Below are 57,671 nucleotides of genomic sequence, written 5' to 3'. Positions count from 1 at the left end.
ACATAGGAAACTGACTGGGTCTTTACAGTCGAAACTCCCATCGCTTCAAATTGAAGATAAGCCATTGTCCCTAAAGCATCCTGCGTAAGCGTCTGATCAATCCGAATGCCAACCTCACTGCCTGGTGTCATAGTACCTGACACTAAATGTGAAGCAATAATTTTTTCAAATAAATTTTTACCCATGATAAATCTCCTTTTTTCATTCTAGAATTAAAACAACGATCAACCCTACACCTTAATACATTGAATAAACAATAATCCCATAATTATTTGAACTTTAACAAAATTATAGTATAATAAACTCAATAAATAAAATATTTTAATTTTATTAAAGTCGATAATTTTTTTTTATCTTAAAAAGTAAAGGTGATACCAATGGATGATAAAGATTGGATTATTTTAAAAACTATTTTCGAAGAAAAAAACATTACCAAAGCTGCTGAGCGTCTTTATATGTCGCAGCCAGCCATTACTTACCGACTAAAAAATCTTGAGAAAGAATTTGGCGCAAATCTTGTCATGAGAAATCCAAATGGCATTTTAGTGACCCCTCAAGGGGAATATCTCCTGTCCTACATGAAAGAAATGTTAATAAAATTGCAAAAAACAAAAGAAAATATTAAAAACATGGAAAATAAAGTACAAGGTACATTACATTTAGGATGTTCTTCTATTTATGCTCATTATGAACTGCCACGACTACTCAAAGGCTTTCTGACTCGCTATCCTGAGGTAGAAATCTCGCTTAAAACTGGTTTAAGCCACAAAATTAATCGCTTAATACAAAAAGAAGAAATTTCACTTGCGATTATTCGCGGTGATTATGTGGGGCATGAAGAAAAACATTTACTGCGTGAAGAACCCATCTGCTTGGTATCAAAGCATCCCATTAGCTTTTACAACTTGCCTAAGCAGCCACGCATAAACTATGAAACAGACTCTACACTACAAATCCTTATTGAAAAATGGTGGCGCCAATCTTTTTCTTGTCCTCCCTACATTTCTATGGAAGTAGATAGTATGGATACTTGTCGCCAAATGGTTATCCATGGCCTTGGTTGGGCCATATTGCCTGCTATCGGATTGAGACAACATGATCAGCTTTATACCCGTGAATTACAGTGGACCAATGGAACCCCTTTAATAAGAAAAACGTGGTTAATCTATCAGGCAACATCATTGGAGCTATCCGCCGTAAAAGCATTTGTTGAATATCTAACAAATTATGCAGCAAAAACTTCTAATATTGAAAAGTAAAGTTCTCATGTCAAAATAGAAAAGAAGCCGCTTGTAGCAGTTCCGGCTTCTTTTACTTCTTTAATTATATTCCTTTAATAATGTCAACATCTCATCCACAGTAGGCATATCAATGCTATTCTTGGCATAATGGACATAACGTACCGTGCCATCCTCTTCCGTCACAAACAAAGCGGGAAGTTGCTGCTCATTTCCCTCGTACTTTCCATGCACCAAACCCAATTCCTTAACCCTTTTTCTTTTCTCCTCCAATTTAGCAAGGTCTTCCGGAAGCGTGGGCATCCGTTCCTCCTTGCAGGACGTAGCAGGAATCTCAAGCTTACGATAAATCTCCATATTGGTATCGCAAATTATTTCAAAAGGCAGACCGGAATCCTGCAAGCTCTCCTTTACATTGGCCGAATCACTCTGCATTACGACAAAAATCTGAGTATCTAGGTCAAGAAATTCCTGATAGCGCGTTGCCATCAGATGGATATCATAACGGCAGGTTGGGCAACCGATGTAACGCAATACCCAAAAAACGGTTCTCACTTTTCCTTTAAGAACAGCCTCTATCGTTTTGCCTGTCTCATAGGCTGTATTAAATTTAAAATTCGGCATTTTATCGCCAACAGACAGTTTTGCCATGGTAATCCTCCCATTCATCTTACAAAATTATACAATATTTTTTTACGAAGTCCTACAGTTCTTTCGCCTTTTTGGCTTAAGATTGGCAGGCGACTGATTTTTCTTTCATAGAAGCCGCCTGCTCTTCATTAGCTACCGATACTCATTCATGAACACAACCGCCCATTATATTTTAAACTTTTTGACTGTGTCTTGCAGTTCTTCTGCCATTTTTGCTAAGGCTTGGCTAGCACTGGAGATTTCCTCTATAGATGCTGCTTGTTCTTCACTAGTAGCCGATACTGTTTGGGTATGCCCAGATGCCGCTTTACTGACCAAATCAATATCATGGATCGAATCTACAATAATTTCACTTTCCGAGGCCATTTGTTGCATCGCTGCTGAAATATCTTTGACTTGTCCTGATACCTGCTCGACTAAATTGACAATTTTTCCGAAGGCCTGTCCTGCAGTATGAACCACTTCACTGCCCACCTTAACCTCCTGAGTCCCATCATTCATTGCAATAACTGCTTTTTCTGTCTCTGTCTGAACTTCAATAATTAATTCGGCAATTTGCTTAGCCGCTCCCTGAGACTGTTCAGCTAATTTACGTACTTCTTCGGCTACTACAGCAAAACCACGGCCTTGTTCACCAGCCCTTGCTGCCTCTATAGCAGCATTTAGCGCTAATAAATTAGTTTGCCCAGCAATACCGGAAATCGTTTCTACAATCTGACCAATTTTCTGAGAACGCTGACCAAGTCTCATTACAGACTCTGCCGAATTAGTCACTGTTTTTTCAATAACACTCATCTGCTTCATGACAGTCTCAACTGATTTTCCGCCATCTTGCGCTGCTAATGCTGCCTGGTCAGCTATGACCGTCATATTGTTAGCATTTTCCGATACTTTTTGAATCCCGCCTGATACTTGCTCCACCACAGAAGAAGTGGTTCCAATTGCAGAAACCTGTTTATCAGAACCTTTAGCCAACTCAGTTATTGTATCAGCCACCATTCCCGTAGCCTGAGCTGACTGCTCTGTGTTAGTTGAAAGCTGCTCAGAAGCTGATAAAACATGTCCGGCTGAGGTCATAATTTCATGAATAATATTCTTCAAATCTTCACGCATTTTTTCAAGTGATACTGCCAATTGATTAATTTCAAGCATACCAGAAACTTGTATTTTCTGACTCAAATCACCGCCAGCAATTTTATCAGCAGCATTCACTAGTCGATTAAGCGGTTTGGTCATATTTCCAGCTACATAAATAGCTGTAGCAACCGCTATAATTATGGCAAGCAACATTAAGACTGCCATAATCAGTAAAGCACGCTTCATATTGCCAGTAAATTCACTTGTAGGTAAATACGTAATTACTCCCCAATTGTAAGTTTTGATAGGAGAAAAAGCAATTAACGATTCAATTTGGACTGATGACATAGTTTCTGCATTGCCGTTATTTCCAGATATGACCCTTTGCACGTAGTTTTCTTGGCTAATACTTTCATTTTTGATAACTCTTTCTTTGTCAGGATGGGCAATTAACCCTCCTTTGCTGTCTACAATATCAATATAACCTGATTTACCAATCTTGGTCCGCTCCGTAATTTTCCAAATGCTCTCGAGACTTATATCACCAGCTAACACACCCAGAATTTTTCCGTTTGGATCTTTAATTGGCGTAGAAATTGTAATTGTCGGTGTTTTTGACACTGCTGATATGTACACATCCGAAAAATAGAGATTATCAGCCATCCCTTTTTTAAAATAATCTGCGTTGACTTTATTGTTCATAGTCGTTGATGATGTTTTGGCAATTTGCATTCCAGCCGCATTCATAGCATAAATTGTTTGGAATTCCGGATTGTTTTTTTGTGCAATCCTAAGCAATTCACCTAGTTTGGTTGCATCCATCGAATAAGCAGTCGGTGACAAAGACAATGTTTTGATTAGCTGAGCATTGTCGTCCATAAATCGCTCAATTTCATAAGAAATTTGTGTTGCAATGGTTTGATTGCTACTGAAAATGTTCTCTTTAGTTGCACTAACATTCATATAGGAACTAACTCCACCAATTACTGCTGCTGACAAAAAAGAAAACGCTACAAGTAGTCCTATGATTCTAAATTTAAATGTATTTTGTATCATATTTTACTACGCCTCTATTATTCAGACTTATAGACACCAAGTGAAATGTTGATATACCTTTCACGTGAAAGCAAACTAGACTTGCAATAAATGCAAGTCTGTTTGCTTATCCATATTTAACACACGGCAACTAGTTCAATCTCCACCAAGGCATCTTTAGGCAATTTAGCAACCTGTATACAAGCTCTGGCAGGACAATCTTTAATGAAATATTTTGCATACACATTATTCATAGCAACAAAATCATTCATATCTTTGAGAAATACCGTTGTTTTTACAACATTATCAAAAGACAGACTTTCCGCTACTAATATTGCCTTCAGGTTTTCCAGAGATTGCTTAGTTTGACCTTCAATACCGCCAACAGCAAATTCACCAGTTGCTGGAAAAACAGGCAGTTGACCTGAAATAAACAAAAAGCCATTGGCCTTAATAGCCTGAGAGTACGGACCAATTGCTTTAGGCGCACTTTCGCTAAATACTACTTTTTTCATATATCACACACTCCATTATTTAACTAATTCTCTGTCCGCTTGTTAAACAAGCAGTATCATCTGCTTATGGTACAAGTAAAGCAGTTAATTCTGAGATATCTTTCACCTGTTCTAAATTGTATATGGTGCTAATAATTTCATCCATGCGCTTATCAGAAAGTACTTCCCCTGCTAGGCACCTAAATTTTGAAGACAGTTCTTCCCTTGTCATCGGATTTTCCGGACCGCCCCTACCATTCCACACCACTTTAGTCAGCTGGCGGCCATCTTTAGTCCGCACCCGCATTTCACATCCCCAATTTGCCGGATAATGTTTCGTATACTCGTCTGAAACATGAACATCAATTTTGCTACACAAATTCATTATTGCCGGGTCTTTTATCCGCTGCTCAGTAAATTGCGCAACTCCCGCACCACCATCAAGAAATGCAACAGCAATACCGTATGGAATGGAGAATTTAGCTTCAAATACATTTTGCGGTTTCGGATAAATACCACATTGCTTTACACCGATTTCATAGGTATAAACATCAATTTTTTCAATATCTTCAGCATTGAGCTTATGTTCTTTGACTAATTCCAAAGCCCCTTCAATTGATAAGTGCATGCTGCGGCAGCAAGCATAGGGTTTGCGGCCTACGCGTAATACATTATATTTTTCCCCGAGTCCCTCCGTAACACTAGCAAAGTTATATTCATCCGATGTGGCTCGATAAAATCCACCATCTTCAGCTTCCAAAATATAACTGGGGCCAGTCATACCTCCCTTAGCTAATATTGCCGAAGTAATACCGGCGCTGGCCGGATGCCCGCCGTGAAGCTTTTTATTGTTTGCGCCATCTTTCAAAAATGCCCATAATCCACTTGCTTGCGTACCTGCTAAGCCCAACGCTGATACAGTCTGATTGACTGAAAGACCCAGTATTTTTGCGGAGCTAATTGCAGCGCCAAAGATACCGCACGATGAAGTAGCATGCCAACCATGCAACCGATGTGAAGCCGTCCCGGCACCGATTGCAATACGAATGCCAGTCTCATAGCCTGCTGTTAAAGCAGTGATTAATTTTTTACCGGAAATTTTGCGTTTTTCCCCTAAGGTTATCGCGGCTGGTATGACGACTGTCCCCATATGAATTTTACCTTGCGGATGAAAATCATCCATTTCCAAGGCATGTGCCGCAATCCCGTTAATTAAAGCTGCATTTTGTACCGAAGCCCGCTGATTGGTACCCCACAGAACACAATCTTCCTGTTTATCATACTTTTTTAATTCATCAGTAATTCCTTTGACATCCTCAACATGAACAGCTGGAATAGCCCCCGCCAAATTATCAATTAAATTTTCCTTTGCCTTCTCAACAACATCTTTAGGCATTTTTTCATACTCTAACTCGCAAAAAAATTCAGCTAGTCGAGTCGTTATCGTCATATTATTCTCTCCTTTATTAATATAAAAGCCCTATAATAACAGCCACAAACTTCAATAAGATTATTGAACCGCTTGGCTCTTTTCCCATATTTTATATTGCTCAAGTATTTGACAAAGTCCCTGCGCCAATGTAGCTTGGGGACAGCCAATATTCAGTCTAACAAAATTAGCCCCTTCCGGACCAAAACCATCTCCGCGATTAACAGCGACCAAACACTTATTAATAAAGAAATCAGCCAATGCATCGCCGCTAAGACCCATTTCACAGCAATCCAACCACATTAAATACGTACCTTCCGGCTTCACAAGCTTAATTTTCGGCATTTTGGTTTTAAGGAAATGCTCTAAAAAATCAACATTATTCTCTAAATAAGGAACCAGCTGCTCCAGATAATCTTCACATTCATTGTAAGCCGCAATGTACGCAGGCAACGCAAAGACATTTTGCTGGATACTTCTATTTTTTTTAAACTGTTCTTCTAAACCTTTTCTCAACTTGGGATTGGGAACCACAATACCAGAACCACGCAACCCGGCTATATTAAATGTTTTAGATGGTGCATAGCAAGAAACTGTATTCATGGCATATCTTTCATCTAAAGAAGCTACTGGTATATGTTTATTACCAAAGAAAATAAGATCGGAATGAATTTCATCGCTTATTAAGATGACATTATACCGCAAGCAAATCTCAGAAATTTTTAACAGATCCTCCTTCGTCCAAACACGTCCAACTGGATTATGGGGATTACACAATATCATTAACTTTGCTTTGGGACTGGCTGCCCGCCTTTCCAAATCTTCAAAATCAATACGATATTGGTCATTTTCATAAATCAGACTGTTATCGCTTATTACACGATCATTATCAACAATAGAAAAACCAAATGGATGATAGACGGGTCTTTGAATGATAACTTCATCGCCTACCTCAGTAAAAGCCTGTATCATGGTGTTAAATACCGGAACAATGCCTGTAGCAAAAACAATCCAATCCGGTTTAATTTCCCAGCCATGACGTTTTTTTATCCAGTTAATAGTAGCTTCCTTGAATTCCTGAACTGTATACGGATAACCATAAATCATATGCTCGGCTCTAGCCTTTACGGCATCTACCACAGGCTGGGGACACCGGAAATCAGTATCAGCCACCCACATAGGCAACGCGTTACTATTCCCCACACGAGCCCCCACATTGTCCCATTTCGAACTCTGCGTATTCTTTCTATTAATTACCTCATCGAAATTATACTTCATCGTAATTCCTCCTCTATCATAAATTACTTTATAGCTTAGTTATTGTCTCTATTCAATAACTAAAGCACCAATCAGTTCCCTAATATTAGATAACTTATCTAGGTGAGTAATTCTATCCAATATATTTTTTACTTGCTCCTGAGATAAGTTGATTAGAGCATTATTGTTATATTTTGTAATGACAGCCTGCTGTTTAATAGGATTTTCTGCCGCCCCACGTTCGTATTTCTGCACCTGCTGATACACAGTACCGTCATAAAGTGTAACTTTTATCCACCCAGGAAAATGGCTAGGATTTTTAACGTCTTCATCTTCCACACAGCGGATTTTATCAATTAATTCAATTACCGCGGGATTTTTCATGTGTTGTTCGTCAATTTCCAGCGGACTCACTTTACCTGTAAGTACTGACATCGCCACAATATATGGCAAACTAAAGCGCATCCCATAGTCAGAAGCCGGACGTTTTTTAGCTTGTTCCGGCGAACATACGATATGATAGCAACGTTTTTCAATACGACATTCAATTTCTTTGACATCTTTTGCACTAAACTTATGCTGCGTAAGAAGTGCAAAAATACAGTCACTAAAAGAATGAATCATATGACAGCATGGATATAACTTCACCGCAATTTCCGTAGTCAGCCATTTTTGCCCCAAATCGGCGAATGCCTCTACCACCCCTTCCACCGTGCCAAGATGTGTTTGATACAACCCATAACCGCCTTCAAGCACTTCGTACGGTCCGGTCAAGCCTCCCTTGGCCAGCATCAAAGCATAAATAGCTGCATGACTGCCCCAGCCGGGATGAATCTTTTTCACCGATGAACCATCGTGTAAAAACTCCTGCAGTGCAGCTGCCTGGCTGCCGCAAATTCCCAGCGCATGAACTAGCACGTGTTGTGGAAAATTAAGTAATTTGGCTGCAACGCAAGCGGCTGCAAAGGGAGCCACTATTCCCGTACCATGAAAGCCACGATCATGAAACCCGCCCCGAGCTGCAAGTGCCAGCCTAATAATGATTTCATAGCCGCAAATGATAGCCGCTAATATTTCTTCACCAGTAGCCCCAACTGCCTCTCCTACTGTAAAAGCCGTGCTAACAACGCTGGCACTCGGATGGACAACCCCGCCAACATGTGTATCATCATAATCCATACCATGAATAAGGGCCGCATTTGCTAGTACTGCATCTGCCATCCCCACTTTTTTCCTAGTCCCCCATAAAGTGCTCTCGGGACGACTGCCAAAATCCTCCGCCACCTTTCGGGTACTTACCGCATGTTTCAAATGATAAGCCGCCATGGCTCCTCCCAAAGCATCTGTTATCATTAACTTGGCATGCTCTTGTACTTTCTGCGGTACATCTGTTAGTGAAAATTGCAAAGTATACTCTGCAATTCTTTCTGAAAGCGATATTTTGGCCACAAAATTCCCTCCTGAAGAAACAGTTAGTTATTTCAAAAATACGATGAAATTTGCCGCAATATTTACAATCGCTGCTACCAACATCGGAATGGCCGTTCTCTTAATAATTTGAAAAGTAGATACTCCTGCGACTCCGGCAATGGCTATAATGGGTGCAGCTATTGGACATACCACCCGACCAAAGCTAGTCATAATCTGCATCGGCAGTAACAAAGTAACAATATCTATATTGAGATATTGGGCCACCCTAGGTGCAATCGGCGCAAAAGAAAAGAACGTTGCATTACCCGACCCCAGAAGAAAAGCAGATAATGCCATTAACAGACTCATTACTACAACCATAAAATGGACACCCAATCCCGCATCCTGGGCCGCTTTAATCAATGTATCTACCGTGCCGATTTTTAATAAACCGGCCGCAAAGGTTTCACCGGCAACAATCATCGAAATAACGGTAACAAACGACTTCCCCATGCCTTTAAAGAAAACCATAAGACTTTCCATAACAGCGTTAGCATCTCGCAAACGAACATACTCAAATACTAACGATATAAACAAACTAATAAGCATTGCACTAATTACGTCCATCTTTATGGGAGATTTAAAAATCGGACTGAAACCCATAATAAGACCAAATGGAACAATGGGCAGTAACGCATAAATCAAAGGTGGCCGATTTTCTTCGTCTATTTCCTCGATTTCTTCAAGCGCTTGTCCAGGCACAAATCCTTCTTTTTTATCCCACCAGCGCTGTACAAAAAAGTGTGTTATAGCTACTGCAAGAATAATTGGAATGGTAATCGGCAATTGATAATTTACAAAGTATGTTGCCGGATCAAGTCCGCAAACCTGTGCAGCATAAATTTCAGCTTGAGAGCCTGGTCCATGATCAACAAACTGACAGCAGGCAATCACAGCAATTGCTGACATTTTACTTACTCCTACCCGAATCAATACCGGATACATCGTCGCCATTAAAAGCAGACCAAGACCGCTATGACTTGGTATGAACAATACCAATATCTGTGTTAGAAAAAAAGCTGCAACAAGTAAAACATAGGGCGAACGTATTTTTTTTAGCGGAGCCCCCAAAATAGCAAACATTGCTTTACTGGCTCCTAAATAATCCATATAACTGCCAAACCCAGCAATCGCCATAATAACCATTCCGGTAGTACCCGTACGATTCTGGAGCAAATTGGTCACTGTCTTAAACATATCCAGCCACGCTATACCAGTGGCGTCCTTAGCCGGCAAAAGCGGTCCTAAATTTAAAGCTAACGATGCTGCAAGCAGCATAAATCCTGCTAAAAACAGTACCGCATGCGCTCTGTATTTTTTTATAATCATGGCATAAACAACCCAGACAATAACAAGAACTGAAACAATTACTCCAATCATTTGCTAACCTCCCTTTGTTTTTACTATAATCTTACGTGCTTTTTCAATCCGTTCCGCTACGATTGAGAATTTCACCAAAATCATGTTTCAGTGCTGTTTTCATAACTCTTAATGCCTCCTGTCAAACATAGTGTGATAGAATAGCTTTAACAAGGATTTGCCATAAGAATAACGAAATATAAAATGAATCTTTTCTGAAAAAGCAAGCACTCAAGAGTACTTTCCACAACCTTATAAATACTTAGAGTGAGGTATTCTACAATGGATCATATTGATTTACTTATTTTAAAAAACTTATCTGAAGAAAGAAACATTACCAAAGCTGCTGAACGTATGTTTATTTCCCAGCCTGCGCTTACTCGCCGTTTAAAAAACATGGAACGTGAAATTAAAGCTACACTCGTACTCCGAGTACCCAATGGCGTGGTATTAACACCGCAGGGAGAAGAATTTCTTCGCTATGCAGAAGGAACGCTGCTCCAATTTAAAAAGGTCAAGGAACACATTCAAGGTATGAATGAAAATATTCTTGGCTCTTTATCTCTAGGAGTTTCTTCTGTTTTTTCCCATTATGAACTGCCGCAACTGCTCAAACATTTTCTTGAACTTTATCCAGATGTCGAATTCTCCCTAAAAACAGGTCACAGCATTAAAATCAACCGTATGTTACAAAAAGATGAGGTCTCACTAGCCATTCTTCGGGGAGATTTTCACTGGGATGAAAAAAAACATTTGCTCTATGAAGATCCAATTTGCCTTGTTTCCAGTAAATCTTTGAAATTACAAGACCTGCCGAAAAATCGGAGAATTGTTGCCAAAACAGCAATCCAAACACAAATTGACGAATGGTGGCATCAAACATTTTCTTGTCCTCCAGCAACAACAATCGAAGTTGACAGTCTAGATACCTGTCGGCAAATGGTTCTCAACGGACTAGGCTGGTCTATCATGCCTAAAATCGGCTTGAAAAGCTATGACAACTTATATACCCAAAATTTGTACTTAGCTAATGGCACTCCCCTTGTCCGACGCACTTGGTTAGTATACCGCAATATCTATTTAGAGCTGCCAAGTGTGCGAGCATTCGTTGAATATACCAAAAAACATTTCATAAATCATCCACCAAAATAAATATTAACTTTATAAAATTCCAAATTAATTATTAAATTTAGAATCTTTATTCATACTATATCTCTTAATGCAAGATAAATAAAATAACCATTGTTGATGCACCTTGATAACTTTATTAAAAGATTTTTGAGTTACTGTGCTAAAAAAAACACAGCCGCCAGTTCAATGACACAAAAGGCCAAGAATCCATATAATTCATGGATCTCTTGGCCTTCATTGGCTTTGATATTTACTTTTGATATTTGATGCTTTTCATTGTATACCAAAGAAAATTCATCTGCCAATACCTATTTGTTATGCCAATCCATAACTTTCTTAAACCATTTTCAATACTTTTAATTGAATCACAGTAAAATTCTCATGTCAAAATAGAAAAAAATCGCTTGTAGCAGTATAGAAATTACTGCCACAAGCGGCTTTTTACATATACTTATGTCAATTGCATATCATCGGAAAGAAGGGTACTTAAAAAATGCTTGGTTGCAGTGGACAAGTACCTCTGCTTCATCCAAACAACGACTTTTTTTATCACCAGTGGAGAATCAATAATTTCTCTGTATTTTAACTGATGGCAGGGAACTAAACCAAGAGCAGACTTCGGAACAAGAGCTAAGCCGATTCCTTCGTTCGCAAGAACTAATAAAGAGCGAACATCATCACCCATACAAAGAATTAGTGGTTCGAACGCTAAGTCTTGGCAACATTTTCTAAGTAGAGATTCATTGCTGCGAAGTACCAATAATGGCTTGTCTGCCAATTCATGGAGTGATATCGGAATTTTTTTCCGCCAAACGTTCCATTTCCCAGACATCGCAACAATCATAGGTTCAGGCGGCAGATTGATCCAATGATAACAAGCTAAGTCAAAAATAGATCGTACAATGCCCACTTCAATGATACCGTTATTCAAAAGCTCTAAAATGGCATGTGTATCCCCTTCCCGCAAGTCAAACTTAATGTAAGGATGATTTTCGTGAAAATCACGAATAAGGCCGGGTAATAGCGTCACACCAGAAGAAGCTATCGTTCCGATTGCCAGAGTACCTTGATAACCTTCATGCAATTCCCTTACTTCCGTCGCAGTTGTCTGGAGTAAATCGAGTATTTGACCTGCACGTTCATGCAACAACCGACCGGATTCAGTTAACCGAATCCTTCGACTGCCTCGTTCAACTAACTGCACACCTAATTCGTTTTCAAGCAACTTGAGCTGCTGACTCAATGACGGCTGAGCCATAAACAGACGTTTTGCTGCTGCTGTAATATTTTCCTCTTCCGCAATCATGCGAAAATACTTAAGCTGTTTTATATCCACAAATTTAGCCTCTTATATAGTTTTTTCCTATAGGAGAAAAAGATTTTAGCTATTTTTTCTATCAATTTATCCTTGTTATAATAATATAGAAAAGATCGTTTTCAGTATTAAAATAAAGTCACAAATGAGAAGAGGAAAAAAATTTTGTCATTTTCAATTTTTTTACAAGCTGTTGAAAGTTTAATTAGTATTATCATTATGGTTTCACTCGGTTATTTATTGACTAAAAAAGGTTGGTTCAACCAAGAAAATGCCAGTCTATTACCAAAATTAGTAAACTATGTTGCTTTGCCCACGTATATGATTTGGAACTTACTCAGCACTTTTGACAAAGAAACTTTTCTACCCATGTTTGCCGGAGTCATTGTGCCTATTGCATCCATGCTGCTTAGCTTTATTATTGCTTATGTCGTTTCGCAGGTTCTAAACATAGGACCTCAGCGAAAGGGTACTTTTCGCTCGCTATTTTTTTGTTCAAGTTCAGTTTTCGTCGGTGTTCCCGTCAACTTGGCTTTATTCGGAGAAAGCAGTCTTCCTTATGTCCTCGTGTATTTTCTGGCCAATGCCTTTCTGTTTTGGACAATTGGCAATTATTCTATCAGTCTAGATGGGAGAACGGCTCCTGCCAAACTCATCAGCGTGGCAACCATCAAAAGGGTCTTCTCACCACCCTTTATTGGCTTTACAGCAGCCGTATTATTCATTCTTCTTGACATTCATCTGCCCAAATTTGCCATGAATACGTCCAAATATCTTGGGGGCATGACAACGCCTTTATCCATGCTTTTCATTGGAATATCCATGTTCGGTGTCAAATTACGCAATATCAAAGTAAGCAAAGACATGATCGCCCTACTAGCAGGCAGGTTTATCATCTCACCGCTGGCTGTTGTACTTGTTACAGCCTTTATTCCGATTCCAGAACTCATGAAAAAAGTTTTTGTTATTCAAGCTGCCTTACCAGCCATGAGCCAAGCCACAGTGCTTGCTAAGGTATATGAAGCAGACACAGAATATACTGCCCTGCTCGTCACAGTTACAACGCTTTGTGCAGTAATCGCAATTCCCATTTATATGGCCATGATATAGCGCCGTAATACCGATTAAATATTTCGGTATTTTTTTATACCTGACCAAGAATTTAATAGCCGTTTTGCTACCAAATGGAAAATAGCTGTTACAAAAAGTACGGGAATCGTCGCTCCCATAACAAGGTCTAACATAACAAATTGATAATAGAGCCAAACACCGACTCCCCATACAATAAAAGCCTCCCAGTTAAGCAACAGCTTTGAATGAAGTTGCGTTTCACCTAAAACAAAATAATCCATCAGTAAAATAGCAAATAAAGGTGAAAAAACCGAGCCGACGGCATACAAGAAACTTTCATATTGTTCCATATCAATAAAAATGGCTGTAACCGTCCCAACAATTGTCATAATAACAGCGGCAAATTTTTCATCAAAGCTAGGAAAAATATTCAAAAAGGTTACACCAGCCGAATAGGCATCCATAAAAGTTGTCGTCACTGTTGCAAGAACAATAATCCCCAAGGCAAACACTCCAAGCTGCGCTGCGATCATCATAGCAGCAGGATCGACATTTCCGGCAACAATAGCCGCTCCTAAGCCTGTAATATACATCCAACTGCTGCCAACAAAATACCCTAGCCAACTTCCAATAGCCCCATCGCTTTTACTACGAGCATACCGCGTATAATCGGCAATTAAAGGCAGCCAAGAAAGTGGCATGATAACACTAAGCTCCACGGCTTCACCAAAAGACAAAGTCCCACTGCCTACACCAGACAACAACCCCGGTTGCCGAAAAATAACATAACTTAAAATAACAGTAAGCAAAAAAAGGAGAAAAACAGCAATCATATTCAGCTTTTTCCAGCCTTCTTTACCGAATAAAATCCAAACAAAAATAATAGCCCCTAAAATGCCCATCCATAAGGCAAGGTGATCAAATTGATAGAGAGTGCTTGTAATCTGATTGACTGAACGCGCCCCTGATACAATCATGACAGCTGTCCAACCAATCAATTGCAACACATTGAGCAATGAAAACAGATAAGAACCATACAATCCGAAAGAAATACGCGTAGACATAATAGCTGGCATCCGACTCTCCGTTCCTATCATGCCGCTGAGTGCTAAAAGAGTAGTGCCAACAAGATGACCTAAAAGAATGGCCAGAACTCCCTTGACAAAACCGAGTGGAGCAATTAAACCACCCGTAATAATTTCAGCGACTGAAACAGCCGCGCCAAACCATAAAAATGTGAAATGCGGCAAAGTAAGATTATTCGCGTTGCCTATATTCATTTTATTAAACCAGCTTTCTGATAAAGATCATAAAAGTGATGTGTTGGCCCTACTCCCTTGCCAATACTTAAGGAATGTTCGATGGCAACGGTTACATAGTCTTTTGCCATCTGAACAGCTTGGCTTGCAGAAAATTCCAGAGCCAAATTAGCAGCAATAGCAGAAGACAAGGTACAGCCTGTACCATGCGTATTTTTTGTAGCAATACGTTGAGAAACAAGCCGCACAAACTCCATTCCATCATAAAAAATATCTGTGGCATCATCGACAAGATGGCCGCCTTTGACAAGTACCTGCTTCGGCCCTTGAGCAAAAAGAGCTTTGGCAGCCTGCTCCATATCTAAAAGTCCTGCAATTTTCCGGCCTGTTAATACCTCAGCTTCAGGAATATTGGGTGTCACCAAATCAGCTAGTGGCAGTAAAAATTGAGAAAGAGCCTGTTCAGCCTCAGGTCTCAGCAAATGATAGCCACTTTTAGAAACCATCACAGGATCAACAACAATATTGCGTGCACCATAATGACGTAGTTTGTCTGCAATCACTTTAATGGTCTCAGCATTTGATACCATGCCAATCTTAACAGCAGCTACCTCAATATCATTAAATATAGCATCGATTTGTGCAGCGATCATGTCCGGTGTAATCTCTTGAACAGCAAAAACGCCTTGTGTATTTTGTGCTGTTACAGCTGTAATAACACTCATGCCAAATACACCATGCGCTGAAAAAGTTTTTAAATCGGCCTGAATTCCTGCACCGCCACCGGAATCAGATCCAGCAATTGTAAGTAGATTTTTCATTTTATCTCCTTTCGATTTCACTGATTCATAAAATATTTTTCCAATATGTACATAACATTCTGTTCGTATTGGAAAAATCCTGTTCAAAAAACAAGCAAGCTGCCCAAAACCGGCAACTTGCTCATTAAAATTGCATGTCTGATTCTACTTTTCCAAATCAGCTGCAACTTGTTTCAATCGCTCACGAATAGGTAAATCATAAGGGCAACGCGTCTCACAAATACCACATTCAATACATTCGGAAGCCTTAGCAGGCAAATTGGCATAACGCTCTGGTATAGCCTCCTTCAAGCCATAGCGTGTATATTGCAAATGAAAAATAAATGTCTGAGGAATATCAATGTTCACAGTACACGGCATACAGTAGCCACAGCGCCGACAAAAATTCGGACCAATCTCTTTCGCTTCTTTGGATAACAAAGCCACTTCCACTGGCGTAAGTGGCTGATAATCAGTTAAGGCCGCAAAATTTTCCTGAACTTGCTCTACTGAATCCATACCAGGAATGGCAGCCGTAATGTCATGCGATAAAATCCACTTGAGTGCCAGATCGGTATGTGTAATTTGCCCACCACCGAGTGGCTTCATAACAATGATACCCAAATCTAGCTTTTTAGCTAAGGGAAACAGTTCCTTTAAAGGATCTTGTTCAATAAAGTTAAACGGCACCTGCACCGTACTAAAATGCCCCGTCTGAATGGCTTCTATAAGCAGTGGAACACTATGTCCTGTTACACCGATGTGACCAATCTTGTGTTGTGCCTTAGCTTCAATGAGCGCTTCCAGTGCTCCGTCTGGTGCGAGTACAGCATCAAGGTCCTCGCGCGTCTTAATATTATGTATTTGATACAAATCAATATAATCCATCTTAAGTGTAGCCAAACTTAAATCAATGTCTTTCGCCATGCTAACCTTATCGCGAGCCATACTTTTCGTTGCCAAATAAAATTCTGATCGTCTATTTGCTAAGTACCGACCAATTTTTTCTTCGCTATCCGTATAAGCTCTGGCTGTATCGATAAAATTAATTCCCTTCTGAAGCACAGCATCTAATACAGAACTGGCTTCTTCCATGGTACAGCGCTGCAATGGCAATCCGCCAAAACTAATGGCAGTAACAGATAAATCCGTTCGACCAAGTCTTCTTTTTAACAACACTTCAGCCCCCCTATAAAAAATAAACTCAAAAAGCAGAGGCAATTGCCTCTGCTTTTTGAAAGAAGAACCCATGATACCGTCCCTCCATATGTTCAAAGCCCGCTCTCGCAGGTGGGTGTCCCCGTTAGGCTTTTGTTGTCCCTTCCACGAGGGCTGAACAGCGATCCTAACTTTAAACTCCCGTACATGTTGCATAGGTTGAACATATTGGAGGTTACGCACACCTCAGGAAACTTATTGATTACATGATATCATGAATAAGAAGCAAAAGCAATAGCTCATTGCATTAAAAACAGAAAATTTTCATTTCACTATACAAATCTTTTTTAACGGTACCCATTAAGGCCACATAATCATCACAAGCTGATAAATACAAGCGCTTGTTAGAGCGCTTAGCGGAATAGTTAGAACCCAAGCCACCAGCATTTGCCTAGCCACAGTCCAACGAACGGCGTGAATGCGTTTGGCTGAACCCACTCCCATGATTGATCCTGCCACAACATGAGTTGTACTAACAGGTAAATTCAATAACGTCGAAGAAAAAATGACTGTCGCTGAGTTAAGATCGGCAGAAAACCCGTTAATCGGCTCCATTTTAAAAATTCGACCGCCCATAGTTTTAATAATTTTCCAACCACCAATAGCCGTACCAGAAGCCATAGCAGTTGCACAAACAAGTTTCACCCATGTAGGAACTTCTAAAGCGGGTATATAGCCAGCGCTAAGCAAGGCTAAGGTAATGATGCCCATAGATTTCTGAGCATCATTAGACCCATGAGAAAAAGACATGAGGCCTGCCGAAATCAGTTGCATCCGTTTAAAACCCGTATTAAGCTTTGAAGGCGAAAAACGCCCAAATCCCCATAGCATAAGTATCATAATAGCATAACCTGTAATAAGAGCCACAATAGGGGACAGCACCAATGAAAGAACAATCTTCTCAATTCCTGCAAAATTCAAATTACTAGGTCCAACACTCACTAAAACAGATCCCATTAATCCGCCAATTAAGGCATGTGAAGAACTACTAGGAATAGCATACCACCAAGTAACAAGATTCCAAATAATTGCTGCTGCCAAAGCCGTAACAATCATAGGCTGAGTAACAACTGCAGCTGAACGAACAATATCGCCGCCAATTGTTTTGGCCACACCTGTACTAAACATAGCACCGCCAAAATTTAAAACAGCTGACATTAAAATAGCCTGACTTGGCGCAAGCGCCCGCGTAGAAACAGATGTAGCAATGGCATTGGCTGTATCATGAAATCCGTTAATATAATCAAAAACAAGTGCAAAAGCAACAACAACAAAGACAATCGACATATCAGGCATATTTTAGCAGAACTCCCTTGAGTAGATCAGCAACACCTTCGCAGTCATCTAACGCATCTTCAAGCAGCATTAAAATCTCTTTCCATTTAATTAATTCAATCGGATCCTTGCACTCGCGAAAGAGCTTGGCCATTTCCTGACGATACAAACGGTCACCCTTGGATTCAGTATCAACAATCCGGGCACAACGCGCCTCAAGCTTCAGACGCTTCTTTTTCATATCAGGTAAATAGGAACAGGCCTTTTCCAATTGTCGAGCACTCTTTACGACGAGTGATGCAAGTTCTATCGCCCCAGCAGAAGCCGCACCTGCATTGTAAAGTGTCATGCGCTCGGCAATGCCTTGAACGCCATCAATAACATCATCAATTTTTTGTGCTAATGCGTAAATATCTTCACGATCAAGGGGTGTAATAAAAGTATCATTTAAACGACTAATAATTTTATCCGTGATTTTATCTGCATCTTTTTCAAGCACATCGACCTTTGTAAATAATTCCTCCACATTTGCCGGTTCATTCATCGCTTCAAACAGCAAATCGGCACTCTCTCGAACAATTGCCGTTAATTCAGAAATATATTGATAAAACGCTTCGTCACTGGGTTTGAGTCGCAATCCCATTGTTGTCCCCCCTCAAAATCTACCTACTTGATTATATCTTATATGAACGCTTCTTGTCGAATAAAGTTAACAATTTTTTTATTATTCTCTTCTATTGAAGAAATTTTTCTACGTCTTTAATGATCGTCTTCAACACCTTTAGCCGTGCATAAGATTTGCAATTTGCTTCGACAATCGTCCAAGGAGCATAGGTTGTACTCGTTCGAAAAAACATCTCATCTATTGCCTCTTCATATTGTGCCCATTTTTCACGATTTCGCCAATCTTCGCCTGTAATTTTCCATTGCTTATCTGGATTTGAAAGACGTTCTGTAAAACGCCGTTGTTGTTCATCTTGATCAATATGTAGCCAAAGCTTCACAATCGTACCGCCATAATGAATCCACTGTTCTTCCATTTCATTCATTTCACGATACGCGCGGCGCCACTCTCCTTCTGTACAATACCCCTCTACCCTTTCTACAAGAACTCGACCATACCAACTGCGATCAAAAATAGCAATATGCCCCTGCTTGGGCATGGCACGCCAAAATCGCCACAAATAATGATGATTCAGTTCCTCATCATTCGGAGCCGAAATGGGAATGACCGTATACCCACGAGGATCCATATTTTGTGCTAGGCGCCTGATAGCCCCCCCTTTTCCTGCGGCATCCCAACCTTCAAGCACAACAAGGACAGGCATTTTTTTCTTATAAATAATATACTCTATTTCCCGAATACGTTTTTGATACATCTTAAGCTTTTCTTGATATTCGTCAGCGGAAACAGTAACAGATAAATCCACTTCACTCAACAATGAGCTTTTTAATGATTTAAGATCAACTAAAGACACAGCCGAAGCGATACTTGGCAATAGAGTGGACTCTTTTTTAGAAGACACTTTGGTAATTCTTGCTTCCAAAGCTTGTGCCACAGCTGTTAAAATTTTAACTGTAGCAAAACGCTTATCTGTCGCTTCAACAATCAGCCAGGGAGCAAAATCCGAATCGGTTTTTTCCATCATCTCTTCTACAGCACAACGATAGGCATCATAATCACGATGATGCGTCCAGTCTTCTTCCGTTACCCGCCAAGCGGTTGCTTCACTGGCAGAAAGTTTTTCTAAACGTTCTTTCTGCTCTTTGCGACTAATATGCAAAAAGAATTTGATGACGATCATTCCTTCGTCAACAAGCTGTCGCTCAAAAGAAGGAATTTCATGATAAGCATGATGCAATTCCTTCTCGGTGGCTTGCTTCTCCACTTTTTCCACAAGCACACGCTGATACCAACTTCGATCAAAAATAGCCATACGCCCCTTGGAAGGGATCTTCGTCCAAAACCGCCAAAAATAGGGTCGGACAGACTCTTCATCATTCGGCTCATGAATGGCAAACACCTGAACTCCACGGGGGTCAAGTGACTGGATAAGTTCATTAATTAATGTACCCTTTCCAGCGGCCTTCCAGCCTTCAAATACGATACTGACGGGAATGTTTAAATCTTTGGCCTGCCGCTGCAAAGCTCCAACATGCATGCGAAGTTCATCAATTACCTTTTTGTAATCCTCTTTGACCAGCTTCTTCTTCAAATCAACTTTTTCTAACACCTTTGCCCCGCCCTTCCAATTTGACAGTAAAACCATTTTAACAATGACTTAATCTAAGTTTAACACTTTTCGCCACTCTTCGGCATATAATATCATTGTAAGTAAGAATAATCTCTAGCTGACTTGACAAATGCAGGTACAGCGAAAAAAGCCAGAAGGAAGCAATAGTCTCAGCGCTTCCTTCTGGTTTTTTCTAATGCAAATAGCTATGTTATTTTTTCGCTGCTGCAGCCAAATTCGTAGTGACACAATCAAAATCTAGTGTGGCAAAATAGTCATTTAATGTTTCAGCACGACGAATCTGTTTCACACTGCCATCTGCTTGGAGCAGAAGTTCAGCTGAACGAAGCTTGCCATTATAATTAAAACCCATCGAATGCCCATGAGCCCCAGCATCATGAATAACAACAAGGTCACCGATCTCAATCTGTGGTAAAGAACGATCAATAGCAAATTTATCATTATTCTCGCAAAGAGATCCTGTCACATCATAAACATGATCACAAGGCTGGTTTTCTTTACCCATGACTGTGATGTGGTGGTAAGAACCATAAAGAGCGGGGCGCATTAAATTTGCCATACAAGCATCTAAGCCAATATAGTGCTTATAAATATTTTTTTCATGAATCACTCGCGATACAAGATAACCATAAGGACCTGTAATCATACGGCCACATTCCATCATTAATTTTAAAGGATGAAGACCCGCAGACTTAATTTTTAGTTCATAAGCCTCTTGAATCGCTTTACCGAGAAATTCCAAATCAACAGGCTGCTGAGCTAATTGGTAAGGAACTCCAATCCCGCCGCCCAAATTAATAAATTCCAATTTAATACCTAGTTTTTGATAAATTTCTACAGCCAAATCAAACATCATATTCGCTGTTCCCAACAGTCCTGCCGTATCAAGTTCGTTCGACACAACCATGGTATGAATACCAAAACGTTTTACGCCTTTATCACGAACGGTCTTATAAGCTTCAAAAATTTGTTCTTTCGTCAAACCATATTTTGCTTCTTCAGGATATCCGATAATACTATTGCCGCTTTCGACAAGCGGTCCAGGATTATAGCGAAAACAAATGAGTTGCGGCAGACCAACCTGCTCTTCTAAAAACTCAATATGCGTAATGTCATCTAAATTAATAATCGCTCCAAGCTCACAGGCCTTTTGAAATTCGCCATCCGGTGTATTATTAGATGTAAACATAATATTTTCGCCCGTAATACCCGCTTTCTCACATAAAATTAATTCAGCCAGAGAACTGCAATCACCACCAAGACCTTCTTGACGAAGTATTTCAAGAATGGCAGGATTCGGTGTAGCTTTTACGGCAAAATATTCTTTAAACGCAGGTGCCCATGAAAAAGCGTCAAGAAAGCGACGAACATTGTCACGAATAGCCTGCTCATCATAAATATGAAACGGTGTAGGAAAGGACTTAGTGATTTCTTCAATTTTCGCCTGGGAAAATGGTACTTTTTTTACAGACATAGATCTTGCCTCCTCTAAATTATCACTAAAAATAATAGAAACGGCTGCGAGATATTCTCGCAACCGCTTATCATCAAATTACCAAGCTTTGCAAGATAGCACTCCACCCCTTTTGGATGACAGTCAAGTACTTTTTCAGTAACCTAACCAACAATAATCCTTGTCAAAAATTATTGTTTCGGCGGATGTGCCTTTCTGTCCCTTCACCGTTGACCACTCCAGAACATACTCTTCACTAACCGCGCCTCTATCACAAATCATTATAGAATTATATATGTTGTAGTATATAGTTTTTTACCTATCCTTGTCAACTTATTTTTCATCATTTATCACAAAGACGATTGGACGACTACGGTAAAAAAAGAACTAGATATAGTTATCTAAATTAGAATATTAGGCCTAAATAACAAGTATTTATTATATTTGACCTTTTATAAAATTAGACTTTTATTGACCTTTATATTATACTTTAATTGTAAAAAAAACAGCTACATTTTAAGGAGGTTAAGGTTATGTTTGACATGGTTCCTTTTAACAGAAGTTCATTACCAACAAAGCGGGGTGACTATTTCAGTCATTTTCTTGACAACTTTTTTGATGAAGACTTTTTTGCTCCCTTGAGTCAATTCGGGTCCTCTTTCCGCGCAGATCTCAAAGAAACAACAGAAGCTTATCAAATTGAGGCTGATTTACCAGGTATCAAAAAAGATGCCATTGCCTTAAAATATGCTGACAGCTATTTAACGATTTCAGCAAAACGTGAAGATACTGTGGAAACGAATGAGGATAATTATGTACGACGTGAACGCAAATTCGGCCAATTTCAACGCAGCTTCTTCATTGATAATGTTGACGAAGATAAAATCTCCGCTGAATTCAATGACGGCGTACTCCTCATTACTTTACCAAAAAAAGATCCGTCACTTCACGAACCACACCAAATTCCTATTAAATAAAAAAGGTTAATAAAAAAGCAGGATACATTTCCTGCTTTTTTTGTTATTTTGCTATTATAAACTTTCATGACTCCGAATAATCTCATGATACAAAGCAGACAAAAACTCCGCACCATTTTGAATAACGCGTTCATCCACATCAAATTGTGAGTGATGATGGCCTCCATAAGTAGGTGTACCATAAACAGCAAACAATGCTTTGCCACCATGTGACTGCACACGGTCCATAAAGACAGTACAATCTTCTGAAGCATTAAGCGAAACTTCGGGCCATACCTTAAGAACAGATGGCAACTTTTCCGCAACCGTTGTAGCCAAATCAACGAGTTCGGGATCATTTTTTCCTGTTAATCCCGTTGCAGCCGGTTTGATGTCACATTCTAAATCATACATACTCGCCGCGCCAGCCAACACTTCTTTGGCTTTTTTCACCATATAGTCATTAATTTCATTCGTTTCGCCCCGGGTTTCCAACCAAAAATAGGCTTTGTCCGGAATAACATTCCAGGAATCACCAGCCTTAACAACACCTACATTAATCCGTGAAGCCCCGCTGCTATGACGAGCAATAGCATATAAATTCGTAATAGCCGCACAAGCACCAAGTAAGGCATTTTTTCCATCTTCAGGCCGAACAGCAGCATGCGCGGAACGTCCGGAAAAGGTGACTTCAAATCGGGAAAGTGCCAAAAAGCTGTGCACATTGACGGCAATATGACCCGTTTGAGTAATATTGAGTCCCACATGTCCTCCAAAAAGATAGTCTAAGTCATCAACGACTCCTTTTTCGGCCATAGCCAAAGCACCTGACATATTTTCTTCATTAGGCTGGAAGATAAACTTAATTTTACCTTGAATTTTATCGCGATTATCACTAAAATACTTTGCTAATAATAATCCCATGGCTGTATGGACATCATGACCGCACAAATGAGCATATCCCTGCTCATTTGATAAGAACCCTTCCACAAAAGGTCGATGGTTGTCACTCGTAGATTCAGTCACATCATTCGAGTCAATATCAAACCGAAAACCGATAGTCGGACCAGGCTTTGGTCCCAAAATTGTAGCCACAACTCCAGTAAAACCGCCAGCTGCCTTGGCCACATAGTCTGCTATTGCACCTGCTGCAATAGCCCGCTTGGACTCCCGCTTCAATGTCGCTTCATCAGGCGGAAGCAATTGATGATCAGTCGCAATAATATCCCTGCCAAGTTTAAGATCATAACCCCAGTCGGAAAGTTTTTCAGCAACAAAAGCCGTAGCATAAAATTCCAGCCAGGCACTTTGGGCATTTTGATGGAGTTTACGCCGCCACTTGACGGCTTCAGGGTAATGAATAGTAATAGAGTCCTCAGGTAAATAAGATAATTTATTCATGACACACATCCTTACTTATTTTGGTAAAAATAAAAATTCCATTTTAATACAAAACAGAGGTCCAATGGCCTCTGTTTTATGGTCTATGTCACTTTTGCTGTATCAATTTCAACAATACGCGGCCTAAACTGTCCCGTCGCCGTAATATCGATTAAAGCAATCGTCGGTTTCCGCCCAATCCCAGGCAGAGCCACACTGCCTGGATTGACTAACAGCAGCTGTCCATCTGTCGTAATTTGCGGCACATGGGTATGACCAAAAACAACTAACTGCACCTCATACTGATGGCCCCACCAGGCAAGCTCCCTTATTCCACTCTTTACTTGATAACGATGACCATGAGTTAACCAAATCTTCTTGCCTCTTACTTCGATAAATTCATCCCACTTGGCTGTTGGCATGCCGTCCGTATTCCCAGCTACAGCCGTAACAGGTAATTTCGCTAATTGAGCCAAAAACAATGCATCACGCGCATAATCACCTGCATGAAGCCAACAATCAACAGGAGAAATAACTGCCAATGTTCGTCGAATGGCCGCAACATCACCATGACTATCACTCATAATACCAATTCTCATTTTAAATACTCCTGAAGTTTATCTACAAGTTTACCAAGAGCCTGCCCACGATGACTGATCTGATTTTTTTCTTCAACAGTCACTTCAGCCAACGTTTTATTCAGCTTAGGCATAAAAAACAGCGGATCATAGCCAAACCCATGTTCTCCCCTTGGCTGCTGCAAAATCTCGCCTTCACATACACCCTCCGTCGTCAACACGAACCCATGAAGATCGCCTGATTCAACTAAGGCAAGAACGCAGCGAAATCGTCCCGTCCGCTTGGCTTCCGGCATGGCTGCAAGGGCTTGCAATAATTTATGATTATTCTCTTTATCTGTCGCATGCTCACCAGCATAACGAGCAGAATAAACACCAGGCGCTTTACCGAGACTATCTACTTCTAAGCCCGAATCGTCAGCTAAACAAGGCTTGCCTGTTAACGCGGCATAATAGCGGGCTTTAAGCAGGGCATTTTCCTCAAAAGTACCGCCATTTTCTATTGGTTCAGGAAAAGTTCCGCAATCGGCCAAGGACAAAACTTTAATTGGCAAATGCCTCATTGCCTGGGAAATTTCTTTCACTTTACCTGCATTTTGTGTTGCTACAATAATTTCTTGTATTTTTTCCAATCTAACTCCCTACTTTCGCCGCATTTTCCCCGAGAAGCTTTTTTTGTATTTCAATCAACTGTGCTACTCCATGTTCACCAAGCGTTAATAACTGCTGAAGTTGCTGCTTCGTAAAGGGATGTTCTTCTCCTGTACCTTGCACTTCTACATACTGTCCCTTGCCTGTCATAACCACATTCATGTCTACGACAGCACGCGAATCTTCAGCATAACATAAGTCTAAAACAGACGTTTCATCAAGTACACCCACACTGATGGCGGCTAAAAAATCCCGAATAGGAAAAGGTTTGTCTGCTGCTAAATTCAAAGAAGCCACAGCATCAACTAAAGCAATGAAAGCTCCTGTAATGGACGCGGTCCGCGTACCACCATCAGCCTGCAAGACATCACAGTCAAGCCAAACGGTTTTTTCACCAAGCAGATTCAAATCAACGACACTGCGCAGTGCCCGACCAATGAGTCGCTGAATCTCCTGTGTTCTTCCTGTCTGTTTTCCTCTAGTCGCCTCTCTTGAATTACGAACCTGCGTTGACCGGGGGAGCAAAGAATATTCTGCTGTAATCCAGCCCTTCCCAGTTCCTTTCATAAAATGGGGCACCTTGTCTTCAATGGTAGCCGCACAAATAACTTTCGTTTCACCGCACTCAATTAACACCGAACCTTCAGCATATTTTAAATAATTGCGTGTAATTTTTATCTTGCGCAATTCATCTTCCCTGCGTTCATCTATTCTGATCATAACATTCCTCCTAGTATGTAGCGCACTCCGCTGCTACTTAATGGTTTCCAGTGTATCTTGTTCTTTATCTTGAATAAAATAATGATCATAGCGTCCCAATTTGATTTCTTTACTTACAGCATCCTTGGCGGCACATCGACAGGCCGGACAAGCATCCTGCTCAATAATCGCTGCAAAAGCCGACTGACTATCATAATAAGCCGTTTCTGCTTGTGTGGCAATCGTCATAAAACCACGGCACTGAGGACACAGCCGCACTTTTTCGGTCTGCTTTTCTTGAATTCCACTGTCATCATAGTAAATATTTTTCTGTCTCACGAAATAATCGCCCCATTTGGCGATTTGTTCTTTCGCCAGTTGCTCGCGATTCTTCCACACTGTCCACTGCTGCTGAACTAATTTCTCCATATAGCCTAGATTGGACTTTCCTTGTTTGGATAAAATATCCGGTTCAATGACCTGGCTATAATCAAGCCCTGCCATCGCAAGTATAATACCTACATTAACATAAGGCAAAGCGGCCTCAATGGAATAGCCGCCTTCAAGAACAGCCACATCAGCTTTTAGTTTATCTGCCAGCCGGGCATAACCTTGAGCTGTAATGGCCATATTTGCCAAGGGATCGCTATAATGGTTATCTTGTCCGGCCGAGTTAATAATCATGTCTGGCTGAAAATCCTCCAAAATCGGCAAAACGAAATGATCCAGCATATAATGCAGTCCCTCATCATCCGTCCCTGGCGGCAGCGGCAAATTCAATGTCGTACCAAAAGCCTTGGGACCACCTAATTCATTAGTAAAACCAGTGCCGGGATAAAGCGTCCGGCCATCTTGATGAAATGAAATAAACAACGTATCAGGATCATGATAGAAAATATCCTGCGTACCATCACCATGATGAACATCTGTATCAACAATAGCTACTTTTTTTATACCAAAATGTTTACGCATATGAGCAATCATAATGGCTTCAATATTGACAGTGCAAAAACCACGCGTACCATGAACCATCCGCATTGCATGGTGTCCTGGCGGACGTACAAGTGCAAAGGCACGTTTCACTTCACCATTTTTCACAGCACGCGCAGCCGTAATGGCTCCACCTGCCGATACAAAATGAGCATCTTTAATATGACTTCTAAGATTAGGAACGCCAATATGAACGCGTTCCAAATCACGCAGTGTAGCAAGCTGCGGCTTATATTCATGAATTTGAGGCAGATCAAGCAGCCCCTCTTCAACAATTTGATCACGTGTATAAAGCAGCCGCTCTTCCCGTTCAGGATGAGTCGGTGTAATAGCCCAGTCAAAGGCTGGGAAGAACACGAGTCCGAGCTTATTCATGTCTGACTCCTCCTTGCCCTTCGTTAAAATACATGAGCACACCCGGTTTAATTTGCAAACTACAGGAAATCATTTTACCAATCGTACTAAACCCGCGAATCATATTAAATTCTTCCGTATAGACTTCTTCCAGATCTGTCGAACGAATCCCTGCTTCTCTTGCCCGCTCCAGCAAATGATCCGCCAGAATTTTTCTTGCATCATCTAAGGTAAACTGAGGGCTGTGAATAGGTTGCTTTAACAGCAATTCAGGTATAGAATAAAATCCTTCTGCCGTATCAGCCCGCATGGTCAAACTCATTGTAGGACGAGCCACAGCTGCGCCAATGGCATTCGCAATTTCAGCTCTAGGTGGCACGATGTAAGAAACTCCCAACTGTTTAGCAATAACAGGCACAAAGCCTGCCGCTGCCCCCCCCACACCAATCAATTCATGCGGCATAAAGGGATCAGGATGAATCATATCATTCACGGTATACACAGGCTGTGCAATTTCTTCCGTAATCGTATCCTCAATAGCTTGACGAACAATATAGGCAGCTTCCGCAATCACCTGATTGGCGACATCTTGAACACTCTGCCCCGGCAAAGCAAGACTCGCCATAGCGGCAATAGCCGCCTCCTTATTGCCAAAGACGCGATCTCCCCGAGCAATCATGGCATCAGAAAGAGTCGGCTCCTTTCCGCCCACAGCCATAGCGGGTCCCAACCGCATGGGGCCAACGACAATTTTGTCTGATTCACGTCGGACATAGCTGTCACCACCAATCCCCACCGAATGCAGTCGGAAGGCCCTGACTGCCGTATTATAACCAGCAATGGTTGCTCCCCGTTCAGCGAACAAAGGTTTCCCCTTACGCCACAGAGCAATATCTGTTGTTGTCCCCCCAATATCCAGCGAAATAGTGTCAGCCATCGATGGTTGAAGAGCCATGACGCCAAGCACACTTGCCGCAGGTCCAGTAAAGAAGGACTCTATAGGATAGTCCTTAGCCAGTGCTAAAGGCAGTGTTCCTCCATCAGCTTTTAAAATATGGACAGGTGCCGTAATCGCACGCTTAGCAAGCGCTTCTTCCATAGCTTGAGCAAATTTCTCAAAAACAAAATAGCAGGCCGCATTATAATAAGCTGAATTCGTTCTCCGAATAAAATTCAGCGAGCCACTCACCTTTGACGCAGCGATGACCAAACGCGGCTTACATTTACCCAGCCATTCACTCACTTGCTGCTCATTGACAGGATTACGCACAGCAAATTTTCCAGCCACAGCAAAAATCTTGCCAGGCAAAGTGGCCTGGGCTAAAACTTCTTGTTCATTGGGTCTTTTAACAACACGACCACGATGATCGATATAACCCGAAACAAGAGCAGGCTTTACAGGAAAGAGCCCCTCCGTATTGAGCCCCGGACCAGGCATAAGGACAATCTTAACTTCACTAATTGCTCCTTGAATAATGGCATTCGTCACAACAGTTGTCGAAAGAGCTACTCTCTCAATAACTAATGGCGAGCCACTTGGAACAGCAAGATCAATAGCAGCTAAAATACCAATAAGCAAATCATCGTGAGTAGTCGGTGCCTTGCTTTGACTAATAACCTTGCCGTCTTCTACAAGTACGGCATCTGTAAATGTTCCGCCAACATCAATTCCTAACCACACTTTGATTCCCTCTTTCATTATTTATCAGCTTAAATAACATAAATAAGCCTACAACGTACAAAACAGAGGATAGGTTGAATCTATCCTCTGTTTTATCAGCCTCTTACGCCTGTGCATGCGCTGCAGCTGCAGCATAATTTTTTATAATGACAATGGGTGTCTGCTGACTCGCATTACCGAAAGGATTGTTAATTAATATTTTAGCAAGTTCCGGCGCAGCCAGTCCATCGCTTGTTCCCACAATAAGCGACCTTTTTAAATCATTCACATCAGCCACAGCCGCACCGTAACAGCCCAGCCGTTCCTTAATGCTCTGAGCTACCTCTGATGCATTAGCCGGTCCATAGACAAGACACTTATCAAAAGGCGGCATCGTCCCAGTAACATCATCAATCAGTGCCGCCTGGCGTCCGGCCATGTTATAGAAAACGCCGCTCTTACCCAAAAGTTTTCCGAAGATACCCGCAATCATAGCAAAGAGCACGCGATATTTTCCTTCCATATCCATAACAGCCTGCATACCGGCAACACTTGACATGCTTCCCTCTTGCGGAATAAACCGACAGAGCACCTTGGCAAGAAAACAAGGATCAAGATCTTCAGGACGAGTTAAACGCCCCTGAGTAATGGCTACGACACTTTCAGCTACTGTAATCACATCATTCGGACCAATTTTATCTTTCACATACTGCGCTAGAATATCTACAATATTATCTTTATCTGTTAAAATACGTGTACGCACTGGTACAAGTTCTAATTCCGACATTGTCAAGCCTCCTTTACTCACTCCGCTGGTGATCCTGCTTATTTTGAAAAGCCAAGCGTGCTTCATCTGCACTAAACAGTAACCTATTTTTCGAAATATACCAAGGGCTGCGTGCTACAATCTGATAAACAACATCCACTGTCATATCCACCATATCAGCTAGTGCTTTTTCAATAGAGCCTTTTTTTGCAGTCAGTCGAACTGTTGCAACAGCCGTACCACCCGTATGTTTAGGAACAATAACCGCTTCCCAATAACCATCTGTACGAAACAACTCTTCATTCGTTAAACGCGAATATACCTCCACAGCATCATACTGCTCAAAAGGCAGCAAATGCCGTGTATAAGCATCCATAATCGTACCATCTTGACTACCGCGGTTAATAAAAGGAACCTTTGCAGAAAATGTCACGCTATTGTCATGAAGCTCTTCCACTTCCCAGGGCGTCCTTTGATTAACTAAAAACTCAAACTCAGCATCCCCTTGTTGGGCAATAAAAAGCCAAACCGCTGCAATAACAATAATTGCCAGCAAGAGTACTATCATTAATCCATTCACGTAAATGCCTCCATCTCTTCATAATAACATGTTCCATTTATAAAAAGCTTCCATCCTTTGATGCAGGAATCGTAAGACTTTAATTAACAGTACATTCATTCTTTTGTCAAAAGGAAAATCCGCCAATTCCTAAATCAAATACACTGCCACATACTTAATATCTTAAATACCCCCTAGGCTTATCAAAAATATTCTGTCTAGCTTCTTTAACTTCTATACTACTGATTGCATAACCAGCCTCTTCAAAACCTACTTTTCAATAGAAATAACAGCTACACACTCTCCCTAAGCGGTTCATAATAACAATCAGGCAAACGAATAATCTTGCCCTTCCCATCCGTAAAAACATTTTGTGTCTCGCCTGTAGCAAGCAAAGTAGTGTCGGCTTCTTTCATTACCTCATAAGTGAAGACCATCTTTACCTTTGAAACCTCTTTCAATGTTGTCTGGATCAGGACAATATCATCAAAACGGGCGGAAGACCGATATTTACAGGAAACATCTGTAATAGGAAAAACAATATTCTGTGCAAGCAGCTCATTCAATGAGATGCCAATACTGCGCAAATATTCAACACGTCCCATTTCAAACCAATTAAAATACTTGGAGTGATGGACAACTCCCATCAAATCTGTTTCAACAAAACGAACCTTATCTTTTACAGTAATCATAATAACACTCCTTCTACACGCACAAAGCTGTAATACAATTAACAGCCTCTTTAATCCAAAAAGCCAGCGGACGACTTTCAAGCCCAGCAATTTCAAAATGATTTTGTTTGACAGGAATTAAAATCTTACGTGCTCTTACTGTGGCAACAGCCTCAGCAATGCGCGGCGTAATCTCTCCCATAAGCGCATTCGGAATAACAATCCCAATAGGTCCCACAACAATATCACTCTGCTTGACAGAAATAGCAATGGCATTTTCTCCTGTTGCCCCTCGCTGCGCTCCGGCCTTAACCATACTGTTTGTTGCTAAAGAATTAGTTCCTAAAGCAATAATCTCACCTTTAGCCCCTAACTGACTCTTCAGTTGCGTAACGAGTTGAACGCCCAATCCACCGCCCATCCCATCGATCACTGCAATAACCATCCTTGACCTCCCCTGTAAAACTTTTCCAATGCTATTTATTATAAAAAAAGCACGCTGTTAGCCTGTGGAATGCAATCAGCAATACTCGCATTAATTTTACTTTTAATTTGAACGTTTGTCAAAAAGAATTGTCTTTTTACAGCAAAGCCACCATAATCTCTTGCACACTATACTTGCGATGTTCCACCCACCACTTGGCTTTTCGTTTATCAATCAATTGTGATATACGCATATTACGGTGCAAATCCTCATTTTCTACCATCATCAAGGCTACCTCACGCAATAATTCAGATCGAATATTCATTGCTAAAGAAACTTCCGTTCTACTACCAAGCAATACAGGCAATGTCCCAAAAAGTTTTTCTTCACAGACGGGACAAAGGGTTGACACCGTTTGCTCTTCATCATATTGATGCCCGCAAATTCCCAACCTAGTCACTTTCTTCGCGTCCCCTTTCATAAATTTTTTTATCAGGCTTTCCCGTTGACCTGATAAAAAGTCTATTAAATCAAATTTCAATGTTAAACATGCTTTCCCTGCTCGATAAGCATAATATTCTTTTTTTACCTATGGCTAAAAATGAAAGGTCCTTCCATAAAATTGCTGAAAGGCGGAAATTTATGAATGATCGCGTTAATTTCTTCATAATTATTTAAAGCTCCCATATCAAGGACGGTGATATGATGAATCATCGGTATTTTTATTTAACTTGTTTTACATTTTTTATGTTTTTTATTCAAACGCAAATTGATCAAGAACTCTGGTGCAAGAGCCACATTGTAAAAGGTATTACTACAACTCACAAAGTAATTGCATTAACCTTTGACGATGGACCTCATGTCAAAGCCACTGCAAAAATACTTGATATATTAAGAGAAAAACATATACATGCTACTTTTTTTATATTAGGGGAAAATATTGATCATTCTCCTAAATTATTATCACAAGAACTAAAAGATGGTCATGAAATTGGCAACCATGGATATAGTCATAAATATTTAAATCAGCTGTCCGAAAAGGACGTTAAACAGGAAATTACTAAAACAGAAAAGCTCATCATGAAAACAACTCCTAAAGCTCCTAAGCCAGGCGTTTTTCGGCCCCCAGGTGGTCTTTACGATAAAAAAGTAGTAGAAACTGCGCTTTCATTAGGATATACTACAATTCTCTGGACAATTGACCCACGTGACTGGGCTCATACTTCAACTCAAAAAATCGTAAACTCTGTATTAGACAAGGCTAAACCTGGAAGCATCATTTTATTGCATGATGGTTTGTTTCCATTATCTACTCCCGAGGCCATTCAGTATATAATAGATAATTTACAAAAACAAGGTTATGAGTTTGTTACTGTCAGTGAATTATTACAATTGTCAGAGCAAGATGAAGTGAAACACTCCTATCACATGTATGATTGGTAACGATAAAAACCGTACTACTGCTTTCTGCTTATTTTTGATACCATGTCTTAAATTTTTTTATCTTCGACAACAGCTTACTTGGATCACCGTCAAAAGTAATTGCCCTATCGTCAATATAGACAATTGCCGGCGGCTTATGAACAACTACTTCATCAACTATAATCCCGTATTTTTTCATCCACTGCTTAATCGCTTCCATGCCACCCTCTTGGTGGCACCGAGTTGATACAACTACAACCCTATAATACTTTCGAATCGTTTCCAGCGCCTCTTTGATTCCTGGTACTGGCGGGTCCGGTATAATATCAGCCCCTTTAAAACCACTTGTATAACTATGAATGACACCATCAAAATCGAATACCACCGTTTTTGCCAAATCATTACCCCCTCTAGCTATATTCTGCTCCATTTATAACATCCTATTAACGATTAGATTCAATTTTAATCATTTATGAATTTTTCATTCAAACACATTTTAGATTTCCTACATAAAAACCAATTTTCAAGGCATACTAAAAGCACATAATTCACTTCTCTCATAAGTCAGGACTCTTAACCATGGTCCTGGCTATTTTTTATTCCTAAAAAACAAAACCCTAAGCCCTTCTACCTATACCATCCTTTCCTAAACAGGCCTATTTAACAAAAGAACTGATTAAAAAAGCTACGCCAAAAGCGCAATTTTTTTTAATCAGTTCAATTAATTACATCCAAACATTCTCTCTTAGATTAAGAATACTGCCTTCTGTTTCAGCAAACTATGCTTCTTCCTTAATAGCCAACAATACCCCACCTAAGATCAGCAAAGTACCAATCCAAAAAGCAACCCCAACTTGTTCACCCAAAAAGAACCAACCAAGTAAGGTTCCAACCAAAGGCTGAAAGAAAAAGTACAGCCCTCCACGAGTCGCATCGACCATTTGTAGCCCTTTATTCCAAAAAAAGAATGCACCTGCCGTTGAAACTATCCCAAGATACAATATTCCTCCCCATGCAATTGGCTGCATAAGCAAATGGAGTTCATCCAACTTTATTTGAGCAATGGCAAACGGTGTCATTGCTACAGTCGCTATCAAAATGGCGTATGTCGTAATGACGAGTTGTGAGTAATCGCTTGGAACTTTTTTTATAAGCACAGACATTAATGCCCAAGTTAATGCCGCTATTCCTAAGATAACACCACCAATCTGAGATGACTTCCCGACGTCTCCAATCCCTACAATCAATAATACTCCAATGGTTGCTAGACACACAGATAATACTTTTCTTGAAGTGATTTTTTCTCTTAATAGAATACGAGCGAATATAACCATGAATGCCGGAGTTGCCGAAGTAATAACTGCTCCCATTTGAGCCGAAGAAAACTTTGTCCCAACAAACTGAGCCCAGATTGAAATAAAGTATCCAATGATCCCAATAGAAAAAACCACTGGTATATCCTTGGTCTGTATTTTCCATGATTGTCGAGTAGCAACTCCAATCAGCCCCAGCGTAAACAAAGCAACTAAATATCTTAGCCAAATTAACTCTATTGGTGAGATAATTGCAAGCACCAGTTTACTCACTACATACATGCCGCCCCAGATACTTGCGGCTAAAATCAAATATATTGAGCCCATATGTCTTTTTATCACTGAAAATCCCTCCCGCTCCTTTTAATCCAACGCTTACTTTAGACGGAAGGTTATGCTCCAATGCTAATCCTTTCCGTCTAGGAATGGATTACATTGGGAACATCATTCTCAAATAAAGGCTTAAAGTACATTCCTAATCTCCCCCAATCTTTTTAATGTGAATCTGATCGTCGAAACTTATATCACCTGGCTCGATTTTAATTATTAAAAATTCCATTTTCTTCTTCAGAAGGGCACCTTCTATACAGCAATACTGTACAAAGGCACCCTTGCCCCATCATGTAGATAAAAACACAATATAATGAAATTATTTGTTCTATTTTTATTAATTCTTCTTATTTAAAAAAACTCCTTTTCACGAAAAAAGCTTTACAACTTTTTCATATATTGAGTCCTTTCATCGTCTATACTCCTTGCTTACCAAAATTCAATCAGTACAATTTTTCCAGAATGGTATCCGCAATTTTAAAGCTATGCTCCTCTGAAGGAAACTTTCTCTCTTTTACATCGCCTATATACTTTTGAATAACATCCATCATTTCATGATGCAAATCCGCATATTTTTTTACAAACTTCGGGGTAAAACCTGAATTCAAGCCCAATAGATCATGAATAACCAGCACTTGTCCATCACAGGCTACACCAGCGCCGATGCCGATCGTAGGAATGTGAATGGACTCACTTACCCGTCTGGCCAGTCCATCTGGAATACATTCCAACACCAGTGCAAATGCGCCTGCCGTCTCCAACGCACGGGCATCATCCAATAGTTTTTGGGCAGCTTGTTCATCCCTGGCCTGTACTTTAAAACCGCCCAGTTGGTTAACAGACTGCGGCGTTAATCCTAAGTGCCCCACCACTGGTATACCTGCTGTTACAATGACCTGCACCGTAGCCGCCATAGCTATTCCACCTTCCAGTTTTACAGCCTGTGCACCGCCTTCCTGCAGTAAGCGCCCTGCATTCTTCAAAGCTTCTTGTATAGATATTTGATAAGACATAAACGGCATATCAGCAACAACCATCGCACGCTTGGCACCACGACAGACGGCTTTCACATGATGCAGCATATCTTCCATTGTCACCGGAATGGTAGAGTCATAGCCCAAAACAACATTTCCTAATGAATCCCCCACTAAAAGCATGTCTACCCCAGCTTCATCTAAAAGTTTAGCCATAGGATAATCATATGCTGTCAACATGACTATTGTTCTGCTTTCACTTTTGTATTGACGCAAAATACTTGTTGTTATTTTGTTATTCATATCTTCCTCCATTTTTATCAGTCAGCATTTTTCTCAATATCTCAATCTGAGGTTCTTCAAGACTGTTGATTTGTTGTACAAGCCGCAAAGTATACAAGCCCATTTGTCTGTATAACTTTTCAATGTCATCATCAGTCAAATCCAATGCTTGAAGATGTGCAGCCACAGTATGGACATCGCCTCTTACAATCGGCCCTGTCAATGCTTTTTCGGCCCCTTTGTTGGCCAAATTATCCAGCGTTCCCTGTAATAACGGCAAGAGAGCCGTAGTCGCTTCCTCACCGGATAACCCGAATTTTTGAAAGAGATTAACTGCGTTATGCACCAACACTACCAAATAATTCGAAGCAATACAGGCAGCAGCATGATATAAAGCCCGCTTATCTGGTGGTACAAAAAAGCTATGTCCTCCCATATCCCGCACCATAGTTTTTGCTAGTTCAATAGCCTGCGTGTCCCCGTCTACAGCAAAATATACGCCTGACAAATAATTTTTCTTACCTTTCGTACCAGCAAATGATTGTAAGGGATGTAAAGCACCAATATGAGCGCCTTGCTCTTTGGCAGCTATCAAGACATCAGTAAATAAAGCCCCACTACTATGATACACATACTGCCCCTTACACCAGCCGTCGCTAAAGGCAATCTGCCGCACAACGTTCTCGATATATCGGTCTGATGTAGTGATAAAAACAACCTCTGCTTTTCTCACAATATCTAGCGGGTTTACCGACCACGGCACACCGAAATGTTCAGCAAGTGCCGCAGCTGAAGCCGGAGTCCTGCTCGCCACGCCCACCAACTTATAACCACACTGATACAAATTCGCTGCAAATATATTTCCTACTTTACCCGCCCCAATAATAGCAAAACTAGTTTTTCTCATCGCTCACTCCCTCCACCGCTCACATCCGTGTAACGAGACAGAAAAAAAAATAAAAAACCTTCCGGCACATGTCCGAAAGGCGTAATTCACCCTTACTACCTCCCGTCTCAGTCCTGTGGATCCAAGCGGTTTTATTAAATATGAATTTCCACTACAACCATTTACAACCAAACATTTTGTCAACGGTGTGACTCTTCGCAGATGCCACCCTAGAAATGATGTATGTAAATCAACTTGATAATACCATATTATGCAAAAAAAATGCAAGTACTTCGTTTGTGAGCCCCTTATATTTTTGCTTATCTTTCTATTTTATTAATTGCATTCTCAATGATTGTTCCTAAAACTCGATTCACTTTAGGCAACTCCAATATATTTGCCCTTTCGGTGACGACAAGGATAATTCCTTCTCCCCTAGAAATACTCTTTTTTCCTGAAAACCTCTATGATTTAACACGTCTAACTCGTGTAATGAAAATAATGGTTAAACCAAGTTTTTTATTAATATTTTTTTATAACTCTAAAATGGAATAGGTTGTTTGAGGATCAAGAACAGAAATCACTTCATCACTCAACAGTACATCAGGCTGAGTAGAAAGGATCAATTCACTTTATTCATTTTTACAAATAATGATTATGGTTGTTATAAAATGAACTAGCAACTAAACCATAGGAACGAGATAAAACAACTTCGTAGGAGGCTGTATTGGTAAAGCTCAACAATTCAATAAAGGGTTTATTCAAAATAAGTATTATGTACTAAAGGCAGCTTTTTCGCCAAGCAAGAACCCATAAAGTTTTTTGAGTCTCTTCTTCAATAATTTGAACTTTACAGTTTCCACAATTTCCATCACAAAGTGTGTCCAAAGCAATACCCGCTTGACAGGCGACATTCAAAATACGACTGCCCACAGAAACCTCCACTTGATATTGATCATCAGAAGTAATGATAGTAAATTTAGCCATGCTCTATATCTCCTCTATTAATTAGGATTCGACCAATTAAACTAACTCTGGCTGTTGTCGTTTAAAACCTGACTTGATTAACTGTCGCTCTAGCCAACTCCACGAGCGTTTGGTAAAAACAGCTGGTATGCCTTGCGCTTTTGCCGCCGCTTTAACATGTTTGGCTGTCCCATGATTCACATAGTCCGTAAGGATAACGACTAACGAGGCCGTTTGCGGAATAGCAATTTTTCGATCCAGTGTCGACCGTCCGCTCACATGAGCAATTTGAGTGGCACCGTATGTAGTTAAATTTTTTTCAATGCTCCCTAAATGATCCGCACCGATAATAATCACATTCATCATTGCTCATCCCTCCCGTTATGTTATATAAAACAAAAGAGGCTGAGCTTCAAATTGAATGCTCAGCCTCTAGGTTTCTAGTCAGCCTCTTCCGTTCATAAACTGTTCACTTGTAATAACAAAAAAAGACTAAGAACGTTTACGAGAACGTCCTTAGTCTTCAGCTATTCTGATCAACTAAGATGATAATGGTACCAATATACCACACATAGATAATTCCTGTCAATCCCATTTTTTACAGAGCTCAAATTGTCCCAAACCAAACAAAGTCATTCCTCAACCACCTGTTAGATCTTTGATGGCAGTTTTCGCATCAATATCTTCTCAATGAAAGAACCTATAAGTGCCAACAAAAATTATCCTTGACAATATTTTCTTACAGGATTTATAATTTGAATATAATTCAAATTATCGAGGTATATATATGGCTAGAACTCCGCAAGATCCCCAAATTCGAATCAATGAAATCTTAGATGCTGCCGATCAGCTATTTTTCACCAAAGGCTACCAGGCGACAACCATCAGTGACATCGCAAAAAAAATGGGTGTTGCGCAGGGAATGCTGTATTATTACTTTAAATCAAAAGAAGCCGTATTGGAAACGCTGCTTGATCGCCACGCCTCTTCCCTGATTTCGGAAATTCAAAATATCATTTGTCTCAATAACTCTCCGTCAGAAAAAATAGCTTTAACGATATCTACCACGTTACATAAGGCTAGTTATAAAGACGGATTACTGCTCAACATGCTATATGATACTCAGAACTTGCATCTTAAAGTTCAATTATTTCGTCAACTTGAATTGGCGTTCTCTCCTTGGCTGCTAAAAATTATAGAAGAAGGAATAGCCAAGCAAGATTTTTGCGTGTCTCATCCTCCGACCGCCGTAGATTATATCCTGGTTATTGTAGATTTTTTAAGTGAAGCACTCTACCAAAAAACCTCTGCCGATATTTTATCTTTTCGCTTAAAAATGGCAGAAGAGCTTATTGAAAAAGCGTTGGGTGCACAAGAAAAAACAATCCATATTCTACTATGAATCAGTTAGTTAAAAGACAATTAAAAAGAAATCCCGCCATCCAAACAAGTTTTGGTTGAGCGGTTTTTTTAGAAAAATTAATTGAATGTAATTCAATTAATTTGACATCCAGGCAACATTTAATCCAATCAAACATAACTGATTTACAAATGTAAGGGAGGCTTATTATGCACTGTTCTACAGGTTAACAGTAGTATCTGTCCGGGCATTATTATGATATAAATATATCATTTTTTCCTCTAAAATAAGTAAAATTATCCTTCAGTTGGTTCAAAGCAAATTTAAAAACTCCCGCCATCCAAACAGTATTTGGCTGAGCGGTTTTTTCAGAAAAATTAATTGAATGCAATTCAAGTATCTTGGTATCCAGGCAACATTAATCCAATTAAACCTTTAATATCCAAAACCTAACATAACTAATTTATACAAGATGTAAAAAAAGCTTACTATACCCATGTTGTCTACGACATAACTATAGCATCTGTTCCAGCGCTCTTATGCGAATACGAAAAGGCCTCTATCATTTTATCCTCAAAAAAGTAAGAATAAGGAGTACACTCATGAAACTATTACATTGGCTAACTAAACTTCCCAAGAAACAATTATATTATGTCTTAGCTGCAGCAACAGGATTATGCATTACTGTGGGCATTATCTTGAATGAGAATAACAGAACAAAAGTTACGGCTGAAGATGTTGTTACTGTGCGTACTGCTACTATTAGTGCTACAGACGGTCCACGAGGATACACCTATGCCGGTGAAGTGCGCGGCCGATATGAAAGCCAACTAGCGTTTCAAGTCAATGGAAGGATCATAAAGCGAAATGTGGAACTGGGCACTAAAGTCCATACAGGTGATGTATTAATGCAAATTGATGCCAAAGACATTCAGCAAACGGTAAACAGTAGCTCAGCCCAAGTAGCGTCTGCCGAATCGCAGCTAAAGCTGGCAGAAAGCAATCTTAATCGCTACAGGCAGCTATTAGACCAGGGAGCCATTAGTCAGTCTCAGTATGACCAATATGCCAATGCTTATCATGTAGCGGTTGCCGGGGTACAACAGGCCTCCTCCCAATACGCACAAAGCGCCAATCAACTGGATTATAGTCTCCTGCGAGCCGATAAACCGGGTGTCGTATCTAACATCACCGCCGAAACAGGTCAAGTAGTTAGTGCCGGTCAAACGGTTGTTACCGTAGTTCAGTATGGCGAGCGGGAGGTGGAGATCAGTGTTCCTGAAAATCGAATAGAAGAACTGCGTAACGCTGGAAAAATTAAAGCAACCTTTTGGGCACTTCCCACTGTAACGGTTGACGGCAAAATAAGAGAAATTGCACCGATGGCCGATCCAATGACCCGCACCTTTAAAGTACGCATTAGTCTAATCAATCCGCCGCCGGAAATAAAACTCGGTATGACAGCTGCCATTCAGGTAGCTGATCGCTATACGCAGCCGACGGTAAATATTCCGCTGACTGCCGTTTATCAAGATGGAAATACACCGGCTGTTTGGGTAGTAAAGGACAATGTGATTACCTTGCAGCCCATTACAACAGGTAAATTCGGCAACGGAACGATTGAGGTGCTTAGCGGCCTCCAACAGGGTGACTGTATTGTAACTGCCGGCGTTCATAGACTCACTGAAGGTCAAAAAGTGAAATCAGGCGGTGATGTCCTTTGAAAAAATTCAACCTAGCTGAATGGGCCTTGCATCATAAACAATTTGTTTATTTTTTCATAGCGCTCTTTTTTATAACCGGCTTATTCTCTTATAGCCATTTAGGGCGTATGGAAGATCCTGATTTCACCATTAAACAAATGGTAGTCAGCGTAACCTGGCCGGGAGCCACTGCACGTCAAATGGAAGAACAAGTCACAGACAAAGTGGAAAAAGCCTTGCAAGACTTGCCTGGACTGGATTACTTGCAAAGCTATTCCACTCCGGGACAAACTATTATTTACGTCAACTTAAAAGATACAGTCCCTAAAAAAGACATTCGCGCCAAATGGCTGGAAGTCCGCAACATGGTTCATGATATGGCGGCCACTTTGCCTGCCGGAGTTCAAACACCGCAGTTTAACGACCGTTTTGATGATGTATACGGAATTGTTTATGCTCTTACCAGTGACGGCTATACCTATGAAGAAATGCGGGAAAAGGCGGAAAAAATTCGCCGCATCCTCCATGATGTGCCTAGTGTAAAAAAAGTTCAACTGTTAGGTACACAAACAGAAAACATTTATATCGAAATTGAAAATAATAAAATGGCCCAGTTAGAAATTGACCCGGCGCTAATTACTAGCACCATTCAGGCACAAAATGCTATGGCTGCTGCCGGAATGCTTGAAACAGAAACAGATAATGTGTATTTACGCATAACGGGTATGTTTGAACAACTAAAGGACATCCGAACTATCCCTATTACGTCCAACGGACGTACCTTCCGCTTGGGAGATATCGCCAAAATCACCCGCTCTTATGCCGAACCAACCGATCCTAAATTTTTCTATAATGGTCAACCTGCAATAGGCATTACCGTAGCCATGGAGCCTGGGGAAAACATTCTCACTCTGGGAAACAATCTAGAAAAAACCATAACAAAAATTAAAACGGAACTCCCGGCGGGCCTTGAAATTCATCAGACCGTGAATCAACCTAAAATCGTCGAAGACTCCATTGGCGAATTTGTCAAATCGCTTGCCGAAGCCATTATCATTATTTTTATTGTTAGTTTTGCCAGTCTTGGCCTGCGTTCGGGTCTTGTCGTCGCACTCTGCATCCCCCTTGTCCTGGCTGTCGTGTTTACGATCATGTATTTGATGAATATTGAACTGCAACGCATATCACTGGGAGCCCTCATCATCGCGCTGGGACTGCTTGTCGATGATGCTATGATTGTCATCGAAATGATGGCGGTAAAATTGGAACAAGGCTGGGAACGGCTGAGTGCTGCTTCTTATGCTTATAAAGTCACTGCTTTTCCCATGTTAACGGGAACACTGATTACCTGCGCCGGCTTTATTCCCGTCGGATTTGCACAAGGCAGCGCTTCCGAATTTTGCGCCAGCATTTTTTCCGTTATCACTATTGCTTTGCTCACTTCCTGGATTGTCGCCGCTACAGTAACTCCACTCTGTGGATACCACCTGATCAACCCCGCCGCGTCAACAGTTGAAGACAAGAAGGAGCATCCCGTTTATGATACAAAACTTTACCGTTTATTTAAACAAATACTCATCGGGTGCCTGGCCCACCGTAAGATGGTGCTGACTACTACTTTAGTGTTATTTATCGCGTCCATTGGCTTATTGGGATTGATAAAAGAAGAATTCTTTCCGGCATCTACCCGGCCTGAACTTATCGTACAATTAAAACTGCAGGAAGGAGCTTCCCTGAAAAATACGGAAGCAGTCGCCAGCCAGGTTGCGCAAAAATTGAACGATGATGCTCTGATTGACTACTATACATACCATGTAGGGGAAGGAGCGCCTCGTTTTGTCCTCACTTTCGATCCTACTTTTAATAAAACCAATTTTGCCGAGTTTGTGATTGTTGCTAAGAATACGGACGCCCGTAACCAATTGCATAGGAAGGTCAGCAAATTGTTAAGCGAAGAGTTTCCCAGCGTACAGGTTCACACGAAAGTAATCAGTACCGGAACATCTGCCGACTATCCGGTTATGCTCCGCATAGAAGGTTATGATCATGATAAAGTTCGTGAAATCGCGAAGCAAGTCCAAACTGTCATGGCCGCTCATCCCAGCACCAAAAATGTCAACATGAACTGGAATGAGAAAAGTAAAATTATGCATTTATCTATGGATCAAGACAAAGCTCGTAACCTGGGCATTACTTCTGAAGCTTTAGCATCGACACTCCAAGCCCAGCTATCAGGAACAAGTATTACCGAATTTCGGGAAACCGACAAAACTGTTCCCTTGATGTTCCGTTTTGATGCAGAATCCAGGAATGACCCCGCCCGCATCAAGGACCTTGCTATTCCTATCGGTAATGGTAAGTATGTACCACTGGACCAAATTGCCAAAATAAGCTTTGACGCGGAAGAGGGACTCATTTACCGCCGCGATTTAAAACCAACAATCACAGTACGGGCAGAAATAAAGCCAGGCGTAACCGGAGATGATGTTACCCGCCAGGTATATGAAAACCTTCATGAGCTGCGTGCCAGCCTGCCCCCCGGTTATGAAATCCAATATGACGGTGCAACGGAAGATAGTATTAAAGGAACACAATTACTCTTAGCCCCGGTACCAGCCATGATTATCACCATTATGATTCTCTTGATGCTTCAACTGCAAAATATCCCCAAAATGTTATTAACATTATTAACGGCACCGCTGGGGATCATTGGCGTTGCCATCGGCCTCTTTGCAACGGGTAAACCTATGGGTTTTGTGGTGCAGCTCGGTATATTAGCCCTATCCGGGATTATTATGCGCAACTCAGTTATTTTAATGGATCAAATTGACCAACATCTCGCTGCCGGTGAAAACTTGTGGGATTCCATCATCAACGCTACGCTAACTCGCTTACGCCCCATTTTGTTGACGGCCGCAGCTGCTATTTTAGCGATGATCCCCTTAGTTTCCAACATATTTTGGGGACCAATGGCTGTCGCCATTGGGGCCGGCTTATTTGTCGCTACCGTATTGACGCTGCTGGTTCTGCCAGTCATGTATGCCACCTGGTATAAAGCTGACCGTTCGCGGAGATAACAGCACTTGCCAAATCAAGTGAGACAACCCGACCGCCTGGTTTCGTTACACGTGCCATTTCGGAAATTACCTGCTGATAATTCGACATATTCCGCAAACCAAATCCGATTGTTACAGCGTTAAATGTATTGCTAGCAAAAGGCAGTTTCAGTGCATTTCCCTGTACTAATTCTATCATCGATCCATAAGGCGTTTTATCAATATTCTCCTTAGCCTTTTCCAACATACTGGCAGAGACCCCGCCTGTCGTAATCCAGTTTTCGTACCAGCCATTTATCATTGGGATCTTTTTTCTGATGCAGAAAAAATTTCTTCTCAATATCACCTCCATATCTATAGCAATAAAAAGGCTGGCTACAACCTTGTGCAAAATTTAACAATTGCATTATAAAATAAGTACATTATAGAATAAGCAAAAAAAAACTGCCGTAATAGAAATCACGGCAGTTTAAAATATTTTGATAATTTATCACGATCCGTTATAATAAATTGGCCATCCTGTACTCGAATTAATCCTCGTCTGACCAAATCTTTTAACTGTCGTGAAACGGTCTCGCGTTTAGATCCCAACATATCTGCCAGATAGGTAATACTTAAATTCAAGTTAATTTTAGTTTCAGCTTCACAAGGAATTCCATAGTCGTTGGATAGCTTCCACAGCTTAGCAGCAATGCGCTTATCTCCCCGCACCGAATTAGAGGTATTTTTTAGTTGCCGATACAGTCGTCTTACTTTTATGGAAAGCGAATCTAAAACAAATTTAGTAAGTGCAAAATCATTTTCCATGACACGCAGAAAGTCTGATCTATCAAAACAGAGGATTTGTGCGTCATCAAATGCTTCACAGTTGATTGAAGCAGAGTGGCCTTGCAAAATCACCTCATTAATAAGCTGTCCTTTATCTAAAATAAAAATGACTTTTTTCTCTCCTTGAGAATTGACTTTATAGAGTGAAACAAGGCCGTTTCCAACAATATAAAGCATCTCCACTTGCTCTTTATCAAAAAATAAATGTTCTCCTTTGGATAGATAACACATCGTTCCACAGGACGACAAAGCCGCAATAGAATCGGGGGTTAATTGCCGGAATACTTCAATAAGTGCTAATGCTTCACTTATGCTCCTATTCATAAATTATCACCAGCTTCTCTATTAACTTTATTTCCCTAGCAATCAGTTGTACGCCTGGATTACCACCCATTCAGGGCAAATTCAAAAAGGGGTATTTGTCCCTTACTAGACAAATAGCCGTTTCCTATATCTTTGAAAAAATTGTTGGTTTATACTATGCTGCTTGCGGTATCTTCTTCATCCTTCATTTTTGATTTAAATATCTTGTAAATCACCCCAAGCATGATAAACCATATCGGTGTTACAAATAAGGCTACACGAGTTTCCTTATTAAGGGCCAAAGTAACTAAAACAAACGCAAAAAATGCCAAAATAATATAGTTAATGATTGGGTACAGCGGCATTTTAAATTTGTTCCTGGCAGCAAGTTCAGGATTTATTTTGCGATATTTTAAATGGCAGATCGTGATAATTGCCCAAATGAAGATAAAGCAGAATGTTGAAATACTCGTAATGAGAACAAATACCCCTTCCGGCATAATATATTGCAGGATAACCGCAATCAAGACGACAATTGCCGAGAACACGGTAGCATTAAAAGGTACTTGACTGGATGTTAACTTTTTCATTGACTCAGGTGCATTATTTTCTTTAGCAAGCGAATAAACCATACGGCTTGTACTGAAAATACCGCTGTTGCAAGCAGATGCAGCGGATGTCAGTACAACAAAATTTACAATCGTTGCTGCTGCTGCAATTCCCACTGCAGCAAATACCTGTACAAATGGGCTTTTAGCCGGACTAATTGAAGTCCACGGATATATGCTCATAATAATAAGAAGTGCTCCGATATAGAAAAGAATAATCCGAATTGGAATATTGTTGATCGCCTTTGGGATAACCTGTTCCGGATTTTTCGTTTCACCGGCTGTTAAGCCAACTAATTCGATTCCGGTAAAAGCAAATACGACCATTTGGAAGGAAAGAATGAAACCGCTTATCCCATTGGGAAACCAGCCGCCATTACTCCAAAGGTTGGCAAAACTGGATGCACCGGCATCGGTAGAAAATCCTTTAATAATCATATATGTACCAATTATAATCAGTGCTAAAATTGCAACAACTTTAATCAAAGCAAACCAGAATTCCATTTCACCAAATACCTTTACTGCAGTAAGATTCATAATCAGTAAAATTACAAGAATCATAAGACTCGGAACCCACTGAGCTATATTGGGGAGCCAGTATTGTATATAAAGTCCGGCGGCAGTTACGTCCGCCATGGCAAGTGAAATCCAACAAAACCAGTAGGTCCATCCAGTAATAAATGCTACTCCATTGCCTAGATAGTCACGTACAAAGTCGACAAAAGAATGATATTTCAAATTAGAAAGCAATAATTCCCCGAGAGCACGCATAACAAAAAAACAAATCGCCCCTGTTATCATATATGCAAATAAAATAGATGGACCTGCCAAGTGAATAGACCTGCCAGAACCTAAAAATAATCCTGTACCAATTGCACCGCCAATCGCAAGTAATTGAACATGACGATTTTTTAGTCCTCTCGATAAATTTTGATTTTCCGCCATACATAAACCACCTTTCGCCTCAAAAAAATACAAAAAGAGACCAAATTATAAATCTGGCCTCAAAAAAAGCAGCTAACTAGCTCTGTCCTTTTACCTGAGAGAGTCACTGATTAAAAATAATCAGCTTGCTCCTTCGGTGCTCTCCATTGAGTCTCTCCAGAGTTTCGTCCAATAATGGTCCTTTTGCCTGAAAGCATAACATCTTCGGCGGATTATAAAATCTCTCTCCCATTATCTTCATCCGAGATTTGATATCAAATTATCAATGCATTTATATATTTTATCATTTATTCTTATAAATGTCAATCTAAAAGGAACATCTGTGTGTTTTATATACACATTTAGATCCGAACAAAATAATTCTCATCAACAGGTCTTCCGGAACCATTTTGTTTCCGACTTCCTATCCATATGTAGTCGCTGAATATGCGGGTTACTATATGAAAAAGGCACCTGCCACCTATTTACATGCATAGGCTAACAGGTGCTTTCTTATTTGTCCCAAACTTTAACTAAACTCGAAAATGGCTAACAGCTTCCTGGAGATCCTCAGCCAACTTGGCAAGACTCTGACTGGATGAGGCGATTTCCTCCATAGATGCCGATTGTTCCTCTGTTGCCGCCGACACAGTTTGTGTTTTTCCAACGGCTGCTTTACTGTGACCGTCAATTTCCTTCACCGATGCTACAATCTGCTGACTGCCACTAGCCATCTGCTGAATAGCAGCGGAAATTTCCTTCACTTGTTCGGATACTTGCGTTACCAGTGTCGCAATTTCCCCAAACGCATGACCAGCCGTAGTAACAACCTCTGTTCCTACTTTAACCTCACGAGTACCTTCGCTCATGGCAACAACAGCTTTATCTGTATCCCCTTGAATCTCGCTGATTAGTGCAGCTATATGCTTTGCTGCGTCCTGTGATTGTTCCGCAAGCTTACGGACCTCTTCAGCGACAACAGCAAACCCTTTGCCTTGTTCTCCAGCTCTGGCAGCCTCAATTGCGGCGTTAAGCGCCAGTAGGTTTGTCTGACCAGCAATACCGGAGATTGTGTCGACAATTTGCCCGATTTCTTTTGACCGTTCACCCAATTTAGCTACAACTTGTGCGGAATTATTTACAGTTTGCTCAATATGAGCCATTTGATTAACAGCCTTATCCACCGACTTATCACCATCGGTTGCCTTTTCAGCGGCTTGAGATGAATTACTGGCTACTTGATTGGCGCTAGCAGCTACTTGCTGGATACCAGCTGACATCTGCTCTACCACAGAAGATGTTTCGTTTACGGCATTTAATTGTTTTTCTGCACCTTGTGCCACATCGCTAATAGAACCTGCAACCTGATTAGCAGCTTGAGCTGACTGTTCAGCGCTGGCAGTCAGCTCTTCCGAAGAAGCCGCCACTGTTTCAGCTGATTCATTGACCTGTTTCAAAACTGTACAGAGTCTACCTCGCATACTTTGCAAAGCATCTGCTAATTGACCAATTTCATCTTTTCTAACCAATTTTCGTGGTTTATCACGAAAATCTCCGTCTGCGAGTTTCTTGCAAATTAATACCATTGTATTGAGCGGCTTGGTTATCATTTTGGTAATATAAAAACCACTTAAAAGTAACATTACGAAGGATATAAAAATATCACCAAAGGTAATCTGTTCAGCTTTTTCAAATGATGCCTTGTTATCGGCATCGACTTGTTTTGACAATTCAATGGAATACTTCGAGAGATCAATGCATCGATTAAGAGCTTCCGAGGCTAATGAATCGACCGTAGCCGTATATAATGCATAAGCTTCTGCATTTTTATTTTGCATTGCTAACTCAATAACCTTATTTCTTGCTTCACGATATTTTTGCATAGACATCTTAAATCCGGCCAATTTTTCCTTAGCTGTAGAATCTAAATTAGACTTATCAAGCTCGGCTAGATTATCATTAAAGTTTTTTACCCGCTCATCAATAACTCTTTTCAATTCTTGCTTTTTTTGGTTATCCGTTGTGAGCATCATTTCCATTATTTCTTGATTTACCTTATTAACATGAGCATAGTTTTCGTTAATAAGCGCAATTGGCACTAATTGATCTGCATACATTGTGTTCATACTGACGTTTGATTGTTGAAGATAATAATAACCAGTATACGCGATACTACTCATAGATAGCAATGCGATAAGAATTAGGATGCCCAATTTAGAACTTACTTTCATGTCATCAAAGAATCTCATTAAATCTCCCCCCAGTCTTAAAACATATAACTATGTCAAATTTCGACATGAAGGACCATTGTCCTCTGCCAAAATATGTAATATTAATAAATATATTTTCTCTCCATCGTCACATTATCTAAAATAAATTTTTGTAGCCACCCAGGCATCAAAAAAACCCCTGCATCACCTGCAGTATAACGCAGGAAATACAAAGGTTTATAAGCCTTCTAGTGGTGCGCCCGGCAGGATTCGAACCTGCGCTCACGGCTCCGGAGGCCGATGCTCTATCCCCTGAGCTACGGGCGCTCAATTGACACAGATAGTATTATACCATAACTATCTGTATCTGTCTAATTTTTATTTGGCATCAAGCGGCTCATGGCAATAGGGACAATTCCGCCAATAACGATCCACGTCCCGACCACAATGAGCACATTTCGGACGAAGTGTATGCCCGCAATAAGGACAAACCTTAAATTGGGCTTTCACTTCTTTACCACACATGGTACAAGTAAAAGGCTCTTCAAGAACGGTTGCATCCACATCAATCGTATTGTCATCAGGATTTTGTAAATCCTTTTTTTTACGGCCAAAAATAAAGTAAAGCGGCACAAACAAAAACCACAGGGAAGTTAATGAGCCTAACATCCAAACAGCAACACTGCCCAAACTACTGCCACGCGATTTTGCATCTCGATAAATCCAATAGGCAAACAAAAGACCAATCAAAAATGAAATGTGAATCATATCTGTCACTCCTTAACGAGCTAACGACCCTGTTTTCTACATTTCATTATACCATTAGACAAAATAGCTAAGCAAACATAAAAACAAATTTTACATATGCTCTGCCAAAACCTGTTTTTTCGTTTCCTGCCCCAAAAGAAGAACGATAAGTCCTATAACAGCTAAAACAATCATAAACATCGTAAATATCCAACCTATACCTGTTTGCGGCAACAACCAACCCACAACTGCCGGAGCAAAAATCCCACCAATACGACCAATACCAGCCGCCCAACCTGTGCCAACTGCCCTGACTGTCGTCGGATAAAGTTCCGGCGTATAAGTATAAATGACACCCCAGGCACCTAAATTGAAAAATGACATAGCACAACCCCAGCCTATCACGGTTACTGCTGTACTGCTATGACCAAATCCATACGCCGCTACGGCACTACATAACAAAAAGGTGGCGAGTGTATTTTTACGACCCCAGCGATCTACCAGCACTGCCGCAGCAAAATAGCCCGGTAGCTGAGCTAAAGTAATCATCAAAACATATTCAAATGTTTTTACAATAGCCAAGCCCTGTCCAACCATGAGCGATGGCAACCACGTAAAAATGCCGTAATAAGAATAAACCAGACCAAACCATAATATCCACAATAAAGCCGTTCTTTTCGCCAGTTTAGGCTGAAATAACAAACTGAACGACGAAGCCTGTGAAGTAAGTGATGCCGCCGCGCTGCAATCTCCATTCATCGCAGCTTCTTGATATTTTGGCGGCTTTTTTCCGCCAAGTCTTTCAATACGACTTACAATATTATGAGCTTCCTCATAGCGGCCTTTTTGCAACAAATAACGTACAGATTCGGGTACAGAGCGCCAGATCCAAAAAACATAAAAAGCAGGCAGAGCTCCCAAAAAAAAGACAGCAGACCAACCGAAAGCCGGAATCACCAAGTAAGCAATAAGCGCGGCAATAAACCAGCCTACAGCCCAAAAACTTTCCAGCAGTACAATAAACCGTCCCCGCTTGGCTGCCGGAGAAAATTCACTCATGAGTGTCACAGCTACAGGCAATTGACCACCCAAACCAAAACCAACAAAGAACCGAAAAATCATGAGGGACTCATAGTTCCAGGCTAGACCACATAAACCTGTTGCAATACCATAGGTCACGAGTGTGGCAGCAAAAACTTTACGCCTCCCCCATCTTTCAGCAGCGGACCCAGCTAATACAGCCCCAAGCGCCATCCCGACTAACCCAATGCTGCCAATATAGCCAACAGACTGAGCTGAAAGACCCCACTCTTTTGCAAGAGATGGCAAAACAAAAGCAACCAGTCCTGTATCTGCAGCATCAAACATCCACCCCAAACCAATAATGAATAGTAAGCGATAATGAAAGGAATTTACTGGAACTGACTCCAGCCGAGTAAGAATATTCATATTTCCTCCTATTTCAAACTGTCTTGTCACGTGTAAATACATTATAGCAAATAAATAATCAGCAGACAATATTAAAAGCAGTCCCTTAATTATGGGCTGCTTAGTATACTAACTACATATATGCCGTTAAGTGATAAGTATGTCCGAAAAAACATTATCTTACTTTCATGATTGCATTTCCACTCATTTTGCTAACAAGCTGCAATCATGCAGCTTGTTTTTTATACGTTGAAGCTGTTCTTCTGAACGAACAAGCAAGGTATGAAGATGAACACCACCTGTAATAAGCGAAAGGGGCTCAGCACGAGTCGTGGCTAGTTTATCGACAAAACTACGAACATCAAATAGATTGGTTAACATCAAATTGGCTTTAATCTCACCATACACAGGATGTTCAACAATAACATCCAAAATTTGGGCTCCTTCTTCAATCATAACGACAAGTTCTTTTTCGAGATCTTCGGCGTTATGTTTACAAGCAATCTTGACTTCCAATGACTGATCAGCAACAGACGGAATGAGATATCCCTGCGGCGTGGCATAAATATCTGAGCCAAGAGCCCGTAAAATAGCAATATCATTGACTATAACTTGACGGCTCACAGCAAATTCCCGTGCTAAAACAGCACCAGTCAGCGGCATTTTATTACTGCATAATTTTTCAAGTAGGGCCTTGCGCCTATTTTCCGTATTCAAAACAAGTCCTCCTTTGCCGTATCCATTATACATCTAAAGCCAAAGCATGCAATTCATTGAGTAAGTTTCGTTCACCAATAACAATTAATATATCACCCGGTTGGATGACTTCCTTATGTTCTGGCGTCGTAAGTAATTGTTCACCCCGCTTAATTGCCACAACAATGGTACGAAACCGTTCCCTAATGGAATTCTCCGCCAAAGATTTACCAATAAATGATGAATTCTCTCCGATTGTAATTTGATGAATATCTAGATTTAGTTCCTGATTATAAAAAACATTTTCCATTAAGTGCGAAATATCCGGTTTAATCATGGCTGTAACCAATTGACGCCCCCCCATAACAGAAGGAAAAATAACGGTATCAGCTCCAGCACGTTTCAATTTTTCTTCGGCCTCTGAACGATCAGCCCGAGCCACAACTGTAATAGCTGGATTTAGACTTTTTGCCGTTAACGTAACATAAACATTTTCAGAATCATGAGGCAAAGCAGCAATAACTCCCCGTGCCCGAAGCACACCAGCAGCAATAAGCACCTCATCTAATGTAGCATCACCATGAACAGCAAGAATTTTCTTATCAACCAATTGTTCATAGTTTGTGGCATTAATATCAATCACAACAAAAGATTCCTCTTCTAGCTCCAACTGCTCGATCGTACTACTTCCTACCTTGCCAGACCCACAAACAATAATATGATTTTTTAAACTAGCGATTTTCCGATTCATACCCTTCCTCCCAAACAAATCTTTTAATTGGCCTTCAATAGACATAGTAATAACAAGTGAAAATGTGTAATAAGCCATACCAACGCCTGTCATAATAAGGCCAATGTCAAATATACGCCCCCATACTGTCTTTGGCACAACATCACCATAACCAACAGTCGAAACGGTAGCGGCCGTCAAATAAACTGCGTCAATGAACGACATATTTTCAATTCCCATAAAACCTAACACACCAATGATTTGAATGGATACAAATAAAATAATAGCGATCTTTAGGCGTGTCAGACTAGGCTGCTCCCATGTCACATGCAATTCCCCCTTGCCTATTGATTAAAAATCATTGATCCGCCGCTTTTGTTTTCTTGTTAAAGAGGAAAATACTTTTCTGCAACGAAAATCAATAAAGAAGAGTTTATTTTTTTATTATACAACAACTAGGGAGGGTTAACAAAATAATGAATGACGAAAATCGTCAGTGGCACACAAATACAATCGGTAAAAAAGTTGTCGATGCTTTACAAAAAAATCGATTTTCCGCAGCCTATTTTCCAACTGCAGCAGAAGCGGCGCAGGAAATTCTGAAATTAATCACCCCTACTGATACCGTAGGGTTTGGTGGTTCTGCAACAGTAAAAGAAATTGGTCTCTTAGACGAATTAACCAAACGCGGCAACACACTATTTAACCATGGCCAAAGTGGTCTTACACCAGAAGAATCATTAGATATACGACGTAAAGAACTCACGGCGGATGTCTTTCTAACAAGCACCAATGCCCTAACACTCGATGGACAGCTTGTGAATGTCGATGGCTCAGGAAATCGCGTGGCAGCCATGATTTTTGGACCAAAAAAAGTCATTGTTGTCGTCGGAATTAATAAGGTTGTCAGCGATACGCATGAAGCTTATAAGCGTATTCAATACGAAGCCGCTCCCATCAATAATAAGCGTCTCAATAGGCCCAATCCTTGCACAACAAGCGGCATCTGCATGGACTGCCAAGGCCCTTCGCGTATCTGTAATGTCACGACGATTATAAAAAAGGCTTTACCACAGACACCGACTTTCATCTTCGTCATTGGCGAAAATCTCGGTTTCTAAACAGGAATAACCAATAAAAAACAAACTACCCAAATGAGTAGTTTGTTTTTTATTGGTGGGCGATGACGGGATCGAACCGCCGACATCCTGCTTGTAAGGCAGGCGCTCTCCCAGCTGAGCTAATCGCCCATGAATGGTGACGCGTATGGGATTCGAACCCATGAAGCCGCCGTGAAAGGGCGGTGTCTTAACCGCTTGACCAACGCGCCATTTAATTGGCTCCTCGAGTAGGACTCGAACCTACGACCGATCGGTTAACAGCCGATTGCTCTACCAACTGAGCTATCGAGGAACAACATATAATATTATATCACACCGTTTATTATATTGCAAGTCTTTTTTATGGTTTTTGTTTAAACACCTTTTAGTATCCTTTACGAAAATTTTTCCATTTTCGTCAGCTAGACACGACCACTGGAATTGGCTTGCCTTGATATAATACCAAGTTTTTTCTCATTTGTAAATAGAAAAAACAGGAACTTCTCATTTTATGTTAAACTTAATTGAAAAGACCTTTCTTGGCAATACTTTTAAGGTCAACAATCACTAGGAGGAATTACAATGGATGAACGCATAAAAATGCTCGCCAAAAATCTTATTCACTATTCCACAGCACTTCAAAAGGGTGAAAAAATATTAATTGAAGTCTTTGACGACGCCATTCCTTTGGCACAGGCTCTTGTTGCCGAGGCTTATGAAGTAGGCGGACTACCCTTGGTCTCCGTCTATAACAATCGACTGCAACGAGAAATACTGCTAAAAGCCTCACCTGAGCAGATGAAGTTAAATGCCAAATTTGAAGTACAGCGCATGCAGGAAATGCAGGCCTACCTTGGCATCCGAGCCAGTTATAATGTCAGTGAACTTGCTGATGTTCCTGCGAAGCAGCTACAAAATTACCAACAACTCTGGTCTAAACCGGTTCATTCGGATATTCGCGTTCCCAACACGAAATGGTGCGTACTACGCTATCCAAATGGCGCTATGGCTCAATTAGCGAATATGAGCACAGCGGCTTTTGAAGATTTTTACTTTAACGTCTGTAACCTTGATTATGGACGCATGGCAAAAGCTATGGACCCCCTTATCAGCTTGATGAACAAAACAGACAAGGTGCATATTAAAGGTCCTGACACAGACCTAACTTTCTCTATCAAGGGTCTTCCAGCTATAAAATGCTCTGGCCTGCGAAATATTCCTGATGGTGAAGTATATACAGCACCAGTTAAAAACAGCGTAAACGGCACTTTAAGCTACAATACGCCCGCTGTTTATCAAGGGTTTACCTATACTTCTATTCAGTTAACATTTAAAGAAGGAAAAATCATCAAAGCTACAGCGAATGATACAGAAAAAATCAACCAAGTCTTAGATACGGATGAAGGCGCCCGGTTTATCGGCGAATTCGCCCTCGGTGTAAACCCTTACATTTATACGCCTATGAAAGATACGCTATTTGATGAAAAAATCAATGGCAGTTTCCACTTTACGCCTGGCAACGCCTATGATGTTGCTTTTAATGGCAATTGCTCCGCCATCCACTGGGATCTTGTCTGCATTCAGCGCCCAGACTATGGCGGAGGCGAGATCTACTTTGACGACAAACTCATTCGTAAAGATGGTTTGTTTGTACTACCCGAACTTCTTTCACTCAATCCAGAACAGTTAAAACAATAATTGACTTGGAAATGATCATAAAGAAAGGGGAAAGCTTCCTTACAAGAAGTTTTCCCCTTTCGACTAACCTTTTGTCAAGCAATAATATTTTTGATAAAATTAGGCAATATAAAACAGCTTTGCTGCACGTCCTTATTATAATAGCGATAAGGCAGATCAAGAATTTTTTCTATATTTACTGATTTGGAATCATATTTTTTCGAACCAATCGTAAAAGAATGCAGTCCACCTGGATAAAGAGGAATTTGCGCCAAATAAAGCTCAGTAATTGGAAATAGCGACTGAATATCTTTATGTAGTTTCTTAATAAGCGGTTGATGATAAAACGGTGATTCTGTCTGTTGAACAAATAAACCATCAGGTTTTAATGCCTTATAAACATTTTGGTAAAAACTATAAGTGAATAATCCTTCACCAGGACCAATGGGATCCGAACAATCAACAATGATCACATCATATTCACTTTTCGCTGCTTTCATACGCTGAATACCATCGCCAATATTGACACGTAGCTTAGGATGATTTTCAATTAACGCTGAACTGATTTCTGGTAAATATTTTTTAGAAACCTCTACTACAAGCCCATCGATTTCTACAAGTTCCACGTTTTCTACTGCGGGATGCTTCACAATTTCTCGTACTGATCCACCATCACCGCCACCAATAACAAGTACCTTACGGGGATTCGGATGAATATGCAGGGGGACATGGGCAATCATTTCGTGATAAATAAACTCATCGAAAATACTTGTTTGAAATACACCATCAAGTACTAACATCCGGCCAAATTCAAACGAATCTACCACCATGACTTCCTGAAACTCAGACTTTCCCGAAAATAAAGTACTTCGAATTCGCGCACTTAGTTGCACATCTTGCGTTTGATGCTCACTACACCATAGTTCCATAAAAGACCACCTCTTGCTTTCTATTATAAACGAAGTATCGCATAAGTTATACAATAAGATAAAAAAAGCCTTATCAGTTATGCTTCATAAATACAAAAACGTTTTCCACCTAACCGTTTGGCTTGATACATCGCTCGATCAGCATATTTAATCAGTGTCTTACCATCTTTTGCATGCTCTGGATAAAAGCTAACGCCAATACTTACGGATACTACAAAGTTATCCCCATCTAATTCAAAATTTTCCTGACATTGCTCAATGAGTCGCTGAGAAATTTCGTTGGCATCCTCTTTTCTATCTAATTCAGACAAAACAACAACAAATTCATCTCCACCTAACCGAGCTACCGTATCACCATCACGCGTATACTGAACAAGTTTATCTGCCATATCCTTCAAAAATTTATCGCCTGCTGCATGACCATGTGCATCGTTGATGGGCTTCATACCATCAAAATCAAGAAACAGTACCCCAAGAAGTTGCTTAGAGCGTTTAGCCTGCGCAATGGCTTTCTCCAGCCGATCTTCTACTAAACGACGATTCGGCAATCCTGTCAAAACATCATGATAAGCCAAATAGGCAATTTGATCTTCATGTAACTTACGATCCGTAATATCGCGAAATACGGCACATAGAACAAGCTTATCATGCCACCAAAAAGTATTTACATGAACTTCCGCCAAAAAAGCCGTTCCATCCTGGCGCTTATACCATTGTTCATCAATATGAATTTGCTTACCATTCTGGGCCGCTTCCATAATTTGCAGTACTTGTTCGGTTTCCGCTGCAAGTTCAAGAAGAATGCGTTTACTAATCTCAGCTTGACTATAGCCAAATAAATCTAAAAACTGCTGATTGACTTCAATAAATTGTAACGTCTGGACATCGGCAAAACAAATAGCATCATTGACATTGTGAAAAACTAATCGATACTTTTCTTCACTTGTCATGAGTTCCTTTTCTCGCTGAATACGTGCCTTTAATTCCTCTTGGGCATGAGCATACAATCGAGCATTATCAATAGCTACAGCTGTCAAATCAGCTAAAACACTTAAGAGTTCTAATTTCTCTGTTGAAACAGCTTGTACCTTATCATAAATGACACCAATGGTACCGATGATTTCTTTTGCCGAATAAATAGGCACAACCACAAATGTTTTTAACTGATTTAATAGCGGATCAGCAAGCGGCTGTGCATATTGGGAATAATCATCAGTAACCAAAGGCTTACCTGATTTCAAGACTTCCCGAATGACACCTTCATCTGTAGGTAGAGGATAGTAGGTGATTTTTTGGTTTTCCCCCTCGACAACAGTACAATGTACAATTTGTTTAGTACTGTCTATAAGATAGATAAAACCGGCTGATGCCAAAACAAGTTGCGCAGCTTGGCAAACAAGCGCATGAATGAGTTCGTCAAAATCCAAATGATTCATAATATTCATTGTGGTTTTATGTAAAAATCTCATTTGCTTATTCAAAATTACACTGCACACCCCTCAGCCTCTATCAGCAATTTCAATTACTACCTATCTTATTATAAATTATTATACTCACATAACGAAGTCAATGCAATAAAGACAAAAAGATGGCGGAAGATTCTCTCCCGCCATCTTGCATCATTCAGTTAACAACTAACTACATCTCTTAGAGCAAACCTTTGGCCTCAAAATATTTTAGCGCCACTTCAGGAAACAGTCCATAAGACAAAACATCTTCCATCG

General features: G+C 40.5%; 53 protein-coding genes, 4 tRNA genes, 1 other RNA gene and 3 riboswitches (1 of these 61 running past the window's edge). Of the genes, 10 read left to right on the top strand and 48 right to left on the bottom strand.

Translation table 11 applies throughout. The features are described 5' to 3' along the window. Positions 1 to 185 carry the 5' end (the start) of an aconitate hydratase gene (locus Ga0466249_RS21545; RefSeq protein ID WP_215831550.1) on the bottom strand. Its footprint begins 1,744 nt before the window's first position, so 185 of the gene's 1,929 nt are visible here — the first part of the coding sequence; the start codon lies at positions 183 to 185; its stop codon lies beyond the left edge, outside the window. Positions 186 to 377: 192 nt separating this feature from the next. Between Ga0466249_RS21545 and Ga0466249_RS21540 the strand changes: the two genes are divergently transcribed. Then, positions 378 to 1,259: a LysR family transcriptional regulator gene (locus Ga0466249_RS21540; protein ID WP_215831549.1), complete on the top strand. Its 882-nt coding sequence runs from the start codon at positions 378 to 380 to the stop codon at positions 1,257 to 1,259. Positions 1,260 to 1,319: 60 nt separating this feature from the next. Here Ga0466249_RS21540 and Ga0466249_RS21535 read toward each other — a convergent pair whose 3' ends face one another. The 7 genes from Ga0466249_RS21535 to dcuC form a co-directional block, all read right to left on the bottom strand. Further along, positions 1,320 to 1,889, bottom strand: coding sequence for a redoxin domain-containing protein (locus Ga0466249_RS21535; protein WP_215831548.1), 570 nt, complete (start codon positions 1,887 to 1,889; stop codon positions 1,320 to 1,322). Positions 1,890 to 2,054: 165 nt separating this feature from the next. Next, complete coding sequence (locus Ga0466249_RS21530) at positions 2,055 to 4,022, bottom strand: methyl-accepting chemotaxis protein (protein WP_215831547.1); 1,968 nt, start codon at positions 4,020 to 4,022, stop codon at positions 2,055 to 2,057. Positions 4,023 to 4,138: 116 nt separating this feature from the next. Continuing rightward, complete coding sequence (locus Ga0466249_RS21525) at positions 4,139 to 4,516, bottom strand: RidA family protein (protein WP_215831546.1); 378 nt, start codon at positions 4,514 to 4,516, stop codon at positions 4,139 to 4,141. 64 nt (positions 4,517 to 4,580) lie between these two features. After that, positions 4,581 to 5,945 (bottom strand): MmgE/PrpD family protein, encoded by a 1,365-nt coding sequence (locus Ga0466249_RS21520; RefSeq protein ID WP_215831545.1) that lies wholly within the window; start codon positions 5,943 to 5,945, stop codon positions 4,581 to 4,583. 60 nt (positions 5,946 to 6,005) lie between these two features. Further along, positions 6,006 to 7,202, bottom strand: a complete 1,197-nt coding sequence (locus Ga0466249_RS21515; RefSeq protein ID WP_215831544.1) for a MalY/PatB family protein — start codon at positions 7,200 to 7,202, stop codon at positions 6,006 to 6,008. 48 nt (positions 7,203 to 7,250) lie between these two features. After that, on the bottom strand, positions 7,251 to 8,630 hold the full coding sequence (locus tag Ga0466249_RS27590; RefSeq protein ID WP_215831543.1) for an MmgE/PrpD family protein: 1,380 nt from the start codon (positions 8,628 to 8,630) through the stop codon (positions 7,251 to 7,253). A 27-nt stretch (positions 8,631 to 8,657) separates the two neighbouring features. Beyond that, a complete protein-coding gene (gene dcuC, locus Ga0466249_RS21505) occupies positions 8,658 to 10,031 on the bottom strand; it encodes a C4-dicarboxylate transporter DcuC (RefSeq protein ID WP_246588948.1) in 1,374 nt (457 codons plus the stop codon). A gap of 261 nt (positions 10,032 to 10,292) precedes the next feature. Between dcuC and Ga0466249_RS21500 the strand changes: the two genes are divergently transcribed. Next, on the top strand, positions 10,293 to 11,162 hold the full coding sequence (locus Ga0466249_RS21500) for a LysR family transcriptional regulator (protein ID WP_215831542.1): 870 nt from the start codon (positions 10,293 to 10,295) through the stop codon (positions 11,160 to 11,162). 430 nt (positions 11,163 to 11,592) lie between these two features. Here Ga0466249_RS21500 and Ga0466249_RS21495 read toward each other — a convergent pair whose 3' ends face one another. Further along, positions 11,593 to 12,477 carry a LysR family transcriptional regulator gene (locus Ga0466249_RS21495; protein ID WP_215831541.1) on the bottom strand — a complete coding sequence of 295 codons (885 nt, stop codon included), beginning with the start codon at positions 12,475 to 12,477 and terminating at the stop codon, positions 11,593 to 11,595. Between the two features lie 144 nt (positions 12,478 to 12,621). On the opposite strand from Ga0466249_RS21495, the gene Ga0466249_RS21490 reads away from it, so the two are divergent. Beyond that, complete coding sequence (locus tag Ga0466249_RS21490) at positions 12,622 to 13,566, top strand: AEC family transporter (RefSeq protein WP_246588947.1); 945 nt, start codon at positions 12,622 to 12,624, stop codon at positions 13,564 to 13,566. 14 nt (positions 13,567 to 13,580) lie between these two features. On the opposite strand, the gene cytX is transcribed toward Ga0466249_RS21490, so the two are convergent. The 8 genes from cytX to lysA all read right to left on the bottom strand — a co-directional run bounded on the left by cytX (position 13,581) and on the right by lysA (position 21,808). Further along, the gene (gene cytX / locus Ga0466249_RS21485) at positions 13,581 to 14,807 is read right to left on the bottom strand and encodes a putative hydroxymethylpyrimidine transporter CytX (RefSeq protein WP_215831540.1); all 1,227 of its coding nucleotides are present in this window, start codon (positions 14,805 to 14,807) and stop codon (positions 13,581 to 13,583) included. Then, positions 14,804 to 15,607 carry a bifunctional hydroxymethylpyrimidine kinase/phosphomethylpyrimidine kinase gene (gene thiD / locus Ga0466249_RS21480; RefSeq protein ID WP_215831539.1) on the bottom strand — a complete coding sequence of 268 codons (804 nt, stop codon included), beginning with the start codon at positions 15,605 to 15,607 and terminating at the stop codon, positions 14,804 to 14,806. The genes cytX and thiD overlap by 4 nt, the downstream gene beginning before the upstream one ends. Positions 15,608 to 15,751: 144 nt before the next feature. Continuing rightward, on the bottom strand, positions 15,752 to 16,762 hold the full coding sequence (locus Ga0466249_RS21475) for an aldo/keto reductase (RefSeq protein WP_215831538.1): 1,011 nt from the start codon (positions 16,760 to 16,762) through the stop codon (positions 15,752 to 15,754). Between the two features lie 64 nt (positions 16,763 to 16,826). Beyond that, a non-coding RNA gene (gene ssrS / locus Ga0466249_RS21470) (6S RNA) lies at positions 16,827 to 17,000 on the bottom strand. A gap of 104 nt (positions 17,001 to 17,104) precedes the next feature. Continuing rightward, on the bottom strand, positions 17,105 to 18,100 hold the full coding sequence (locus tag Ga0466249_RS21465; RefSeq protein ID WP_215831537.1) for an inorganic phosphate transporter: 996 nt from the start codon (positions 18,098 to 18,100) through the stop codon (positions 17,105 to 17,107). Then, on the bottom strand, positions 18,093 to 18,722 hold the full coding sequence (locus tag Ga0466249_RS21460; protein ID WP_215831536.1) for a DUF47 domain-containing protein: 630 nt from the start codon (positions 18,720 to 18,722) through the stop codon (positions 18,093 to 18,095). Before Ga0466249_RS21460 ends, Ga0466249_RS21465 begins: the two co-directional genes overlap by 8 nt. A gap of 91 nt (positions 18,723 to 18,813) precedes the next feature. Further along, positions 18,814 to 20,313 carry a phosphate--AMP phosphotransferase gene (locus tag Ga0466249_RS21455; protein ID WP_215831535.1) on the bottom strand — a complete coding sequence of 500 codons (1,500 nt, stop codon included), beginning with the start codon at positions 20,311 to 20,313 and terminating at the stop codon, positions 18,814 to 18,816. A 211-nt stretch (positions 20,314 to 20,524) separates the two neighbouring features. Next, on the bottom strand, positions 20,525 to 21,808 hold the full coding sequence (lysA, locus tag Ga0466249_RS21450) for a diaminopimelate decarboxylase (protein ID WP_215831534.1): 1,284 nt from the start codon (positions 21,806 to 21,808) through the stop codon (positions 20,525 to 20,527). Between the two features lie 88 nt (positions 21,809 to 21,896). Continuing rightward, positions 21,897 to 22,066, bottom strand: a riboswitch (Lysine riboswitch). Between the two features lie 254 nt (positions 22,067 to 22,320). Between lysA and hsp18 the strand changes: the two genes are divergently transcribed. Next, positions 22,321 to 22,764 (top strand): heat shock protein Hsp18, encoded by a 444-nt coding sequence (gene hsp18 / locus Ga0466249_RS21445; RefSeq protein ID WP_215831533.1) that lies wholly within the window; start codon positions 22,321 to 22,323, stop codon positions 22,762 to 22,764. Positions 22,765 to 22,818: 54 nt separating this feature from the next. On the opposite strand, the gene Ga0466249_RS21440 is transcribed toward hsp18, so the two are convergent. From Ga0466249_RS21440 to Ga0466249_RS21390, 11 genes are all read right to left on the bottom strand, one after another. After that, on the bottom strand, positions 22,819 to 24,144 hold the full coding sequence (locus Ga0466249_RS21440) for an amidohydrolase (protein ID WP_215831532.1): 1,326 nt from the start codon (positions 24,142 to 24,144) through the stop codon (positions 22,819 to 22,821). An 83-nt stretch (positions 24,145 to 24,227) separates the two neighbouring features. Further along, on the bottom strand, positions 24,228 to 24,722 hold the full coding sequence (locus tag Ga0466249_RS21435) for a metallophosphoesterase (RefSeq protein ID WP_215831531.1): 495 nt from the start codon (positions 24,720 to 24,722) through the stop codon (positions 24,228 to 24,230). Then, complete coding sequence (locus tag Ga0466249_RS21430; RefSeq protein WP_281422691.1) at positions 24,719 to 25,333, bottom strand: XTP/dITP diphosphatase; 615 nt, start codon at positions 25,331 to 25,333, stop codon at positions 24,719 to 24,721. Before Ga0466249_RS21430 ends, Ga0466249_RS21435 begins: the two co-directional genes overlap by 4 nt. A 1-nt stretch (position 25,334) precedes the next feature. Then, positions 25,335 to 26,072 carry a ribonuclease PH gene (gene rph / locus Ga0466249_RS21425; RefSeq protein WP_246588946.1) on the bottom strand — a complete coding sequence of 246 codons (738 nt, stop codon included), beginning with the start codon at positions 26,070 to 26,072 and terminating at the stop codon, positions 25,335 to 25,337. A 33-nt stretch (positions 26,073 to 26,105) separates the two neighbouring features. Beyond that, entirely contained in the window at positions 26,106 to 27,416 is a 1,311-nt protein-coding gene (locus tag Ga0466249_RS21420; RefSeq protein WP_215831530.1) for a histone deacetylase family protein, read from the bottom strand. Next, the gene (locus Ga0466249_RS21415; RefSeq protein ID WP_312889817.1) at positions 27,409 to 29,076 is read right to left on the bottom strand and encodes a hydantoinase/oxoprolinase family protein; all 1,668 of its coding nucleotides are present in this window, start codon (positions 29,074 to 29,076) and stop codon (positions 27,409 to 27,411) included. The genes Ga0466249_RS21420 and Ga0466249_RS21415 overlap by 8 nt, the downstream gene beginning before the upstream one ends. A gap of 103 nt (positions 29,077 to 29,179) precedes the next feature. Next, positions 29,180 to 29,842 carry a coenzyme F420-0:L-glutamate ligase gene (locus Ga0466249_RS21410; RefSeq protein ID WP_215831528.1) on the bottom strand — a complete coding sequence of 221 codons (663 nt, stop codon included), beginning with the start codon at positions 29,840 to 29,842 and terminating at the stop codon, positions 29,180 to 29,182. 13 nt (positions 29,843 to 29,855) lie between these two features. Continuing rightward, a complete protein-coding gene (locus Ga0466249_RS21405; RefSeq protein WP_215831527.1) occupies positions 29,856 to 30,401 on the bottom strand; it encodes a hypothetical protein in 546 nt (181 codons plus the stop codon). A 272-nt stretch (positions 30,402 to 30,673) separates the two neighbouring features. Then, a complete protein-coding gene (locus Ga0466249_RS21400) occupies positions 30,674 to 31,072 on the bottom strand; it encodes an acyl-CoA thioesterase (protein ID WP_215831526.1) in 399 nt (132 codons plus the stop codon). Positions 31,073 to 31,085: 13 nt separating this feature from the next. Further along, on the bottom strand, positions 31,086 to 31,496 hold the full coding sequence (locus Ga0466249_RS21395) for a DUF3842 family protein (RefSeq protein WP_215831525.1): 411 nt from the start codon (positions 31,494 to 31,496) through the stop codon (positions 31,086 to 31,088). A 136-nt stretch (positions 31,497 to 31,632) separates the two neighbouring features. Next, positions 31,633 to 31,935 carry a hypothetical protein gene (locus Ga0466249_RS21390; protein WP_215831524.1) on the bottom strand — a complete coding sequence of 101 codons (303 nt, stop codon included), beginning with the start codon at positions 31,933 to 31,935 and terminating at the stop codon, positions 31,633 to 31,635. Positions 31,936 to 32,177: 242 nt separating this feature from the next. Here Ga0466249_RS21390 and Ga0466249_RS21385 point away from each other — a divergent pair, with 242 nt between their 5' ends. Next, positions 32,178 to 32,918: a polysaccharide deacetylase family protein gene (locus tag Ga0466249_RS21385; protein WP_215831523.1), complete on the top strand. Its 741-nt coding sequence runs from the start codon at positions 32,178 to 32,180 to the stop codon at positions 32,916 to 32,918. A gap of 28 nt (positions 32,919 to 32,946) precedes the next feature. On the opposite strand, the gene Ga0466249_RS21380 is transcribed toward Ga0466249_RS21385, so the two are convergent. From Ga0466249_RS21380 to Ga0466249_RS21355, 6 genes are all read right to left on the bottom strand, one after another. Further along, positions 32,947 to 33,294 (bottom strand): HAD domain-containing protein, encoded by a 348-nt coding sequence (locus Ga0466249_RS21380; RefSeq protein WP_215831522.1) that lies wholly within the window; start codon positions 33,292 to 33,294, stop codon positions 32,947 to 32,949. A gap of 382 nt (positions 33,295 to 33,676) precedes the next feature. Then, on the bottom strand, positions 33,677 to 34,552 hold the full coding sequence (locus tag Ga0466249_RS21375) for a DMT family transporter (protein WP_215831521.1): 876 nt from the start codon (positions 34,550 to 34,552) through the stop codon (positions 33,677 to 33,679). Positions 34,553 to 34,983: 431 nt separating this feature from the next. Further along, on the bottom strand, positions 34,984 to 35,817 hold the full coding sequence (gene panB, locus Ga0466249_RS21370; protein ID WP_215831520.1) for a 3-methyl-2-oxobutanoate hydroxymethyltransferase: 834 nt from the start codon (positions 35,815 to 35,817) through the stop codon (positions 34,984 to 34,986). After that, entirely contained in the window at positions 35,810 to 36,703 is an 894-nt protein-coding gene (locus Ga0466249_RS21365) for a Rossmann-like and DUF2520 domain-containing protein (protein WP_215831519.1), read from the bottom strand. Before Ga0466249_RS21365 ends, panB begins: the two co-directional genes overlap by 8 nt. Before the next feature lie 759 nt (positions 36,704 to 37,462). Beyond that, entirely contained in the window at positions 37,463 to 37,669 is a 207-nt protein-coding gene (locus tag Ga0466249_RS21360) for a 2Fe-2S iron-sulfur cluster-binding protein (protein WP_215831518.1), read from the bottom strand. 36 nt (positions 37,670 to 37,705) lie between these two features. Continuing rightward, on the bottom strand, positions 37,706 to 38,014 hold the full coding sequence (locus tag Ga0466249_RS21355; RefSeq protein WP_376769317.1) for a DUF2325 domain-containing protein: 309 nt from the start codon (positions 38,012 to 38,014) through the stop codon (positions 37,706 to 37,708). 421 nt (positions 38,015 to 38,435) lie between these two features. Here Ga0466249_RS21355 and Ga0466249_RS21350 point away from each other — a divergent pair, with 421 nt between their 5' ends. The 3 genes from Ga0466249_RS21350 to Ga0466249_RS21340 all read left to right on the top strand — a co-directional run bounded on the left by Ga0466249_RS21350 (position 38,436) and on the right by Ga0466249_RS21340 (position 43,788). After that, the gene (locus Ga0466249_RS21350) at positions 38,436 to 39,050 is read left to right on the top strand and encodes a TetR/AcrR family transcriptional regulator (RefSeq protein ID WP_215831517.1); all 615 of its coding nucleotides are present in this window, start codon (positions 38,436 to 38,438) and stop codon (positions 39,048 to 39,050) included. 560 nt (positions 39,051 to 39,610) lie between these two features. Then, complete coding sequence (locus Ga0466249_RS21345) at positions 39,611 to 40,732, top strand: efflux RND transporter periplasmic adaptor subunit (protein WP_215831516.1); 1,122 nt, start codon at positions 39,611 to 39,613, stop codon at positions 40,730 to 40,732. After that, the gene (locus Ga0466249_RS21340; RefSeq protein WP_215831515.1) at positions 40,729 to 43,788 is read left to right on the top strand and encodes an efflux RND transporter permease subunit; all 3,060 of its coding nucleotides are present in this window, start codon (positions 40,729 to 40,731) and stop codon (positions 43,786 to 43,788) included. The genes Ga0466249_RS21345 and Ga0466249_RS21340 overlap by 4 nt, the downstream gene beginning before the upstream one ends. On the opposite strand, the gene Ga0466249_RS21335 is transcribed toward Ga0466249_RS21340, so the two are convergent. From Ga0466249_RS21335 to Ga0466249_RS21295, 9 genes are all read right to left on the bottom strand, one after another. Then, the gene (locus Ga0466249_RS21335) at positions 43,745 to 44,107 is read right to left on the bottom strand and encodes a class I SAM-dependent methyltransferase (protein ID WP_215831514.1); all 363 of its coding nucleotides are present in this window, start codon (positions 44,105 to 44,107) and stop codon (positions 43,745 to 43,747) included. The genes Ga0466249_RS21340 and Ga0466249_RS21335 overlap by 44 nt on opposite strands. A gap of 119 nt (positions 44,108 to 44,226) precedes the next feature. Next, a complete protein-coding gene (locus Ga0466249_RS21330) occupies positions 44,227 to 44,919 on the bottom strand; it encodes a Crp/Fnr family transcriptional regulator (RefSeq protein WP_246588945.1) in 693 nt (230 codons plus the stop codon). 149 nt (positions 44,920 to 45,068) lie between these two features. Next, on the bottom strand, positions 45,069 to 46,451 hold the full coding sequence (locus tag Ga0466249_RS21325) for an amino acid permease (RefSeq protein ID WP_215831513.1): 1,383 nt from the start codon (positions 46,449 to 46,451) through the stop codon (positions 45,069 to 45,071). Positions 46,452 to 46,523: 72 nt separating this feature from the next. After that, positions 46,524 to 46,616: riboswitch (glycine riboswitch) on the bottom strand. Further along, positions 46,617 to 46,692: riboswitch (glycine riboswitch) on the bottom strand. A 271-nt stretch (positions 46,693 to 46,963) separates the two neighbouring features. Beyond that, the gene (locus Ga0466249_RS21320) at positions 46,964 to 48,679 is read right to left on the bottom strand and encodes a methyl-accepting chemotaxis protein (protein ID WP_215831512.1); all 1,716 of its coding nucleotides are present in this window, start codon (positions 48,677 to 48,679) and stop codon (positions 46,964 to 46,966) included. A 213-nt stretch (positions 48,680 to 48,892) separates the two neighbouring features. After that, positions 48,893 to 48,967 (bottom strand) — tRNA-Arg (locus Ga0466249_RS21315). A 51-nt stretch (positions 48,968 to 49,018) separates the two neighbouring features. After that, complete coding sequence (locus Ga0466249_RS21310) at positions 49,019 to 49,408, bottom strand: zinc ribbon domain-containing protein (RefSeq protein ID WP_215831511.1); 390 nt, start codon at positions 49,406 to 49,408, stop codon at positions 49,019 to 49,021. A gap of 90 nt (positions 49,409 to 49,498) precedes the next feature. Continuing rightward, entirely contained in the window at positions 49,499 to 50,836 is a 1,338-nt protein-coding gene (locus tag Ga0466249_RS21305) for an MFS transporter (RefSeq protein WP_215831510.1), read from the bottom strand. Between the two features lie 183 nt (positions 50,837 to 51,019). Beyond that, positions 51,020 to 51,532: a transcription repressor NadR gene (locus Ga0466249_RS21300; RefSeq protein WP_215831509.1), complete on the bottom strand. Its 513-nt coding sequence runs from the start codon at positions 51,530 to 51,532 to the stop codon at positions 51,020 to 51,022. A 25-nt stretch (positions 51,533 to 51,557) separates the two neighbouring features. Then, the gene (locus Ga0466249_RS21295) at positions 51,558 to 52,568 is read right to left on the bottom strand and encodes a potassium channel family protein (RefSeq protein ID WP_312889816.1); all 1,011 of its coding nucleotides are present in this window, start codon (positions 52,566 to 52,568) and stop codon (positions 51,558 to 51,560) included. A gap of 149 nt (positions 52,569 to 52,717) precedes the next feature. Between Ga0466249_RS21295 and Ga0466249_RS21290 the strand changes: the two genes are divergently transcribed. After that, entirely contained in the window at positions 52,718 to 53,362 is a 645-nt protein-coding gene (locus Ga0466249_RS21290; RefSeq protein ID WP_215831508.1) for a lactate utilization protein, read from the top strand. Positions 53,363 to 53,415: 53 nt separating this feature from the next. Here Ga0466249_RS21290 and Ga0466249_RS21285 read toward each other — a convergent pair. From Ga0466249_RS21285 to Ga0466249_RS21275, 3 genes are all read right to left on the bottom strand, one after another. Next, a tRNA-Val gene (locus Ga0466249_RS21285) sits at positions 53,416 to 53,491 on the bottom strand. 5 nt (positions 53,492 to 53,496) lie between these two features. Further along, positions 53,497 to 53,571: transfer RNA gene (locus Ga0466249_RS21280), tRNA-Glu, on the bottom strand. 7 nt (positions 53,572 to 53,578) lie between these two features. Further along, positions 53,579 to 53,654 (bottom strand) — tRNA-Asn (locus Ga0466249_RS21275). 269 nt (positions 53,655 to 53,923) lie between these two features. Between Ga0466249_RS21275 and Ga0466249_RS21270 the strand changes: the two genes are divergently transcribed. Further along, complete coding sequence (locus Ga0466249_RS21270; RefSeq protein WP_215831507.1) at positions 53,924 to 55,039, top strand: aminopeptidase; 1,116 nt, start codon at positions 53,924 to 53,926, stop codon at positions 55,037 to 55,039. 74 nt (positions 55,040 to 55,113) lie between these two features. Here the strand turns inward: Ga0466249_RS21270 and speE are convergent, their stop codons facing one another. Continuing rightward, positions 55,114 to 55,947 (bottom strand): polyamine aminopropyltransferase, encoded by an 834-nt coding sequence (gene speE / locus Ga0466249_RS21265; RefSeq protein ID WP_215831506.1) that lies wholly within the window; start codon positions 55,945 to 55,947, stop codon positions 55,114 to 55,116. A gap of 77 nt (positions 55,948 to 56,024) precedes the next feature. After that, positions 56,025 to 57,428, bottom strand: coding sequence for a sensor domain-containing diguanylate cyclase (locus Ga0466249_RS21260; RefSeq protein WP_215831505.1), 1,404 nt, complete (start codon positions 57,426 to 57,428; stop codon positions 56,025 to 56,027). Positions 57,429 to 57,671: the final 243 nt, after the last annotated feature.

The organism is Pelorhabdus rhamnosifermentans (assembly GCF_018835585.1).
Lineage (GTDB): Bacteria > Bacillota > Negativicutes > UMGS1260 > UMGS1260 > Pelorhabdus > Pelorhabdus rhamnosifermentans.
This window is presented reverse-complemented; position numbering and strand designations above follow the sequence as displayed.

What these genes read in the sequence shown, in the direction of transcription:
- Ga0466249_RS21540 (WP_215831549.1), top strand. Translation starts at nt 378, where the DNA reads ATGGATGATAAAGATTGGATTATTTTAAAAACTATTTTCGAAGAAAAA.
- Ga0466249_RS21535 (WP_215831548.1), bottom strand. Translation starts at nt 1,889, where the DNA reads ATGGCAAAACTGTCTGTTGGCGATAAAATGCCGAATTTTAAATTTAAT.
- Ga0466249_RS21530 (WP_215831547.1), bottom strand. Translation starts at nt 4,022, where the DNA reads ATGATACAAAATACATTTAAATTTAGAATCATAGGACTACTTGTAGCG.
- Ga0466249_RS21525 (WP_215831546.1), bottom strand. Translation starts at nt 4,516, where the DNA reads ATGAAAAAAGTAGTATTTAGCGAAAGTGCGCCTAAAGCAATTGGTCCG.
- Ga0466249_RS21520 (WP_215831545.1), bottom strand. Translation starts at nt 5,945, where the DNA reads ATGACGATAACGACTCGACTAGCTGAATTTTTTTGCGAGTTAGAGTAT.
- Ga0466249_RS21515 (WP_215831544.1), bottom strand. Translation starts at nt 7,202, where the DNA reads ATGAAGTATAATTTCGATGAGGTAATTAATAGAAAGAATACGCAGAGT.
- dcuC (WP_246588948.1), bottom strand. Translation starts at nt 10,031, where the DNA reads ATGATTGGAGTAATTGTTTCAGTTCTTGTTATTGTCTGGGTTGTTTAT.
- Ga0466249_RS21500 (WP_215831542.1), top strand. Translation starts at nt 10,293, where the DNA reads ATGGATCATATTGATTTACTTATTTTAAAAAACTTATCTGAAGAAAGA.
- cytX (WP_215831540.1), bottom strand. Translation starts at nt 14,807, where the DNA reads ATGAATATAGGCAACGCGAATAATCTTACTTTGCCGCATTTCACATTT.
- thiD (WP_215831539.1), bottom strand. Translation starts at nt 15,607, where the DNA reads ATGAAAAATCTACTTACAATTGCTGGATCTGATTCCGGTGGCGGTGCA.
- Ga0466249_RS21465 (WP_215831537.1), bottom strand. Translation starts at nt 18,100, where the DNA reads ATGCCTGATATGTCGATTGTCTTTGTTGTTGTTGCTTTTGCACTTGTT.
- Ga0466249_RS21460 (WP_215831536.1), bottom strand. Translation starts at nt 18,722, where the DNA reads ATGGGATTGCGACTCAAACCCAGTGACGAAGCGTTTTATCAATATATT.
- lysA (WP_215831534.1), bottom strand. Translation starts at nt 21,808, where the DNA reads ATGTCTGTAAAAAAAGTACCATTTTCCCAGGCGAAAATTGAAGAAATC.
- hsp18 (WP_215831533.1), top strand. Translation starts at nt 22,321, where the DNA reads ATGTTTGACATGGTTCCTTTTAACAGAAGTTCATTACCAACAAAGCGG.
- Ga0466249_RS21440 (WP_215831532.1), bottom strand. Translation starts at nt 24,144, where the DNA reads ATGAATAAATTATCTTATTTACCTGAGGACTCTATTACTATTCATTAC.
- Ga0466249_RS21435 (WP_215831531.1), bottom strand. Translation starts at nt 24,722, where the DNA reads ATGAGAATTGGTATTATGAGTGATAGTCATGGTGATGTTGCGGCCATT.
- rph (WP_246588946.1), bottom strand. Translation starts at nt 26,072, where the DNA reads ATGATCAGAATAGATGAACGCAGGGAAGATGAATTGCGCAAGATAAAA.
- Ga0466249_RS21420 (WP_215831530.1), bottom strand. Translation starts at nt 27,416, where the DNA reads ATGAATAAGCTCGGACTCGTGTTCTTCCCAGCCTTTGACTGGGCTATT.
- Ga0466249_RS21410 (WP_215831528.1), bottom strand. Translation starts at nt 29,842, where the DNA reads ATGTCGGAATTAGAACTTGTACCAGTGCGTACACGTATTTTAACAGAT.
- Ga0466249_RS21400 (WP_215831526.1), bottom strand. Translation starts at nt 31,072, where the DNA reads ATGATTACTGTAAAAGATAAGGTTCGTTTTGTTGAAACAGATTTGATG.
- Ga0466249_RS21395 (WP_215831525.1), bottom strand. Translation starts at nt 31,496, where the DNA reads ATGGTTATTGCAGTGATCGATGGGATGGGCGGTGGATTGGGCGTTCAA.
- Ga0466249_RS21385 (WP_215831523.1), top strand. Translation starts at nt 32,178, where the DNA reads ATGATGAATCATCGGTATTTTTATTTAACTTGTTTTACATTTTTTATG.
- panB (WP_215831520.1), bottom strand. Translation starts at nt 35,817, where the DNA reads ATGAATAACAAAATAACAACAAGTATTTTGCGTCAATACAAAAGTGAA.
- Ga0466249_RS21365 (WP_215831519.1), bottom strand. Translation starts at nt 36,703, where the DNA reads ATGAGAAAAACTAGTTTTGCTATTATTGGGGCGGGTAAAGTAGGAAAT.
- Ga0466249_RS21360 (WP_215831518.1), bottom strand. Translation starts at nt 37,669, where the DNA reads ATGGCTAAATTTACTATCATTACTTCTGATGATCAATATCAAGTGGAG.
- Ga0466249_RS21355 (WP_376769317.1), bottom strand. Translation starts at nt 38,014, where the DNA reads ATGATGAATGTGATTATTATCGGTGCGGATCATTTAGGGAGCATTGAA.
- Ga0466249_RS21350 (WP_215831517.1), top strand. Translation starts at nt 38,436, where the DNA reads ATGGCTAGAACTCCGCAAGATCCCCAAATTCGAATCAATGAAATCTTA.
- Ga0466249_RS21345 (WP_215831516.1), top strand. Translation starts at nt 39,611, where the DNA reads ATGAAACTATTACATTGGCTAACTAAACTTCCCAAGAAACAATTATAT.
- Ga0466249_RS21330 (WP_246588945.1), bottom strand. Translation starts at nt 44,919, where the DNA reads ATGAATAGGAGCATAAGTGAAGCATTAGCACTTATTGAAGTATTCCGG.
- Ga0466249_RS21325 (WP_215831513.1), bottom strand. Translation starts at nt 46,451, where the DNA reads ATGGCGGAAAATCAAAATTTATCGAGAGGACTAAAAAATCGTCATGTT.
- Ga0466249_RS21320 (WP_215831512.1), bottom strand. Translation starts at nt 48,679, where the DNA reads ATGAGATTCTTTGATGACATGAAAGTAAGTTCTAAATTGGGCATCCTA.
- Ga0466249_RS21310 (WP_215831511.1), bottom strand. Translation starts at nt 49,408, where the DNA reads ATGATTCACATTTCATTTTTGATTGGTCTTTTGTTTGCCTATTGGATT.
- Ga0466249_RS21305 (WP_215831510.1), bottom strand. Translation starts at nt 50,836, where the DNA reads ATGAATATTCTTACTCGGCTGGAGTCAGTTCCAGTAAATTCCTTTCAT.
- Ga0466249_RS21290 (WP_215831508.1), top strand. Translation starts at nt 52,718, where the DNA reads ATGAATGACGAAAATCGTCAGTGGCACACAAATACAATCGGTAAAAAA.
- Ga0466249_RS21270 (WP_215831507.1), top strand. Translation starts at nt 53,924, where the DNA reads ATGGATGAACGCATAAAAATGCTCGCCAAAAATCTTATTCACTATTCC.
- speE (WP_215831506.1), bottom strand. Translation starts at nt 55,947, where the DNA reads ATGGAACTATGGTGTAGTGAGCATCAAACGCAAGATGTGCAACTAAGT.